The sequence below is a fragment of the Aquirufa sp. genome (genome assembly GCF_044342065.1).
GTDB lineage: Bacteria > Bacteroidota > Bacteroidia > Cytophagales > Spirosomataceae > Aquirufa.
The window spans coordinates 57,672-115,342 of record NZ_JBIIQN010000001.1; the positions used below are offsets into that span (position 1 = coordinate 57,672).

Here is a 57,671-nt window from a genome sequence, read left to right on the forward strand (position 1 = left end):
GGAAAAGTAACACAAGAAACTTTTTTATCTGATTCTGAAAAGAAGAAGGTTAATAAATTAGTTCTGACGGAGAATGCTTCCATGTATATTGAAAACAAAGGTGAGGGTAAATTTGAATTACATGAATTACCTTTAATGGCTCAGGTTTCAGCAATGAATGGCATGCAAGTGGTAGACGTGAATCAGGATGGTTACTTAGATATCATTTATGTGGGTAATAATTTCGGTAATGAGGTTGCTATGGGACGATATGATGCATCCAACGGGGGTGTATTACTCGGAGGACCGAAAGGATTCCACTACTTTGCTAATGCGGGGATTTTTGTACCTGGTGATGCGAAGGCCTTGGTAGGTATCCAAATCGGGAAGGAATTAGCCTATGTGGCGCTACAGAATCGGGGTGCTATGAAAGTGTTTAAGCCTTTAAATCCCTTGCAAAAGGCTAATGTTCCGGTAGGAAAAGATTTCAGTTATGTATTTAAAGGTCGGAAACAAAAGATTGCTTGGACATATGGTGCTTCCTACCTGGGTCAAAGTAATCAAGCGCAGGCCTTTATACCCATTGGCGCAAAATTAGCGCAATAAGTTTTTTATATAATGCATTTGTAAGCCAGGAGGAATTTTAACTTCTGGCTTTCTTTTTCCAAACTGGTAATTTCCTAAAAGTAGATCAATATCACCATCTTTATCTAAATCACCTGCGTCCATAACCATGTAATGAGCTCCAGCCGGAACACCTAGGTTGGTAACCTTGAATTGTAAGTTACCTTGATTCTGTAAGTATAGAAATCCCTCATGTATTCCTTTGTCATTTTCTGCGAAGAATGCAATCATAGCCAAATCAAGATCTCCATCTTGGTCAAAGTCACGTGCAAGTGTTTTAGATGCCCCGTAGGCAGGGAAAAAGTATGATTCTTTAAAATTATTTCTACCATCATTTAGGTAAATATGTATGCCATGATAAGCTTTTTTTGAGTAGGAATAATCGGCATTATCCCCATTGGATACGATGATATCGACATAGCCATCTTTGTTCATATCAGCAATTTCCATATAATTACTGCCAAAAACAGCGTCAAATTGTAATAAGGGCTTTTCGATAAATTCACCTTTCCCTTTGTTTATGAAAAGGGTAACGCCTTCGCGAGCTTGTGCCGTTAATACCATTACATCAGGCAAGCCTTCGCCTGTAAAATCACGAATTACCACATTTCTTGCGCCGGCTTGAATTTTTAGTGGATGCATGGAACGGTTCTTGCCATCAATCCAATTAATTTGGCCTTGCTCATTTCCATATTCACATAGAACATAATCCAAAGTTCCATCTAAATTAAGATCGGCGACTTGAAAATCAACTGGCCGCTTGAGTGAATCCAAGATAACTTTGGTTTTTGTTCCTTGTAATTCATAAATGGATCCTAATCTTAAATCATTCGGTTGCAATTTGCCTATTCCCACGAGAAAGGTTCGAGGGCCTGCAAATTGCGATAGCACATTTGCTGAACCTGTTTTAATCTGGGTCTTGCTTTGTAGATTTTGATCTAGAATTAAGGTGGAATTTGTTCGCATTCCTACCCAAACTTCGGGTTTACTGGGATGGATTTTAATGGAAGTAACGCCAGCAATAAGGTCTTTTGGAGTAACGTAATCTTCGACTTGAAAGTGGAGGGTATTGGAGGTGATGGATTCCTTTTTCTTTTGTTCCAGTGGTTTTTCAGGCGCATTTCGAAGGTAGTAATTCATAATTGCCTGCCATTCCTCCTGTGAGATTTTGGGAGTTTCTGGATAAATGTTCATTTGTAATACTGCTTGGAACTGCTCCTCTGAGTATCTTGACATTAATTCGAAGCGATTTCCTAATCCCAAACGGTAGGCCATTTCAGGTAAAACCCCATTTTCCCAGGTCTTTTTATCCAATAAATTGGGTTCAGGAAATTTGTGGCAAGACCCACATGTTTTTTTGGCAATTGCCTCTTCTTTCTCCTCTTGTGTTTGTTGGCAATTGAAAAATAAAAAACTCAATAGACTGATATATAAAATTGGTCTCATTTTATTCATTAGGTATTTCGACGGCTGTTGAATCAACGGGTACTTGCCCTCCACCGTAACAGCTAAAATCAAAAGAAAAGTTTTCCGGTTTGGTAAATGGCATTTTTCGATAACCTTCAATGGCAAGCGATTGATCAGCGTAAACTTTTTCCATGAATTTAACATAAGCTGGCATAGCCATTTTTGCACCTTGTCCGAGTGCAGTTGTTCTAAAGTGGATGCTTCTATCATCACCTCCAACCCAAACGCCGGCCACAATTTTCTGTGTTACTCCCATGAACCAGCCATCCGAGTTATTTGATGTGGTACCGGTTTTAGCCCCTATTTCATTGCCGGCCACGATTGTGCTACGCTTTAGGCCCTCAGCAGTACCACCGGGTTCCTGAACGGCACCTTGCAACAAATAGGTCATCATATACGCAGTTTCTGGCTTGATGACTGTTTTTATTGGTGGCGAGTATTCTTTTAATACATTACCCACTTTGTCGGTGATTCGTAATACCACAATCGGATCAATTCTTTCACCACCATTTGCCATGGTGCTATAGCCCGAAACTTGTTCGAATAATGAAACTTCAGATGCCCCCAAACACAAAGAAGGAACTTCATGCAATGGGCTTTCTATGCCACATTTATAGGCAAATTCAGCCACTTTCTCAGGTCCTAGTTGTTTTATTAATTTGGCAGCGATGGTATTCACCGACAACCCCATTGCCCTACGTAACCTCATGCTACTGTAGCTGTAGCCACCGCCAGAATTTTGAGGAGTCCAAGTGCCTCCACTCAGTCCATCTTCTTCACCAAAAGTCACAGGTTCATCCACAAATAAATCACAAGGCGTTGCAATCTCATTTTCGATTGCTGCTCCATAAACGAAAGGTTTGAAGGTAGATCCGGGTTGACGTTTGCTTTGAGATATGTGATCGAATTTGAAGTATTTATAATTGATTCCACCGATCCACGCTTTAACATGTCCGTTGGTTGGATCCATGGCCATCATACCACAATTAAGTATGCGTTTGTAGTAATTTAATGAATCCATTGGGCTTAAGGTGGTGTCTTTATCCCCATCATAGGTAAATACGGTCATTTTAATGGGTCTTTTAAGCTCCTCCCAGACCTTAAATTCATCATTATTGTAGGCAGCCATTAGTTCACGATACCGTTGTGTCCTTTTCATGGCATCTTTTAGGAAGCCCTTGATTTCGGTCATTTGCTCATTTACCCAAGGGTTTCGACCTCTCCAATGCTCATAAAACAACTTTTGTTCTGCGCGCATGTGCTCTTTTACGGACTCTTCAGCATATTTTTGCATCCGAGAATCGATACTGGTATATATTCGAAGACCACTTGTGTATAAATTTATTTGCTGGTCCTCAGGACGATCTTTATTTAACTCCTTTATGGCATCTAACACTTGACGGCGTATAGCTTCGCGGAAATACGGCGCTGCACCTGTATTTTGATTTTCAACCCGGTAGTTCAGATTCAAATCTGCTGCTTGTAAGGTGGGAAGTTCCTCCGGCTTGATGAAATCATATTTGGCAAGTTGGCTGAGAACAACATTTCGTCTTTCTAAAGTCTTTTCAGGACGAACGCGCGGATTATAAAGAGATGGATTTTGTAATAAGCCAATAAGCGTAGCAGCCTCATTGATGCTAATTTCACCTAATTCTTTTTGAAAATAGGTCCGACAAGCCACTTGAATCCCATAGGCATTATTCCCAAAACTTACCTCATTTAAATACATGGCGATGATTTCTTGCTTGGTATACCTTCTTTCTAATCGAATCGCTAAAATCCATTCTTTTACTTTAGCTATGACAATTTTTAATCCTGGTATTTTCATTAATAATCCCATATAAACGGGGTCATCCTCCCCAAATTCCAAGGTGCGGGTGTGAAATAGATTTTTTGCTAGTTGCTGGGATATTGTACTGCCACCGCCTGCGGATCCCATAGAAAATACGACACGAAACAAGGAACGAATGTCAATGCCTGAATGCATACTATATCGAACATCCTCTGTGGAAATCAAGGTATTAACAACATTATCAGGTAATTCTTCAAAACTTAATGGATTCCGATTTTCTCGAAAGTACTTGCCAATTTCTTGTCCATCTTCCGAAATAATTAATGATGCCACTTGACTTTGAGGATTTTCTAATTCCTGTAAACTCGGCATACTTCCAAATAACCAAAGAAAATTAAAGTTCACAGCGATAATAAACATGACAAATCCCAAGGCCAAGCCACCGAATAATTGGTAAAGAAATCGTATCGTACTTTTGTATTTCCCAGTTTCTAACATATCATTTATTTTTAGGGATAGCGTTAACTCGTTCTTCAGCTTCCGTTTTTAATGGGCTAAATGGAAATAGCTGAATAAATTGATTTAATATTTTCTCGTATTGTTCCCGGTCTTTTAGTCCTGCATAACATAAGGCACTTAAAAATACGACTTTATCTTCTGATTTACTTCCTGGAAAATCAATCCTTATTTTTTGGCAATCTCGAAGTGCCGATTCGAATGCATTTGTTTTAAACAGATTGAGGGCACGTTCATAGGCTTTTTCTGCTTGTTGCTCTTTGCTATCGGATAGGTTACCTGTTTCTGATTTTAAGATGGTTAGTTTGTAAATGGATTCAGGGAATCGATCAAATAGCGTATTTCTATACTGGCTTTTCTGTTCTTTATTTTCCGCACAGGCATACAAAAGATACCATACTTCAGCTTCGTGTGTCGTATAGGGATAGTCTGTCATTAAGCGCTTTAAATGTTGATTTGCTAAGGTATTATTCTCCATCTGTGTCTTGCAAAATTTGCCTAGGTCAAACAAAGCTTGCTCCTTTTTTTTGTTGGAGCTCAATAGTTTTTCATCTGTCAAAGGAATGGCATCTAGCCATATTTCCAGGGAGTCTACCTTATCTGTTGGGCTTATTGGTCGCGTTTTATCTGTAGTTGTTTGACTTACATTTTCAATCATTGACAAGGCAGCATTTTGCTTATTTTTGCGATTCCAAAAATCTTCCAAAGTACGAATCCCCCACTTCATACTGAATTCTTGCTCGCCTTTTATTCGAGCTTGGTCATTGTAAAAATAAAAACTTTGTTGGTCCGCACTTGGTGGCCTGCGGGTAAAGGTTGCTATTACTTTTTGTGGAATTACTTGGGCCTTTTGTACGGAATCTTTTGTACGCGTATTTTTCAATTGATTTTGCTTGTATATAGCTTTTAGCTTATCCAAAGGAAGTTTAGCCAATTTTTGTAATGAGTCTTGTTCAAGTATAATTTGGTCAAACTTGACGTATTGATTCCAATCTTTTTGAGCCTTTTGCGCCTCGCTATACAGTGGATGCTTAGGGAATAAATTCGTAGCCGCTGAATCGAAATATGCAGATGCCCTGGTATACTCCAATGTTTGGGTGGAAAACAAACGACCAAGTTGGAAATACAACTCTCCCTTATTGGGATTATTTTGAGTTGCTTTTTGCCAAACGTCTTTAGCTCGGTTCAAATCCTTTTGTTCTAGGTAAATTTTCCCCATGGCCACATAAATCTCCGATTTTTGATCTTCATTTTTGGGGTCTGCTAATAATCGCTCTAAGTCTGCTATTGATTGATCCAAGGATTTATACGCGATGTTGGCCCGTAAAGTCAATTCATAATTCGACTTCTGCCGCATGCTATTCTGATAGGCTTTTTTCGCGAGGGAACTTTGATTAATCGATTCATAGAGTTGGCCTAAAATATAATATAAACGCCCTCGTTCACTTCGGGTTTTTGCCTTGTCTATAATTTGCTCTAGCACGGCAATACAGGGCTTCGTTTCTCCTTTTAGCTGATGTTCGTATGCCTTGACCAACTTATACCCTCTATTTTCAAGTTCATTTTCTAAGATAAAGCTTTCTGTTTTTTCAGCTGATTCAAAATCGTTTTGCATTAAATAAACCAGGTAAAGTTGGGTTAATGCTTGGCTTTGCGTTTGCCGATCGGGTTCTAGGGTATTGATGTATTTAAGCGTTTCAAGCGCATTTTTATAGTCTTTTTGCAAAATGCGACCTTCAGCTATTAGCAAGTATGCATTATCTAAGTAAGTTGAATTTTGATGTCGATCAATGACCAAGGAAGCTTTTCTTATCAGATTCCCTATTTCAAGGTTGTGTGAAATTCCAAAACTTGTGTCAATGGGTGTGATGATGGGGAGTTCTCTTGAATAATTTTCTATGCGGTCGTTATTCCATTTATTTTTAAGATCAATCAATAAACGATCTGCCTGCCATATGGCGTTGAATTTAGCGTTGATGTTGTGAAATGTTACGGCAGCCGGTTTGGTACTGTGCTGTGAACAGCTCCAAGAAACCAATAAGATAAAGGCAACCGAAAGATATCGACTCATATGATGTAGTAAATACAATTTTCAAATTTACAATTTATATAAATGAAAAAGTCATAAATTTAGTGTTCGGTCAAAGGATTATTTTTAATTAAAATGCAATCATATCAACGATTTATTGGGGCGGCATTTCAAATGTTGGTGACAATTTTAGGTGGGGTCTACCTGGGTCGTTATTTAGATGGCTATTTTCAAACCCACACGCCTTGGTTTACCTTAGGATTTGCCTTGGGGTCTATCGTATTGGCGATGGTAGCATTGATTAAAAGCCTCCCCAAATAAATCGCAAAAGATTCCGTAAATTGCTGTTATTTTTCATACTTAACCTCGCCTCAGCGTGTTCGAAGGTCGCCGACTTGTACTTTTTCTTGTTTTTGTGAGCATTGGCGTGGTGTTCATTGGTAAGTTGTTTTATTTACAATTGATTGATGATACCTATGAGAAAGCTGCTGATAATAATGCCATTCGAAAAATTATTCAAGTTCCATTCCGAGGTGAAGTTTATGATCGAAAGGGGAAGTTAATTGTATATAATACCCCTGTATATGATGTGTACATCACCCCAAGGAAGGCCTCTGTAAAAGATACGAATCGATTTTGTAAGTTATTTGGTATAACACGGGGGTATTTTGATACCGTTTCAAAGCAAGCGAGTACCTACTCCCGCGTAAAACCATCTTTGTTTTTGAAGCATTTGTCTAAAGAGGATTTTGCGCGTATTCAAGATGCCATGGTTGATTATCCTGGTTTCACCATAACGACCAATGCTTTCCGTACTTATCAATCTGCCGCCTTTTCCAATGCGCTCGGATATGTGGCTGAAATCGATCCAAATTCTCTGAAGGACCAAAAGGATGATTATTACCGACAAGGGGATTTTGTGGGTATTTCAGGCTTAGAATCCTATTACGAGGATGATTTACGGGGACAACGCGGGGTAAAATATCGAATGGTTAATAGTAATGGGGTAGAAAAAGGTGTTTACAAGCAGGGTAAACTCGACGTTAATCCCATTGCGGGTAAAAATTTATATACCAGTATTGATATTCGTTTACAAGAATATGCAGATAGCCTAATGCGGCGTAAGGTGGGTAGTGTCGTGGCGATTGATCCTGCTACCGGAGAAATATTAGCCATGGTTTCGGCACCCTCTTATAATCCAAGTCTTTTGGCGGGTCGAAATTTTTCGAAATATTACCAAAAACTTGCATTGGACCCTTTGAAGCCGTTAATCAATCGGCCACCTTCTGCCTATTATCGACCGGGATCTACTTTTAAATTAGTACAAGCGCTTGTAGGCCAGCAACTGGGATTTATTGGTCCGGGTACTGTATTCTCTCATGCGGGAGCTCCAGTAAAATGCCACGGTCATGGTCCAGTTGATTTACGCGGGGCGATTCGGGTCTCTTGTAATCCATATTTTTACCATGCCTTTAGAAGAATGGTTTATGACAATACCACGGGAGATACTTATGAACGATCCGCTAAAGGCTTACAACGTTGGGCAGATTTAGTTGCTAATTTTGGATTTGGGCGCAAATTGGGCGTGGATTTGGGTAATGAAAAAAAAGGAATTCTACCCAATGTCGATTATTATAATGCGGTTTACAAAGGAAGTAATACTTGGAAGTTTTCAAATATTTATTCAATTAGCATCGGAGAGGGAGAGATTGTCGTAAGCCCGTTAAAAATGGCTAATTTGGCTGCTATCATAGCGAATCGTGGCTGGTACATTCCTCCACACCTGGTTAAGGGGGTGGGGCCAACCAAGAGTATCGATCCATTCTACAAAACGCCTGTAAAAGTAGGTGTGGAGTCAAAGTATTTTAATGTGGTGATTGATGGAATGCAAGATGCTGTGCGAAATGGAACTGTGGAGGCAGATGGTCGTATTCCCGACATTACTATGGTGGGTAAGACGGGTACCTCCCAAAACCAAAAAGGGAAAGATCACTCCATTTTCATTGCTTTTGCCCCGCGTGATAATCCCAAAATCGCCATCGCCGTTTTTGTTGAAAATGCGGGTTTTGGTGGATCTGCCGCGGCACCTATTGCATCTTTAATTGTAGAAAAATATATAAAGGGTCATGTTGATAGGAAGGCGGTTGAATCGAAATTTATGAACATGAGTTATTTGGCAAATGTCACCTATAATCGACCCGTCAAAAAAACGTCAAGCGATAGTTTAAGAAAATGAGTCAATCATCCGGATATAAGGCAAGTCGTTTGGACTGGTGGAGCGTAGGATTATATTCCCTATTCGTTTTGCTGGGATGGTTGAGTATCAATTCAGCAGTATTTAATCCGGAAGCGCCGCTAGGCTTTTTTGATGAAACATTTTATACCTCAAATGCGGGCAAGCAACTGATTTGGATAGGGTCAAGCTTTGTTCTGATCATGTTTATTTTCGCCCTGGATTTCCGCTTCTTCGAGTCCTTTGCACCACTGATTTACGGATTATTTATTGTGTTGCTTGTTCTGGTTCCATTCTTGGGGGTAGCGATTAACGGTTCACACTCGTGGTTTAAAATAGGTACCGTTACCATTCAGCCTGCAGAATTTGCTAAGACAGCAACCGCCTTGTTAATAGCTAAATACCTGAATGACCCTCAGGTTAGTTTAACTCGCTTTCGAGATCAATGGAAGGTGGCTCTCATCATTATCATTCCCATTTTGTTGATTATTGCATCCAATGAAACAGGTTCTGCCTTGGTATTTGTTTCCTTTATTATTTTGCTTTATCGCGAGGGCTTACCTGGGGAATATCCAGGATTATTGTTAGGGGGTATTTTTTTATTTGTTAGTGCGCTAATTCTAGAGCCTTTAACCATATTTATTTTGTTGGTAATCTTCGCGGGTATTTTGGTCTTGTTAATGCCCATTTACTTGCGACGTTTGTATCAAACCTATGTGAAGATGGCATTGGGTGTTGCGGTGGTCATGACATTGGCGATGTTGGTAGAATGGGTAGTTAATAATGTCCTAAAAGAACACCAGCGCAATCGAATTAAAGTTTTATTGGACCCAGATTTTGATCCGAGGGGTTTGGGATATCAAGTTACCCAGTCCAAGATTGCGATTGGATCCGGGGGATTTTGGGGTAAAGGTTATTTGGGAGGGACGCAGACCAAATTTGATTTTGTTCCTGAACAGAGTACGGATTTTATTTTTTGTACAATTGGCGAGGAGTTTGGGTTTATAGGAGTTGCGGGCATAATCATTCTATTTTTAGTTTTTTTATGGCGCTTGATGTACCTGGCCGACTTGCAGCGATCTCGCTTCGCACGAGCGTATGGTTATGGTGTTGTAGGGGTATTGTTTTTTCATTTTTTGGTGAATATTGGCATGACCATTGGTCTAATGCCAATCATGGGAATTCCATTGCCATTTTTTAGTTATGGCGGATCGTCCTTATGGTCCTTTACCATTTTGCTTTTTATTTTTTTAAAATTAGACTCTCATCGGTCGGATATGCTTTCAAGGTAGTATGGAAAACGAAAAAATCTCTTCCAAAGCTAAAATGCTCATCGCCGTTGCTGCGCTTGGCTATTTTGTGGACGTGTATGATTTAATCCTATTTACGGTCGTCCGTAACCCTAGTTTAATGAGTTTGGGTTTATCAGGTTCAGAACTTTTGAATCAAGGGTTAAATCTAATGAATATACAAATGGGAGGCATGTTGATTGGCGGCATATTATGGGGAATTTATGGAGATAAGAAAGGGCGTAAATCGGTGTTGTTTGGTTCAATAATTCTTTATTCGGTTGCCAATGTTTTAAATGGTTTGGTGACCGATTTGAATTTGTACGCCTTGCTTCGCTTTGTTGCGGGGATTGGCTTAGCAGGTGAATTAGGCGCTGGAATTACCTTAGTTAATGAAACGTTGCCCCCATCCAAACGTGGCATCGGGACCTTGATAATCGCCGGTGTGGGAGCCGCAGGGGCGGTATTTGCTCCCATCATCGCAGGGCTAAGTTCCGATCCAGAATGGTGGAGAACGTGTTATTTTATCGGTGGAGGAATGGGATTGGCACTATTGTTACTTCGTTTGGGCACTTTTGAGTCATCTATGTATGTGCAGATGGATTTAGGTGTAGAAAAAGGAAATTTTTTCCAATTGTTTTCAAATGGAAGAATATTTAAAAAATATTTATACTGCATTCTGATGGGATTGCCAATCTGGTACATCATTGGAATTCTCGTTTTTTCAGCACCGGAAATTTCAGCATTGGTTGGGATCGACGGCAAACTTAGTGGTGGGGATGCCATCATGTATTGCTATTTAGGTCTTGCCTTGGGTGATTTTGCTTCAGGTGCTTTAAGTCAATGGTTAAAGAGTCGAGGAAAGGCGGTATTTATATATTTAGTTATTGCTGTGGGTATATGTATTTACTATTTATTTGGCATGTCAAATATTACCACAACACATGCCTATGCCATGATTGCATTTCTAGGTTTTTTTGGTGGTTATTGGGCCGTTTTTTTGACCTATTCCTCGGAGCAATTTGGTACCAATATTCGCATGACCGTTACGACCACAGTTCCAAATTTTGTGCGAGGGGCTTTGATTCCAATCTCATTGCTTTTTAAGTTTTTAATTCCTTCCGTTGGTTTGATTCATGCAGCAAGTTATGTTGGCATTTTATGTTTTTCTTTGGCCATTTTTGCGGTTTCTCAATTGAAAGAAACCTATGGTAAATCATTAGACTACATCGAATAATGGCCTTAATTTCAAAGAAAAAAGCCCCTTTTCGAATAAATAATCAATTGCGCAGGTATTTGCATAAATACAATCGTGAGCATGAGATGAATATATCCTATCAGGATTTATTACGCTACGCAAACGCCATTGTTTTATATGATAAGAATGGTCAAGATACCTTGTGGGAGACGGTTTTTTATTCGCCATCCGATCAAGATGAAGTTTATGAATCCTTGAAGCAGATTTATGCCGATTTGAAAACGGATGGGAATGAGGAGGTAATTAAGCATTTGGTGATTGATCGGGTAGATTACTGTACCTATGGCAATACCCACCCCTTCCGCATTCGGATTGTGAATAGAGTGAATGATAATTTCGACTATTTCTACATCAAAATTGCCGATGCCTCTCGTGTATATGGGCTTGAATTAGAGCATATCTTATCGCCAAACCGGATCAATTATGTTACGTCTGATAACACACTTGTGGAAGAGCATATTGCTGGAATTCCGGGGGATACTTTTTTAATGCAGGATTTGGAGCGTGAATTAGAGTCACCTATCCGTTTAGCAAAGGAGTTTGTAAAATTCAATGAACGTTGTTTGGTACAATTGTTAGGGGACATGCACAGTGCCAATTTTGTGATCATAACGAATCCGGATTTCGAAGAGATTTATTATCGGATCCGACCAATTGATTTTGATCAGCAGTGTTATGAGGGCAAGAAGTCGGTCTACATGCCTCAATATTTCAAACAGAATAATTCATTGATTGAATTAGGCATGAAGTATATGACTCCTGAATCGGTTTGGCAATACCAAATTGAAGAGAGGTCCATGATTGCTAGCCGATTGAAGTCGGAGAGCCAACGGGTCTCTGATTTAATGACGGTTATGTCAAAAGATGATATCGCAGCTCCTGAGAATATTGATCAGTTAAAATCTGAATTAGCTAAGCATTACAATGATGATCGTTTTCTCAAGTGTAAGACTATGGGAGAAATCGTTTGGAATAGCTTGGAGCTCGTGATGCGACATTAAGTTTGTTTCAATGTTGCGTAGGCCATAAGGCTCATGCCGCTGATGTAAGCCAACCCGCCAATGGGCGCAACGGCTCCCCAAAGTGCATTTTGTGTGATGCAAATTAAGTATAAAGAGCCCGGAAATATCAGGGTACCTGTGAATACAAGATATCCTGCTGTTTTTAAATATTTATTGGAAATATGCATTTGCCAAACGCCTAAAATCAATAAAATAATTCCGCCATACATTTGATACCTTGCTGCGGTTTCGAACGTTTCTAAGCGGTTAATATCGCGTAAGTAATCTTTCCATGCATGCGCGCCAAATGCGCCAATAGCAATCGAAAGTCCGGCAGTTAAGGACCCAGTAAATAAAGAAAACTTTTTCATGAGTAGGGAATAAAAAAAGGCCTTGTTGCCAAGGCCTTTTGATTATGATGCTAAAGAAACTTTTAGGTCATTTAGCTTCCGCTTAATCGAGTCATCGATTTGTTGGTCGCCAACTTTCAATATGAATCCACCAATAAGACTTTCGTCTATTTGTTCGATCAATTCGACGTTCTTACCTGTGTAATCTTTTACAATTTTGGAAACGCTTGCTTTTTGATCTGCAGTTAAGGCAGATGCTGTCGTTACGGTTGCTTTTTGGATTCCTTTGTAATCTGTGTACATCGAAATAAATTCTTTTGCTACGGCCGGAAGGATTTTCTCACGATTTTTATTGGTGATGATCACAAAGATGCCATACGTAACGGGATTGAATTTATCTTTAAATAGCTTGGCAAGTATTGCAAGCTTGGTATAGTGCTTGATGATGGGGCTTTTAAGTGCGAGTACTAATTCATAACTTCCTTCACAGGTTTCTGCGAAATCGATTATGTCTTTAGCTACTTCTTCTACGGCATTTTTTTCAATGGCGAAGTCAAGGAGCGATTTTGCGTACCGGTGAGCTACAATTAATTCTGACATGGTTTATTCGATTAAGATAATTTAACGTCAGCCATCCACTCTGTAACTAGTTTCTCTTGAGCGGCTTTGTCTTTTAATTGGCTTTTTAACACTTTTTCAGCCAAGTCCAATGAAAGGCTTGCGGCTTCCTTGCGAATTGCGGCTACAGCACTCGCTTTTTCTTGTTCGAAAGAAGCGCGGGCTTTTTCGATTTCTTGGTTTGCTGCAGTTTGTGCGTCTAATTTTGCTTGTGCAATCATTGCATCTGACGCTTCTTTCGCTTGTTTAATCAATGCATCGCGTTCTGCACGAGCTGAAGCAATTAATTGTTCATTACCTGCTTTCAACTCGGCCATTTCTGCGCGTGTTGTTTCAGATAATTTAATCGCTTCGTCGATGGATTGCTCCCGCTCGGCCAACGATTGAATGATGGGTTTCCAAGCAAATTTGGCTAAAAGGAAAAATAAAATTCCAAAGACAAGTAGTTGCCAGAAGATAAGTCCAAAGTCTGGGGTAATTAACTCCATGATATATAAATATTTACAGTATTTCGTTTTTTAGAAAACGCAATTTGGTGCCTAATGCATTCCAAATCGCGTTTTAAATGTTTTGAATAAGGATTCCAAGGCTAACCCTTGGGCTCATTCGTTTGGTTTCTTATTTCAAAGTAACCAATAGACAAATTACAGCAGCGAATAACGCAACTGCCTCAACGAAGGCAGCAACGATCAACATCGCACCCTGAATTTTTCCAGAAGCTTCTGGTTGGCGAGCAATAGCTTCCATAGCAGAACCACCAATGTTACCAATACCTACTCCAGCTCCTAATGCAGCTAAACCAGCACCAATACCTGCAAGACCAAGACCTACAGAAACTTCTAATAAAATCGATAAAATAGACATACGATTTGGGTTTATATAATAAAAAATAATTTACAAATTAATGGTGATGCTCTTCGACCGCCGATCCGATATAATTCGAAACTAACATCGTAAAGATGAAGGCTTGGATGAAGGCAACAATTAACTCGATTACATTCATGAAAAGCGAGAAAGGAACTACAGCGAGTCCTAAAGCGGCATTTTCAAAAATGAAAATCAAGGATACTAAACTCAATAAAATGATGTGACCAGCTGTGATGTTGGCAAATAAACGAACCATTAACGAGAACGGTTTCATGAATACACCTACAATTTCAACAGGCGTTAAAATGATTAACATCCATTTTGGAACACCTGGCATCGCGAAGATGTGAGTCCAATAAGCGGAGCGACCATTCACATTGGTAATAATGAAAGCGATAATCGCTAATACAAGTGTTACCGCGATATTTCCCGTTACGTTTGCTCCTCCAGGAATCAAGCCCAACATATTATTGAACCAGATAAAGAAGAAGATCGTCAATAAATAAGGCATGAAACGGCGGTAATGCTTTTCGCCTATGTTGTTCTTTGCAATCTCGTCACGCACAAAAATGATGATAGGTTCAAACATGGATTGTAGGCCCTTTGGCGCTCTGTGAGGATTATCTTGGTATTTTTTGCCAATACCTATGAAAATTGTCAACAATAGAACAGCTGATATCAACAAGGAAGCTACGTTTTTCGTTATAGAAATGTCGTAAACTTTTTCGCCATTTTCTGCGTGAATTTTTCCGTGCGCTAAAACTAAACCGTTGTATGGCACCTCTTCATGGTGTTCATTTTTAAATTTAGCGGAAGAAAATACTTGTAAACCAGCTGATTCTGTGTAAACAATACAAGGAAGTGGTAAAGTAGCATGGAAATGGCCTACCGTAAAGAAATGCCACTCATGCTCATCTGCAATATGGTGTAGGATTAATTTACCTGGATCAAATTTGGTAGGTTCGGCTTCTTGAGTTGCTTTTGAAGCGGCATGAGTTGCCGTGTCTGCGTGAACTTGTGTTTTATCATGTGCCACGACCTCTTCATTTGCGAGCAGCGAAAAGCTTGAAAAACTGAATAATAATCCAATGATTATATTTGAAAAATACATTTTCTTAAAAAAAGTCTTAATCGGCATCGTAATTCTTGCTTTTACTTTATTGATTTCAAATGATTAGCTAATTCGTTGATTAGCTGTTTTTAGGGCAGAAAAAAAGAAAAATTTAGTTAGCCTAATTCTAAAAACGTCGCAAGTTACGAAGCAAGCCAATTATTTCAAAATTTGCACTACATAAATAGAGTACAAAAAAGTTGATTACGAACAAGTATATTTCTGGGGTGCCGGAATAGGCGAAAAAACCAATGAACGAAAGGCTTAAAATGAAGCGTATGGTAAGATTAACCAGTTGGAATTGGACGAATTTTTCTTTTCCATCTTTTAGTCCAATTTGTGCAATGTTGAAAGTTAAATAGGACTGAAACGCTAAAAATACAAAAATCATACTCACATTGGGGTGCAACAACTTTGACCAAGGGCTCAAATGAACCGCATAGAGTATAATAGCGAAGGCTATATAAAAGAGATTTAGTTGTTTCATGGGGCAAATATCAAGAGATTTTTGGAATTTCCTGATTTCATGATTTACTTTGTCACCTCATTCAGTGGCTGTGAAGCATTGAATTATAAAGAAGAAGGGAGAGACTAGGCTCATTGATCTTCTGGCAACCCGTCAAAATTTGACCCCGGTGCTAATTCCTACCCCAGGCGTTTGTCTGTTTAGGGAAATATAAATCGTTACCGATGCAAGCAGAATTTCGACACTATCATTACCCCCATTCCTTTCCCCTAGAAAATGGAGCATTACTCCCACAACTTGATTTGGCCTACCAAACATGGGGCCAACTGAACAAAGCGGGCGACAATGTGATCTGGATTTGCCATGCATTTACGGGCAGTCAGGATGTTGCCGAATGGTGGCAAGGGCTTGTTGGCCCTGGAAAACTATTCAATCCTGAGAATAATTTCATTGTTTGTGCCAATATTTTGGGTTCGCATTACGGTTCAACTGGGCCACTTTCTACCAATCCCGAATCGGGTAAGCCTTATTTTCATAGTTTCCCGGATATCAGCATACGCGATGTAGTCCATGCCTTTGAGTTATTGCGTAAGGAATTAGGCATCAAACGGATTAAGACGTGCATTGGAGGATCGATGGGTGGCCAACAGGCTGTAGAGTGGGGAATTATCAATCCTGATTTAATTCAGAATTTGATTTTAGTGGCGACGAATGCGGTGCATTCTCCGTGGGGAGTTGCCTTTAATGAGTCCCAGCGCATGGCGATTGAGGTAGATAAAACTTGGGGAGAGTCACATGCGCTAGCGGGGATAGAGGGGATGAAAGCCGCGCGAGCCACCGCTTTAATTTCATACCGGAATTACGAAACCTATCAAATTACCCAAGCGCGCCAAGATCATTCGTTGGAAAAAACCCTACGTGCCGTATCCTATCAGCGCTACCAAGGGGAAAAATTAGCTCAACGCTTTAACGCTTATTCATATTATGTTCTTTCCAAAATGATGGATTCACAAGACGTGGGGCGTAATCGTGGAGGAATTATTCCTGCGTTAAAATTAATTAAATCAAATACACTCGTAATTGGAATTAAGTCCGATGCGCTATTCCCGATTGTTGAACAAGAATTTTTAGCTAAACATATCCCAGGGGCTTCTTTTCAGGTAATTGACTCCCTTTATGGACATGATGGGTTTTTAATCGAAAGCGGCTTGATGACCAAGGCAATTCGCTTATGGCAGAAGTTGCAGCTTTTAGAGGTTAATCCCATGGCGGAGTTTTTTCGGGAGTTGGAGCAATTGTAGAGACGCGACACCTCGCGTCTTTGCGTATGAAGACGCGAGGTATCGCGTCTCTACGTTCAACATTTTTCCTATCTTTGAAATCATGGAATTCAAAAACAAAATTGTCTGGATTACAGGAGCATCTTCGGGAATTGGAGAGGCATTAGCCTATGAATTTGCTGCACAAGGCGCGAAATTAGTCTTGTCGGCTCGTCGCGAAGTCGAACTGCAAAGGGTGGCTCAGGCCTGTGAAGAACAGGGTGGGAGCGCATTAGTCTTGCCTTTTGATATGGTGGATTTAGCGGCGCATGGCCAACAAGTCAATCAAGTTTTGCAAACCTTTGGTCGAATTGATGTGCTGGTATTGAATGCGGGGGTAAGCCAAAGGTCATTTGTATTGGATACTAAATTTGATGTATATCGAAGTTTGTTTGAAGTGAATTTCTTTTCGATTGTGCATTTGGTCCAACAAGTCATTCCAGTTTTTCAAAAGCAACAAGCAGGTATTTTTGTGCCTATTGCATCGGTGGCAGGTCGGATTTCAACGCCTCGTCGAGCAGCCTATGGAGCCACCAAACATGCTTTAATTGGTTTTTTTGATTCGGTCCGCGCTGAGTTGCATGCGGATGGTGTTCAGGTGACGACTATATTGCCAGGTTATATTCGCACGGAGATTTCTTTACATGCCATGAATGAACATGGGGAAAAATATGGTAAAATGGACCCTAATCAGGCTAAAGGATTAGATCCGCAATTCACCGCCCAAAAAATAGTTCATGCCGTCTCTCAGGGCAAAAACCACTTTTTCGTTGGGGGCGCTTTGGAGAGATTTGGCTTGATTGTACAGCGCCTCTTCCCTTCCATCGTGCCTTATATGCTTCGTAAAATTAAGAATACGTAGGCTTGGCCTTTTTTTCATTAAAGAAGAATATAAATAGTAATAATACCACGCCTGCGATTGCAGCGGGTACCATCCATACAGCTTGCCAGTCTTTTACTTTATCTACGGTGTAGTAATCCAGTACGATACCTGAAAGCTTTGATCCAATGCCCATTCCTATACCGTAGGTGGCGAAAGTAATTAAACCTTGGGCGGAGTTCTTAATTTTTTCGCCTGCTTTTTGGTCTGTATAAATCTGTCCTGTCACAAAAAAGAAGTCATAACAAACACCGTGTAGAATAATCCCGATATATAAGATCCATTCGCTCGAAATTCCATCGCCATATCCGAAGCATAAAAAACGAACAATCCAGGCAATCAATCCTACAACGAGCATCTTTTTTACCCCTAAGCGGATAAATGCCACGGGAATTAATAGCATGAAAATCACTTCTGAAGCCTGCCCGAGCGACATTTTATTCTCCACATTGCTCATGTGCGAATCCGTTAACGAAGGGTTTGCCATCGCGTAATAGAAGGATAACGGAATACAAATCAAGATAGAGGAAATAAAGAAGATTAGGAAAGAGCGATCTTTAAATAGCTTCAGCGCATCTAAGCCTAAAATTTGTGCCACAGAGGCATTTTTGTCGCCTTTTGGTGGCGTATTGGGTAAAGTAAACGAATATATTCCCAAAATAAACGATGTGTACATGGCGATTTCAAAAATGGCAACTTTGTCACCTAAGGCATAATAGCCGATAATATTGGTCACGACTATCCATGCAATTGTACCCGTTACCCGAATACTAGGAAATTCTTTCTCCGGATTTGCCATTTGATTCATCGCAATTGAATTCGAAAGTGCGAGGTTGGGTGCGAAACATAGTGTATAAGCCAAGATGTACCAGAAAAATACCTCAGGGTCTCTCTCGAGGCTAAGGAAATAGAGTATTATACCTCCCAAAATATTCAAAAAGCCCATCACTTTTTGGGCGGAAAAATAGCGGTCTGAAATTAACCCAACAAAGAAAGGGGCAATAATAGATGCAATAGCAAAGGTGGTGTATGCATTACCAACTTGATCGCCACTGGCTTTTAAATTATCAAGTAAGTATTTGCTCATTTGTCCATACCAAGCTCCCCAACCGAAGAACATTAGGAACATCATAGACATGAGTTGAATCTTTACATTATTTTTCATCGTTTTTCAGGTTTAGCGAGTTCAAAAATACAAATTTGAAAGAAATATCAAATTTTCTGAAAATATATTTTTAGGCCTTTTGACTTGATTTCGCAAAGCTAAAATCCCACAATACTCCTATTTTTTCCAAGAATGGGTCAAAATCAAATCCTGTTTTTGTTAAATCTGCAAAAAAGTCATTTTGCGCCCTCAAATTCGAACTTGGAAGTGTTTTTATTGCAAGTGCTAAGTATTTGATTTTCAGATATATTTCTCATTCATTTGATGAAAATTTGAAGTGCAGCTAGCCTTCAATCAAACTAATCCAATGAATCTAGTCAGTGTTTTATTGATTTCAGCTCGACCAACTGGTTCCTTTCAGGGTTCTATGACCTTATTTTTGGTGCTGTTTTCGTTTATAGCTTTTGCTTTGATTGGTTTTGGGATAATATTGTTTCAAAAGCGTAAAGCTTGGTTGGCGCATTCAAAAATGACTTATGGAAAAATAGTAGAAATTTCTAGGCGATATGCACGAGATGACCATTCAGGTAGATTTCCTATTTATTTTCCTATTGTATCTTATTATGTAAACGGGAGCGAGTTCCGTCGGGAGGCTGATAAAGGCTTGGCTAAGAACTGTGAAGTTGGACAGGAGGTACCTGTGCGGTATTTAACTGATAACCCGTATGAGGCATCATTGAATGAAACATCAATACCAGTTTTGAATCCAACGGTATTTTTCGTGTTGGGTCTATTGATGTTGATAAGTTCGATTGCCCTTTCTTTCTTACACAAATAGGGATTTGGCGCTTGATGATTGACTTTGGAGACGCTTTTGCGTCTTTTTTTTGTTAGTTAATAGTTGTGAGATACACAGGTAGCTTCGGAATTCATTATACGTGTGCCAAAGAATACATCGTCCAATGCTAACGTCCATCGTCCAATGCTAACGTCCATCGTCCAATGTCCAACGTCTAATGTCTAACGTCCAACGTCTAATGTCTAACGTCGAGCGTCTAATGTCTAACGTCTAACGTCCAGCGTCTAATGTGTCTAACGTCCAACGTCTAACGTCTAATGTCTACCAACCGTCATCTTTCTTTGGTTTAGCATTCGCCGAATTTTTTTTCGCGGGAGCTTGCGTACTTGCTTTCGAACTACTTGTTGGCGTATTGCCTTTCAGCGTTACATCTAATTCAACGCGGCTAAAAACGCGGGTGACAATTTTCCATTCTCCATTTATTTGCAACAAACTCAATAAGTCGATGTACTTGAAGTCGGCGAATTGCAATTCGACTGCAGCTAAGCCTGATATGCCAGCATATGAATAACTGATCAGTTTAGTTGTAGCTTTTACGCCACCTGCTGGGGTTTTAGAAATAAAGGTTTTAACTGGGAAATCTTGAATTCTTCCTGTGCTAGCATTGACGGTGCGTAAAATGGCCGACGAATGGAAAGCTTTGCTAAGTTTGGCCGTATCACCCGTGGTTACGCCTTCGAAATAATGATCAACCGTCGCTTTGATATCTTCATCTGCATTTTGACCAAAAGCAAAAATGCTGATGCATACGAGAATGAAACTGAGAGATAGTGCTTTTTTCATAATGATTTTAGATTAGTTGCCAACTTGTACAAATTCATTTGGGGCCTGTTCTCCTTTCAAAAATAAAGCAGATTTTTCAGGGTATAGGATTGATTGAACGATATTAACTTTTGAAAGGGCATGATTAGCCATATTGCCCAAAATAATAATGGCTGAATTGTCTTTAGGATTGTGAAGGTAGTAATTTTTGAATCCATGCCACCAACCTGTATGGTAAGTTAGCCATTCTCCATTTTCTAATTGTGCTAATCGCCAACCGAATCCATAGTTTTTAGGAAGTAATTTTGGGGTGGTGTGTTGTGGGGTAAATGCCTCTAATAATGTCGAAACTTTAACAAGTTTTTCATCATTTAAAGCTACATCCCAGTGGTAAAGATCTTCTACGGTTGAATAGACTCCTTTGTCGCCGGTAACGCCATCTAAATGATTGAATTCAGAAACGACTGGTCCCCCTTTTTGTGGAACATAGCCCGTAGCAGCAGTACGTAACATTTCTGGGTGCATTGGATCATATACAAATGACTCTGACATTCCTGCGGGAATAAAGAGATTCTTTTTTGCATATTCTCTAAAATTCATGCCGCTTAATTTTTCAACAATATAAGCAAGTAACATGTAGTTGGTGTTGTTGTAGCTAAACTTGGCATTTGGACGGTAGTCTATGGCAGGTTTTAGTCGCAACATCAATTCTACTACCTTTTGATTTGTCAGCGGAAGTTTCTTATCATAGGCCTTATCCATGTTGAATGCGTAATCGGATAAGCCTGATCGATGCGTTAACAGACTCCTAATTGTGATAGTTGAATCATAAGGGAACCCAGGAATATGTTTGTAGATGGGATCTTCATATTTCAGAAGCCCCTTTTCGTATAGTTGCATAATAGCAACTGCAGTAAATTGTTTTGAAACAGATGCTAGTTGAAAGGGGGTGTGGGTATTATTCGTGCTTTTTGTAAAATAATTAGCGTATCCAAATCCTTTTTTGAAGATTATTTTTCCGTATTGGGCAACTAGAACGACCCCGTTAAAGCCTGCTTTTGCTTGGAGTTTAGTGAAAAATGTATCGAGTTTAATTGATTTTTGTTTGGCAATTTCAGGATTGTATAAATTCGCAAGACTATCATTGCGTTTTTCAATGTCGGTTTTTTCGTTGAAAAAACTTTTTGTTGGATGCGATGCAATTAAAAGTCCCAATATCGAAAAGAGGGTTAATATGCCTATGATTTTAGGGGCTTTGGGTAATTTCAACATGTAATTGAATAAGCGGTTCATTTCAAAGCAATTTAGCTGAATTCGTATTTTTAATCAAGTCTAATAGCATCTTTATTTCTGCTTAATTTGTTAATTTAGAGCTATAAAAATGCTTTGAGCTCATGAAATATCTCTTTATTCTATTGATTCGCGTATATCAAGGGCTTGTTTCGCCTTTTCTTCCGAATGCGTGTCGTTTTCAGCCAACATGCTCCGAATATGCCAAGCAAGCTTTCATAAAGTATGGATTTATAAAAGGCTTTCAATTAGCTGTTAAACGTATTTCCTCCTGTCATCCTTGGGGAGGTAGTGGTTATGATCCGCTGCCTTAAATTTGTAATACAGATTAGCACTGTCCAAAAATTACAATAAATTGTATTATTCCGTTTTAGACTAAAATGTTAACTGGTAATTCCTTACCGATAAATAATTCATTTTTTTTGAAAAAAATTTCTATTGAAAAAATACAATCGAATTTAAGCCATTTTAGACTAATATATCAACTAAATATACCGCGCTAAATATATATAACTATAAATTAGATTATTTCGTGAACCTGTCCTATACTGTGCTAATTATTAAGAAATTCTAATTTTCGTCCAATTTATAAGTCCCTAATCATCGTTTCATTAATTAAAATCATTTTTTTATTCAATTTTTTATTCTTTTTTTTGCCTTGGTTTTGAAATTAGCCTTAAACTATAAACGTTTAAAATGGTAGTTATGGTAGAAACAAATCCACAAAGAATCATTAATCATTTTTAACCCTTAATTTTTCACTTATGATTCATTCTTACAAAAGAGTGGGTCGCCTTGTGCGATCGAGTGTTTGTAACCTAGGCTTTAAACAAGCTTTTAGTGTTGCTGTTGCACTGTTAATTTCCTTGGGTGCTTTCGCTCAAGATGTTGTAACGGGAAAAGTAACTGATGCTGCTGATGGCTCAGGTATCCCAGGTGTTTCTGTAGCTGTTAAAGGTACTTCTCGTGGTGCTCAGACAGATGCAAATGGTACTTATAAAGTTAATGCGGGGTCAAATGCGACTTTAGTGTTCTCTTTTGTAGGTTATACATCTAAAGAAGTTGCAGTAGGTTCTAAATCTGTTGTGAATGTTTCTTTAGCTGCCGATAACAAATCTTTAGAAGAAGTGGTAGTAGTAGGTTATGGTACGCAAAAGCGTAAAGAGATTTCAGGAACAGTAACTAGCTTAGGTTCTCGTGATTTCAACGCCGGTGTTGTAACTAACCCATTAGCTGCGGCTCAAGGTAAGGTAGCAGGTTTGGTAATCACACAGGCTTCTGGTGATCCAAATGCACGTCCAACTGTTCGTTTACGTGGTACGGGTTCATTGAACGCAGGTTCTGAGCCATTATATGTAATTGACGGTGTGATTGGTGCTCCAATTGAAAACGTTGCTCCTGAAGACATCTTAACCATGGATGTTTTACGTGATGCATCTTCTGCTGCAATCTACGGTTCTCGTGGTGCTAACGGTGTAATCTTGATTAACACGAAACGTGGTAAGTCAGGTACTCCTACAGTTGATTATACAAACTACGTAGGTGCTGAGACTATTTCTCAACGTCCTGAGTTAATGAATGGTGCTGAGTTCCGTGCTGCTGCTGCAAAGTACAATCAAAAATTTGATGACTTAGGTGCTAACACGGATTGGTTAAATGTTATTACACAAACTGCTCTGACTCAAAACCATAACGTGGGTGTGTCTGGCGGTACTGAAAATGTATCTTATCGTGCTTCTATTGGTTATTTAGACCAAACAGGTACGTTGAAGGGTTCAGGTAAAGAGCGTTTAACAGGTCGTTTGAACTTAGATGCGAAAGCAATGGATGGCAAATTGGCATTCAAAGTAAACATGTCTGCTTCACAAACTGATAACCAATTTTCGGACAACCGTGCGATTGGTTTTGCGATGAACATGCGTCCTACAGATCCTGTGTACAATGCGGATGGAACGTATTTCCAGATCCCAGGTACATTTGCCAACTTCAATCCGTTAGCAACTGTTGAAAGCAGAATTAATAAGCAACGTCTTCACGATTTCTTGTTTAATTCTTCTGCTGCTTACACGATCTTAGATGGTTTGGTATTCAACGTATCAGGAACTTTACGTACGCAAACAGCTGACGGTTCTTTCTTCGCAAGATCTACTCCAGGTAACTTATTAGCTACTGTTGGTGGTAACGCGGCAAGCCGTAATTTGAACTCGATTACTGATAAGCAGTTGGAGACTACATTAACTTATTCAAAGAAATTGAATGATGTTTCTTCTTTGAACGTTTTGGCTGGTTATACTTACCAAGATGTGGTTGCTGATGGTTTCGGTGCTTCAAACAACAACTTCTTAACAGATGCGTTTGAGGCGAATAACTTAGGAGCAGGTCTTGGTATTCGTACCAACCCTAACTTGTTAGGTTCTTATAAAAACCAATATAAATTGGTTTCCTTCTTAGCTCGTGCGCAATATTCATTAATGAATAAATATTTCGCAACAGTTAACGTACGTCGTGACGGTTCTACGAAATTTGGAGACAACAACAAGTGGGGTATTTTCCCATCAGTTTCAGTTGGTTGGACTTTATCTGAAGAAGCTTTCTTGAAAGGTAATTCAACAATTGATAACTTGAAATTGCGTGTTAGCTGGGGACAAACGGGTAACTCAGAAGGTATCCGTCCATTGTTATCTAAGTCGTTCTACGGAGCTTCAGGATCTTACTTTGATGGTGCGGCAAACGATTTCTTGCCTGCATACTCAATCCAATCTAACCCGAACCCGAACTTGAAGTGGGAGATTAACGAAAACTACGGTGGTGGTATCGACTTCTCATTATACAAAGGTAAATTGACTGGTAGCTTGGATTTTTACACGCGTACAACAAAAGATTTGTTATACACAGTAAACGTACCACAAGAGAAAGGTTATGTATACCCAACTATGTTGGCTAACATCGGTTCGATGAAAAACCAAGGGGTTGAGTTGTCATTAACGTACCAAATCTTAGAAACACAAGATTGGAACATTGCGACTACGCTAGCTGCTTCATTCAACAGAAACGAAATCGTTTCATTGAAGAATGATTCTTTCGCTGCTCCTGATCAGGTATTCTTACCTACGTCATTAGGTTCATTCATCCGTGGTACATCAGCTGTAAACTTCTCAGTATTACAAGCAGGTCGTCCAGTTGGAGAGTTCTATGGTGCTAAAATCGCCAAGATCGAGAATGGTCGTTATGTATTCCAAGATTTAAATGGTGACGGTGTTGTAGATCCAAACTCAAAAGACCGTACATACATCGGAAATCCAAACCCGACATTCGTAGGTGGTTTGACTACAAACATTCGTTACAAAGCGTTTGACTTACAATTCCAATTGACAAGCCAATTAGGTGCTAAGATTGTTAACACAAATGCATTGTTATTAGGTCGTCAAGATGGTCGTTTAGCTGAATCAGGTGCATTGAAATCTGCATTGACATCAGTTATTAATGATGAGCGTACAATCCCGATGGATTATTATGTTGAATCAGGAGACTTCTTACGTATCAACAACGCATCGTTTGGTTACACAATTCCTGTTAAAGGGGTGTTCAAGCGTGCACGTATCTACGTAGCAGGTAACAACTTAGCCGTGTTCACAAACTACACAGGTGTGGATCCAGAGATTAGCCAAAACTTAGCAATTGGTTCGGCTGCTCCAGGTATCGATGTTCGTGAGACTTACTACAAGACTCGTGCGTTGACTGCTGGTGTAAATCTTACGTTCTAAGCAAACAAAATCGTATTCAATTAGTTAAATAATCGAATCAATAAAAATTTAATAAAATGAAAAAATATATCTATAAAGTACTTTCAGTAGGTGTTTTCGCTTCGTTAGCCCTATCGTCTTGTACAGATTTAACTGAGCCAGTTTACGATGCGATCCCAGCGGATCAATTCTTAAAAACTGATGCTCAAATTGCTGCGGCACTTGGACCTGCTTATGGTGGTCTTCGTGGTATCACGTGGGATTGGTTCAATCCTAGTGAGGCATCTTCAGATGAGTTGATCGTTCCTACACGTGGTGGTGACTGGTTTGACGGTGGTGACTGGTTGGCGTATTCTCGCCACACATGGACTCCACAACACGGTCCTATCAACGGAATGTGGGGATTCATCTTTGGTAACATCTCACAGATTAACCAATTAATCCCAGTTGTGAAGACAAACCAAAAAGCAGTAGATGAGTTGCGTGCAGTACGTGCTTTCTATTACTTCATGGCAATTGATGCGTTTGGAAACGTCCCTATCGTAACAGATAATGCTTCTGCTGGCGGTACTAAGGCACGTGCTGAAGTTTATGCTTTCATTGAGAAGGAGCTTAACGAAGCAATTCCAAACTTATTACCTGGAAAAGCATACTCACGTATGACGCAAGATGCTGCACGTATGTTGCTAGCTAAATTAAAGTTGAACGCTGCGGTTTACAAAGGTTCAGCAGATTGGCAAGGTGCTTATGATGCTGCTAACGCGGTTATCAATTCTAAAAACGCTTATTCATTATCATCTTCTACACTTTCTAACTTTATCGTTGCAAACGAAGGATCAGGTGAGAATATCTGGACAATTCCTTTCGATAGCTTCAAAGCAGGTGGTATGAACTTCCAAATGAGAACATTACACTATGCAAACCAGCAAACATATGGTTTGGGTAACTCTCCTTGGAACGGTTTCTGTACATTAGCAGATTTCTACAACTCATTTGAGTCTAAGGATTTACGTAACTCTATGTGGATCAAGGGTCAGCAATTTGCTGCTTCTGGTGCTGCATTGAAAGATGCTAAAGGTGCTCCATTAGCGTTTATCGCTGACTTCAACAAGGATCAAATGACGGATGCAGATCCAGAATTCCAAGTTGCTGGTATCCGTTCTCAAAAATATGAGATCCAAAAGAACAACCCGAATGGTGATCAATCAAACGACTACGTAGTATTCCGTTTGGCTGATGCAATCATGATGCGTGCTGAAGCTGCTTTCCGTTTAGGAAGAACTGCTGAAGCGTTAGCTGATGTGAACAGAATTCGTACACGTTCTGGTGTAGATCCATTGACCTCACTTACTGAAGCTGATATCTTAGCTGAGCGTGGTCGTGAGTTTGCATGGGAAGGATGGAGACGTAACGATATGGTTCGTTTCGGTACATTCTCTTCAGAGCGTAAGTTCATGAAGAATTTAGATAAGAGACGTGACTTGTTCCCAATTCCACAACCACGTATCGATGCTAATCCATTGTTAAAGCAAAATCCTGGGTATTAATTCATCCCAAGTTTGATAGAAAGGCAGAGCCATTGGTTCTGCCTTTTTATTTTCTAAACAAGGCCTTTTTTGTATTTTTGCAGTCCATTAGTCGAACGTTCCATGAAGCATTTTGTACTCCTTTGTAGCGCAGCTTTTCTAGCCTTCGCTTGTTCCACGAAAGAAGACACGCTTTTCGAAGAATTACCCACTTCTGAAACGGGTATTGATTTCGTAAATCGTAGTTTAGAGAAGAAAGAATTCAATATTTTCAATTACCGTAATTTCTACAATGGCGGTGGAGTGGCTATTGGCGATGTCAATAATGACGGCCTTTCCGATCTTTTTGTTACCTCAAATTTTGAAGACAATAAGCTCTACCTCAATAAAGGAGGTATGCACTTCGAAGACATTTCGGTAAAGGCAGGTATTGTAGGTAAGAAATTCTGGTCTACGGGCGTGACTTTCGCAGATGTCAACGGAGACGGATTAATGGATATTTATGTATGTAACTCCGGTTCTCGCGATGCACGTGGAAATCAGTTATATATGAATCAAGGGATTAAAGGTGGTATTCCTTCCTATAAAGAAATGGCGAAAGAAGCTGGCTTAGAAGACGGTGGTCTTTCGACACACGCAGCATTTTTCGATTATGATCGTGATGGTGATTTAGATATGTATCTGCTGAATAATAGCTTTACACCCATCGATAAATTAGGCTATACAAACTTGCGCGACATGCGCGACAAATTAGGCGGAGACAAGTTGTTTCGTAACGACAGTCCCAATGGCAAGAGCATCAAGTTTACGGATGTATCCGAAAAAGCTGGAATTTATGGCAGCTTGATCGGTTTTGGTTTAGGTATTACTGTGGGCGATGTAAATAATGACAATTGGCCCGATATTTATATTTCAAATGATTTCTACGAGCGCGATTATTTATACATTAATCAACACGATGGAACATTTAAAGAAGACTTAGAAAATCAAATGCCGCATATCTCACTCAGTTCCATGGGCGCAGATATTGCGGATATTAATGACGATGGTAATCTGGATATTTTTGTCACTGACATGCTTCCAGGGGATGACCGTCGTTTGAAAACAACCTCTATTTTTGAAGGCTATAACTTGGTTGATTTAAAGTTGAAGCGCGGTTTTTGGCATCAATACATGCGGAATAACTTGCAGCTGAATAATGGTGATGGGACGTTTAGTGAGGTAGGCCAACTAGCTGGCGTGCATGCAACGGATTGGTCATGGGGAGCTTTGATTTTTGACATGGATAACGATGGTCAAAAAGACATCTTTGTGGCGAATGGAATCGCGAAGGATTTGACTGATCAAGATTTTGTGGATTTCTTGGGAGATCGCAATACCATGCAGCAAATGCTGAACGGTAAAGTGTTTGATTACAAAGAATTTACGGACAAGATTTCATCAGTACCCATTCCAAATTATGCATTTAAAAATGAAGGGGATTTAAAATTCTCAAACCAAGCAAAATCTTGGGGCTTGGAAGGTCCAGGTTTTTCAAATGGCTCCGCCTATGGAGATTTGGATAACGATGGGGATTTGGATTTAGTGGTGAATAATGTCAATGCGCCACTTTCGGTGTATAAAAATAAGACCAACGAGAAATTAAAGAATCATTATTTGACCATTCACTTAAAGGGAACAGCTCGGAATTTGAATGGGATTGGGGCGAAGGTTACCTTGTTCCAACAAGGCAAAATTAAGGTGTTGCAACAAATGCCGAACCGTGGTTTTCAATCGTCGAGTGATCACCAAATGGTATTTGGTCTAGGTCAAAATGGTAAAATTGACTCACTACAAATCATTTGGCCAGATGATAACATGCAAGTCTTGAAGGCTGTTAAGTCTGATCAGGTGCTAACGCTTGATCATGCAAAGGCCAATGGGAAATTCGTATTTACTCCTGTGGTTACTAAGCCGCTTTTCTCCGATGTAACGTCAAAAACATTAGCCTATACGCATCAAGAAAGTCTGTTTAACGATTGGGACCGAGATGTTTTATTGAAGCAAAAATTCTCTACTCAAGGTCCAGCCATGGCAGTTGGCGATGTAAATGGAGACGGATTAGACGATGTGTATATGGGTGGTGGTGCTGGACAGAAAAAGCAATTATTTGTCCAACAAGCTAGTGGTCAGTTTAAGGAAAGTACGCAGGCCGACTTTAACTTAGATCAAACTACGGAAAATACGGATGCCATTTTCTTTGATGCAGATGGGGATAAAGATTTAGATTTATTCATTGTTACCGGTAGTAATGAATTTGAAATTAACGCTCCTGAATTACATGATCTATTGTATCTGAATGATGGAAAGGGAAATTTCAAACGTGATCTTCGTTTTCCTACCATCTTTGAAAATGGGTCATGTGTGACAGCCGCTGACATGGATCATGATGGGGATATAGATTTATTTGTCGGTTCTCGAATGTTATCCACCAAGTATGGAATGAGCCCAAGCAGTAATTTGTACATTAATGACGGCACAGGTGGGTTTAAGAATTATTCAAAACGCTTCATGCCGGAGATTGGTGAATTAGGCATGGTGACTGATGCGGAATGGACGGATGTAAATCGCGATGGATATGCTGATCTTGTAGTTGCCCAAGATTGGGGTGGTATCGTCGTATTCAAAAATGAACGTGGCCGTAAATTAGTCAAGCAAGAAATGGTTCCTGGTTCAGAAGGTCTTTGGGGATGTTTAAAACCAGCCGATATCGATGGTGATGGTGATATGGATTTTGTGGCGGGTAATTTTGGGTTAAATTCGAAGATTAAAGCTTCTGCTGAATTCCCAGCAACCTTATCGGTTAATGACTTTGATAAGAATGGTACCGTAGAGCAAATTATTTCATGTGTTACTGAAGATGGGAATACCTACCCAATGGTCTTGAAAGGCGAATTGCAACGTGCTACACCTGCTATTAAGCAGAAATTTATCAAGTACAAAGATTATGCCAATAAAACGGTGGAGGAATTGTACGCAGATGATCAACGTGAAGGGATGGTGATTCGACAAATAACAACCACTCAATCTGCTTTCTTGATCAATGATGGAAAGGGTAACTTTAGCTTACAAGCTTTACCTTATCAGGCTCAATTTTCACCGATTAGAGGCATTGAGGTAAGTGATTTTGACCATGATGGGAAGTTGGATATTTTGTTAGCTGGCAACTTCTTTGACTCATTACCAGAGTGGGGGCGATTTGATGCGAATTATGGATTGATGCTTCAAGGCCAAGGAAAGGGGAAATTCGCGGTTAAATCACCTCAGCAAACTGGATTTAAAACAATGGGGCAAGTAAGAAAAATGTCCTTAGTAAAAGGTAAAGGAGGGAATTTTGTTGTCCTCGCTAAAAACAATGACAAAGCACAAGTGTTTCAAGTAAAATAATAAGTAGTATGAATAAGTATCTCGCATTTTTCATTTTATCCACTGGTTTCCTAGCGTGTAAATCAGGTGATGATGTGCAATTGTTTGAGAAATTGCCTGCCTCCAAAACGCACATTGATTTTACGAATCAAATCAAGGAAACCCCTGAATTTAATATTTTGGATTACCTCTATTTTTATAATGGTGGAGGGGTCGCATCTGGAGACATCAACAATGACGGTCTCGTAGATTTGTTCTTCACGTCGAATCAGGGCAAAAATAAATTATACCTGAACAAGGGGACTATGGAGTTTGAAGACATTTCGGTCAAGGCCGGGGTGGAGGGATTCTCTGACTGGAAGACTGGAGTGACCATGGCCGATGTGAATGGGGATGGATTGTTGGATATTTACGTTTGTGCGGTGAGTAATTTCAAAGGGATGGAGGGTTCGAATGAGTTGTACATCAATAATGGCGACAATACCTTCACGGAGAAAGCAAATGAGTATGGCCTAGATTTTACCGGTTTTGCTACCCAAGCAGCCTTTTTTGATTATGACAAAGATGGTGATTTGGACTGTTATTTATTGAATCACGCGGTTCATAATACCCGTTCGTATGATCGTGTCAATACGCGGATGTTAAAAGATAACGAGGCAGGTGATTATTTGTACCGCAACGAAGGGGGTAAGTTCAAAGACGTTTCTGCTGAATCAGGTATTTACCAAGCAGCAATGGGCTATGGTTTGGGCGTTTCCGTAGCTGATTTAAATAATGACGGTTGGCTCGATATCTATGTCAGCAACGATTTTCACGAGGACGATTATTATTACATCAATCAAAAAAATGGCACCTACAAAGAAGGAATTAAAGAGCATTTCAAGCATCTAAGCCGCTTCTCAATGGGGTCCGATATTGCAGATATCAACAACGATGGTTACCAAGATGTGATGACGCTCGACATGTACCCTGAGGATGAAAAGGTTGAGAAATCGTCTGTGGGGGAGGATCCATTAGATATTTACATGTATAAACTCCAGTTTGGGTATTTCAATCAGTATAGCCGAAACTGTTTGCAGTTAAATATGGGTGGACAAAAGTTCTCCGATATTGCCGCCTCATCCGGCGTTGCAGCTACGGATTGGAGCTGGGGTACGTTAATGGCTGATTATGATGGAGACGGGCTGAAAGATATCTTCGTTTCAAACGGTATTTTGCGTCGGCCAAATGATCTCGATTACCTCAAATTCGTCATCGGAGATTCGCTGCATTATGGCTTGCCTACTTCCCATAAATTGGATCAAGAAGCAATCGATTTAATGCCGAGCGGTAAGGTGCATAACTACTTGTTTCAAGGAGCGAAAGATTTACGATTTAAAGATAAGTCGATGGTTTGGGGATTTGAGGAAGAGGGAATCTCGAATGGTAGTTCCTATGCGGATTTGGACAATGATGGGGACTTGGATTTGATTTCCAATAATTTAAATGAGCCAGCAGGAATTTACGAGAACCATTCCCGCGAATTGTTGAAGAATAATTTCGTGAAAGTGAAGTTTAAGGGCGAGGGAATGAATACGTTTGGTATTGGGGCCAAAGTGATATTGAAGACGAAAGAGGGCCAACAGCTTCAGCAAATGATGCCGACACGTGGATTTATGAGTTCGGTAGAACCTACCTTACTTTTTGGGATAGGTCAATTGAAACAAGTTGATTCCTTGATTGTGATTTGGGAAAATGAGAAAATGCAAATCATCAAAAATCCGAAGATCAATGAGTTGTTGACACTCGATCAAAAAAATGCCCAGATGTTGGTGAAGGATTTTCAATTCTTTGTTCAGCCGAAACCGCTTTTCGAAGAGGTAACCGCAGCAGATGGAATTCCTTATTTGCATCAAGAAAATACGTATTTTGATTTCAACCGTGAGCTATTAATTCCATTTAAGGTTTCCATGGAAGGCCCTAAGATGGCCGTGGGGGATGTAAATGGAGACGGTCTAGAAGACTTTTATGTAGGAGGAGCGAAGTACCAAGCTGGCCAGTTGTTTTTGCAAAAGCCTAACGGTTTCACCTTTTCTCCTCAAACATCCTTTCATGTGGACAGCTTGTATGAAGATGTAGATGCTTTGTTTTTTGATGCCGATGGCGATAAAGATCTGGATTTATATGTGGTGACGGGTGGGAATGAGTTTTACGATAAAATGCCTGAGCAGTTTGACCGCTTATACAAAAATGATGGCAAAGGAAATTTCACACGTGATGTGAAAGCCTTGCCTGCGATGTATGATAATAAATCGGTTGTTCGTCCATGCGACTTTGATCGGGATGGCGATATGGATTTATTTATCGGAGGTCGCGTGGTAGCTTACCATTACGGATATTCGCCCAAATCATATTTGTTGGTGAACAATGGCAAAGGCCAATTCGCCGACAAGACGCAGGCTTTAGCCCCGGAACTACGTGAAGCGGGGATGTTGACCGAAGCTATTTGGGCCGATTTTGATAAAGACGGTGACCAAGATTTGACTGTGGTGGGCGATTGGATGCCTATTAAAATGTATGAAAATCAACGGGGGAAATTTACACTGATTGACAATGGACTATCGGAATTGACCGGTTTCTGGAGTGGATTAACGGCGGGAGATTTTGACCAAGATGGTGATGTCGATTTTGTGGTTGGGAATTTAGGAACGAACACCAAATTGCGCAAAGAGCTAAATGGAAAGCTGCGGATGTTAATCAAGGATGTGGACAAGAACGAGACAGAGGAACATATTATTGGCTATAATCGAGGAGATGATTGGTACCCGATCAATAGCAAGGATGAGATCGGGAAGCAGATTCCAAGTATCATTTCTAAAAAGTATACGAAGTACAAAGATTTTGCAGGCAATACCATCGAGGAATTATTCGGGGATAGTGAACTGAAAGGTGCGACTGAACGGATGGTCAACACTTTTGAATCTGTCTATTTGGAGAATAAAGGCAAAGGTAAGTTTGAGCGCCATGATTTGCCGGCTTTAGCTCAAGTATCTAAAGTGATGGTTTTACGAACCGAGGATGTGGATAAAGATGGGCATTTGGATGTCATACTAGGTGGAAATTTCAATGGAGCTTCGATGTATCAAGCACGTTACGATGCCTTTTTTGGTCTTATTTTGAAGGGTAACGGAAAGGGAGGATTTAAAGCGCTCGTACCCACGGACACGGGGTTCTTGCAAGAAGGCGATGTACGCGATATCAAAATTGTTCAAACACCGAAGGGGCCTTTGTATTTTGTGACGCGTAATGCTGATCGCATGCAAGTCTTTAAAAAACTGAATTGATGCGGATAATCCTGGCAATTGCCCTTTTTTCGGTTTTCTCTTATGAATTTCCAAGTTGTTCAAAAGACGTCTCGGAAGGAGAAGCCCTAGCCAAGCAATATTGTCAGTCCTGTCATGCATTTCCTGAACCAGCATTATTGCCTAAGAATGTTTGGCAATATAGCACCTTGCCCTACATGGCGGTGATGCTAGGTGTTTCAAAGGAAATAGACCAATTGCAAAAACCGCTTTCAGATTATGCCATCATGCGTCCCAAAGGACAAATGATTCCGGATGCTGATTGGGAAAAAATCAAAGAATATTATTTAGCCAAGGCGCCGAAGGAATTGGAGATTCCGGCCGCTGCGCCATTGAAAGAAAATAGTGCTTTTTCTGTAGAAGATTTACCTGTTGCCTTGCCGAAAGGGACTATCCCAAATTTTACTGCGGTACGCATCGATGTCAAAAAACATCAGATTATCGCGGGTGACCAATCTAATCGCGTGATTTGGGTACTGGACGCCCTGGGTAATCCGATTCAGAAATCTGAAAATCAAAATGCCTTAACTTATATCGAACGCTGGAAAGATCAGTATTTGTACACATTTATAGGTACGACTACCCAAGCCAATCCAGATGTGAATGGATCTGTCCAAGTGATTGGAAAAGGTGAGTCTAAGGAAATTTTGAAAGGCTTAAATCGGCCTATTGAATTGAAGGCGACGGATTTGGATGGGGACGGACAGGAGGAGCTGATATCAAGTGAATTTGGATTTATGGAGGGAGGAATGTCTGTATGGGAAAAACAGGGGAGCTCTTGGACGAAAAAGGTACTAAATCCTCAAACTGGGGCCACGCATGTGGATATTCGGGATTTTAATGGGGATGGCCAACTGGACATTGTCGCTTTGTTTGCGCAAGGAGATGAACGCATTATGTTGTATACGAACCGAGGAGGCTTGAAATTTGATGAAACACGTCTGCTCCGTTTCCCTTCTATTTATGGGACAAGTTCCTTTGATATGGGGGATGTAGATGGTGATGGTGATTTGGATATCGTGTGCACGGCGGGAGATAATGCAGATTTTTCTACGATTTTAAAGCCCTATCACGGGGTGTATGTTTATACGAATCAGGGCCAAATGCGCTTTAAACTGCAAGCTTTTTATCCGCAAAACGGGGCAACCAAAGTTATGCTAGCAGATATAGACGCGGATGGAGATCTAGATATGTTGTCGATTGCTCTTTTCCCGGATGTGGAGAAGCGCCCCGAGGAGGGATTGATGTACTTTATGAATCTGGGGAAATCATTTGACCAACAAACAATTCCGGTGACCCATCTTGGACGCTGGTCGGTGATGGATATCGGGGATATTGAAGGGGATGGCGATTTGGATGTGGTTTTAGGTAGCCATGCGGTTGCGAAGTTCCCAGCTGGCGGATTTGATCCTGCTTGGAAAAACTCCAAAGGGATTTTAATCTTGCGAAACAAACGAAAATGAGGTACGCGGTATTGGTTGTGTTGTTGATGATTTCTTGTGCCACATTCGGTCAAAAAAGAGGTTATTTTATTTTTTCTGGAACCATTCAGGACCTAGAGACGAAAGCTCCTTTGGAGGGAGCCTCTGTCCTTTTTTCAGGTTTGTCCATCGGAGCTCGAACAGATTCATCCGGACATTTTTCGTTGACGCTACCTTCTCGTTCGTACCAAATGGTCTTTCGCAGTTTGGGATATAAGTTTAAGACTGGTCGCATCGACTTGAAGGAAAATGCGAACATGACGGTATATCTAGAAAAGGCCGAACAGATATTAGATGAGGTCGTTATTTCAGCTGAAAAATCCGAAGCTAATGTCAATCGCACCATCATGGGTGTGGAAAAGATGTCTAGCAAGACTTTGAAAAAGTTGCCCAATTTAATGGGGGAGGCAGATGTAATCCGAAGTATTATGTTGTTGCCCGGCGTGTCTACCGTCGGTGAGGGGGCTTCTGGATTTAATGTGCGGGGTGGAAATGTGGATCAAAATCTCGTGTTATTGGACGGCGTTCCTTTATTTAATACCTCCCATTTATTTGGTTTTTTTACGGGCTTCAATGCCGATATGGTGCAAGATTTAAGTTTGTACAAAGGCGGTATACCGAGTATGTATGGCGGACGGGCCTCGTCTGTTTTAGATGTCCGCGTGAAGGAAGGGAATTTTGATACGTGGGGTATTCAGGGGGGTGTCGGTCCGATTTCTAGTCGATTGTTGGTAGATGGGCCTTTGGTCAAAGGCAAAACTTCCTTGATTCTAGGAGCTCGTGGTTCGATCTCCGATTTTTACTTAGGCTATTTTCCGAATCCGGCCTTGAAGAAAAGTAAGGCTGATTTTTACGATGTCAATTTTAAGTTGACACATAAAATAAATGAAAACCAACGAATTTCCTTATCTGGCTATATCAGTCATGATGGGTTTAAATTTGCTTCGGATACCTTGTATTCGTGGCAGACGCAATCGCTGAGTTTTAAGCACAATGCTCTTTGGGGGAAATTGTCCCATAATTTTACAGCCTTTGTGAGTGATTACCAATATGGGATTGAGGGGATGAAAAAAGGCTTGGAATTTGATTGGAAACCATCGATTAAGCAGCAAACGGTAAGGGAGGATTTGAGTTTAGATTTGAAGGGAAAAGGGCGTGTGGATTTTGGTGCAGAGTTTAATCAATATCAAAATGATGCGGGAACATTTAGGCCTACTTCGACTTCGTCCGAAGTAAATGAATTCCCGATGCAGGTAGAAAATTCCCGTGAAATGGCGATTTATGTGGGGCATAGTTTGCCGATCGGAAAACGAATCAGTTTAGATTATGGCTTACGCTATGCGTATTTTCAATTACTGGGTCCTTTACAGACTTACCAATACCGACTAGGAACGCCGCGTACCTTGAATTCGTTAACAGATACCTTGCGTTTTGCGTCTTCGGATGTAATTCAATCGTATGGTGGATTGGAGCCGCGGGTCTCTTTGGCAGTGAAATTGGATTCGAGTACCTCGGTGAAATTTGGATTTAATCGGATGCAGCAGTTTATGCATTTGTTATCGAATACGATGGCGATATCGCCGGTGGATATTTGGAAGAATTCGAATGCCTATTTACCTCAACAAGTGGCGGATCAATTTTCCATGGGTGTGTTTAAGAATTTCACCAATGCGCAAAATGCTGTTTTTGAGGCGTCTGCAGAGTTTTATTACAAGCGATTGTCCAATGTGATTGATTATGTGGATGGCGCAGCTTTGTATTTAAATCCAACGGTTGAGACAGAATTGGTTGTAGGAAAAGGACGCGCCTATGGGGCAGAGTTTTTCTTGAAAAAGGCACGCGGGTTGCGGTTGACTGGTTGGGTTTCGTATACCTATGCGCGGTCGTTCCGACAAGTGGGTGCCACGGATGGCCAATATGCTGCCAATTTTGGTAAGGAATTTCCTGCGAATTTTGACATGCCGCATAACTTTAAGTTTGTGTTGAATAACCGATTAACGAAACGCATTTCGTTTAATGCAAACTTTACCTATACTTCTGGTCGGCCTATCACGTATCCAAATGGTCGCTATAAGATTTATGCATTTAATGACTTGTATGATTATGGTTATGCGAACGGAATTTTCCCGCGGCCAGGTTTAACGCCAACGACCTATCAATATGGCGGTTCGAATAATACTTTTTTGACTAGTACCACCATTCGGCCTTTATTGGACGGATATTCGAGTCCAAGTTTTACCTTGCGAAATCAGGAGCGTATACCATTTTACATGCGTTTGGATATTGGCTTTACGATAGAACCTAAAGAAGGAAAACGTTGGCAGGGGAGTTGGAATTTCTCTATCTACAATATTTTATCTCGTCAGAATGCCTATTCCATCTTTTTTAGGTCGTCCACTGGCTTGATTAATCAAGCGCGAACGTATCAATTATCGGTGTTGGGAGCTGCGATTCCATCCGTCACCTATAATTTTAAATTCTAATGAAGAGGATATTGATTTTTATGGGCTTGTTGGGTTTGTTCTCTTGTGAAACGGAAATCACTGATTTTAAGACGGAGAACTTGAGTGATGCGGTGGTGGTATATGGTGAAATGACTAATCAAGTGGGACCTTATACGGTTCGCTTAAATTATACTTCAGGCTATTCCCCTTTTGATGCTACGCAGTTTCAAGGAGAATCGATTCCGGGTGCGGACGTCCGCATTGTGGAAGAGTCTGGGTCGGCGATTGTGTTGAAGGAAATCCAAAAGGGGATGTATCAAACGCCGGCTTCATTCCAGGGTCAAGTGGGAAAAAAGTACCGGCTAAAGATTATGACGCCGGATGGTTTGGACATTGCTTCAAGCTGGCAAGTGCTTTCTGCGCCAACGGAGTTGAAGACATTGAATTCCAAGTATGTGAATTCGGAAAAAGTGGAGGATATGTATTTTGAGATGCAGGCAAGTCTTCAGGATACGCGTGGGTCTGATGATTATTATTTCATCAAACGTCAAGATTTCATTCAATTTTTGACGACCTGTCCGACGCCACCTCCACCGCCGGCACCTGTGCCCATTTGTTATAGTAAATGTTGGCAAGCTGTTCAAAACACCCAGCCTATCTTAATGGATGATGCATTTTTGGATGGCCGCGAGATTAAGGTTCCTTTGGCAGCGATTCCGTATGATGATTTTACGGAGTGGTTTGTGCAGCTGGAGGTGTACCATGTGGATAAGGCCACGCATCAATATTGGAAGCGTCAAGAGGATCAACGCACTTTAGGTGGTGGGATATTTGATAAAGTTCCGGCGCAGATTATTGGTAATTTGACGTGTTTGAATAATCCGGATCGTCAGGTTCTTGGGTATTTTATGGTAGCCGGGAAAACGAAAAGGCGCGTGTTGGTTGATCGCTACAATGGAATTCCTGCCGCGTCGTATCAGAAGCTTGTTAACCTTGTCAATTTCAAGAAATTACGCTTTCAAGATTCACCTATATGGGATTGTCGGCAAGCGGCTTGGGTTCCTTACAATGTGGGCTTGAATTTACCAGTTTACTGATTTAAAATTCGCGTTTTTTTCCTCGCTACGCTTTACCTTTGGCAATCCTCCCAGGTTTGCCAAAGGTAGAGTTGCAACTCGCAAACTAGTATGCTTGCATAATAGTTTTTTTCTATGCAAATTTGTTTCCATCTAAACAGAACAGATATGCCAAGAGAATATGATCGCCGCAACCTCGATTTCATTCTGAAAGAGGTTTTCAATTATGGTTCATTATGCCAATACCCCCGTTATGTTGATTATGCCCCTGATATGTTTGACATGGTCTTAGACTCTGCTGAACAGATTGCAGAACGCCATTTACGCCCCCATTATGTGGATTCTGATCGCAAGCAGGCAGAGTTGATTGATGGAACTGTACATGTACATCACTCTGTGGAAGCTTATGTGAAGGAATTGGGTGAATCAGGGATGATTGGTGCCACTTTTTCATATGAGAAAGGCGGCCAACAACTTCCTTCGATTGTAGGTGGAGCAAATGAGTTTATCCGCGGTGCAGCCAATAATTCCATCGTCATGTTTACAGGACTCAGTAATGGGGCTGCACACTTAATTGCCAGTTTTGGTTCGGATGAATTGCAACAAAAGTTTGTTCCAAATATGTTGTCTGGTAAATGGACAGGCACGATGTGTTTGACAGAACCTCAAGCCGGAAGTTCATTAAACGACGTTAGTACGAGTGCTAAAGACTTGGGTAATGGTTCTTACTCAATTAAAGGACAAAAAATATTCATATCGGGTGGTGATAACCATTTTTCAGAAAACATCATTCACCTTGTTTTAGCTCGTTTAGAGGGCGCGCCAAAAGGAACAAAAGGGATCTCGCTATTTGTTGTTCCCAAGCGCCGTCAAGAAAATGGGCAATGGGTTTCGAATGAAGTTACTTCGATGGGACTGTATCATAAAATGGGCCAAAAGGCCACACCTGCACTCCATCTATCTTTTGGTGATAAAGGTGATTCGATAGGTTATCTGGTAGGGGAACCCAATAAAGGCCTCATGTATATGTTTCAAATGATGAATGAGGCTCGCCTTGGAGTAGGTATGGGAGGTGCTTATATCGCCTCGGCGGCTTATCACTTTTCCAAACAATATGCATCCGAAAGAAGTCAAGGAAGAAAGTTGACCAATAAAGATCCGGAGACTCCGCCGACGCTCATTCAAAATCATCCCGATGTGCAACGGATGTTGTACTACCAAAAATCAATCGTTGAAGGAGCCATGGGATTACTTTTCCAATGTTTCCTTTGGGATGATTTATCAAAATGTTTAGATGGAGAAGAAAAACACGAGGCGCAATTACTTTTGGATTTAATGACACCGGTAGCTAAAACCTATCCAGCAGAGCAAGGATTTTTAGCCGTTAATCAAGGGCTTCAAGTATTAGGGGGCTATGGGTATACCGAAGATTTTCCATTGGAACAAATGGCACGTGATGCTCGTATTATGTCGATTTATGAGGGTACGACTGGTATTCACGGATTAACTTTATTGGGCCGAGGAATTCCGAGTGAACAAGGAAAAGCAGTTCAAGCATTGGTTAAATTAATTCAAGCTGATATCCAAAAGGGCATGTCGTTTGAAAAAACGAAACCCTATGCAGAGCAATTGGCTCTAGAATTAGCGAGCTTGAATAAGGTAACCCTGCATAAATTAAGCAAGGCTGCTCAGCCGGATGTATTCCTTGCCGACTCTACCTTGTACATGGAATTGTTTGGCTTGGTTGTTGTCGCGTGGCAGTGGCTAAAACAAGGAAATGTGGCTGCAGAGGCTTTAGCAAATACAAGTAGCGAGCAAGCTTTCTATCAAGATAAGATTCATACGATGAAATTTTTCTATCATTATGAGGTTCCCAAAGCCTTGGGTTTGACAAAACGCTTGCTTGATGACGAGATTTTGACCATTTTTGAATAATTGTAAAATTTAAACTTCAATATATGCTTAAGAAGCTATTAGCCATAGGCTTGTTCCTATGCTCAATTCAGGCCAATGCGCAATACAATGCTTATGAATTGTTTCATCCATTGTGGAATTATGGCCCTATTTCATCCGCGCGTTCAGCAGCTGGAACGCCTGGGCCTGGTTATTGGCAAAATGTAGCCGATTACAAAATATCGGCTTCATTAGACGATACCAAACGCAAGATTTCAGGGGATGTGGAGATTACCTACAAGAATAATTCTCCCGATAAATTACCTTTTCTTTGGTTGCAACTAGACCAAAATTCATTCAACACGCAATCGCGCGGAGGCAAAACAACCCCTGTGTTAGGTGGCCGTTTTGGTAATGTCGCTTTTGATGGTGGTTATTCGATTGAAAGCGTATTGGTGGATGGTAAGCCTGCCAACTATATTGTAGAAGATACGCGTATGCAAATTCGCTTAGCTACTCCGCTAGTAGAAAAGGCCGGTATCGCAAAGATTAAGATTGTTTATTCATTTACGTCTCCGAAAAACGGTTCAGACCGTATGGGTGTCCAAGAAACTAAAAATGGCGATGTTTATACAGTGGCACAGTGGTTTCCGCGCATGTGTGTGTACGACGACATTGAGGGCTGGAATGTATTGCCTTACTTAGGTGCAGGTGAATTTTATTTGGAATATGGAAATTTCGAATATTCAATAAATGTTCCTGCTTCCCATATTGTGGTAGGTTCAGGTGAATTGTTGAATCCAGCTGAGGTATATACGGAAGAGCAAATGAAGCGTTGGGCTGCCGCAAAAACATCAGATAAAACGGTTGTCATTCGTTCAGCAGCCGAGGTAACTGATGCGGCTTCTCGTCCGGCTAAAGATCGTTTGACATGGAAATTTGCTATTAAGAATGCACGTGATGTGGCTTTTGCTACCTCGAAAGCCTTCATTCAAGATGCTTCGATGATCAATTTGCCAAGTGGTAAAAAGGCTACGGCTGTTTCGGTGTATCCCATCGAATCGGATGGCGAAAAGGCATGGGCGCGCTCGACAGAATACGTAAAGGCTTCCATTGAGCATTACTCGAATTGGTTGTACGAATACACATATCCGGTTGCTACGAATGTGGCGGGAATTGTATCAGGAATGGAATATCCAGGTATTATTTTTTGTGGATATCGTGATCAAACGGCATCTTTATGGGGTGTGACGGATCACGAATTTGGCCATAACTGGTTCCCTATGATTGTAGGAACAAACGAGCGTAAATTCGCTTGGATGGATGAAGGTTTTAATACGTTTATCAATTTCTATTCAACAGATGCATTTAACAAAGGGGAGTACAAGAATCCAAAGTTTGATATGCATCAAATCGCTCCCCGTATTTTCCGTGCGGACGCAGATCCAATCATGTCGATTCCCGATGTGATTCAAACTAAGAATTTAGGCTGGGAGGCATACAATAAACCAGGTTTTGGATTACGTATATTACGTGAAAATATCTTGGGTGCTGATCGGTTTGACTATGCATTCAAGCAATACATCAAAAATTGGGCCTTCAAACATCCGACCCCACGCGATTTCTTCCGTGCGATGGAGGATGGTGCTGGCGAAGATTTAGGTTGGTTCTGGCGCCCATGGTTCTACGAATTATGGAAACTTGATCAGTCGGTGAAAGATGTCGATTACATTGATCAAGATCCTGCTAAAGGTGCTTTGATTACGATTGAAAACCTAGACAAAATGGCTATGCCAGCAATTGTTGAAGTGGAAATGGCGGGTGGTGCGAAAGAACGTTTCACTTTCCCAGTTGAAATTTGGCAGCGTGGTGGTTCTTGGACATTTAAGACGGCTACTAACCTGCCGATCAAATCTGTGACCATCGATCCGGACCATGTCTTCCCTGATATTAACGGTAAAAATAATACCTGGAAGCCGGTTGCTTACAAAGCTCCGAGAGGAAATTAATAAAAAAGCCCCGAAGAAAATCGGGGCTTTTTTTATCAGTGCTTCGTTAAGATCCGGCCGATATCATTCGCCTTTCCTAATTCCTCTTTCAGTTTTTCGTAACTTCCTGACAACATCAATCCTTTGTACTTCAGGAGCGTATTAATGTACTCATCCAGCACATCCATTAGGTTGTCTTGGTTTTGATGGAAAATCTGACTCCATGTTTCGGGAGAAGATTTAGCCAAACGGACCGTTGATTCAAAACCTGTAGAGGCCAACTCAAAAATGCGCTCTTCATTTTTCTCTTTCTCTAATACTGTATTCGCCAAGGCAAACGAACAAATATGTGATATATGTGAAATGTAGGCCGTATGCACGTCATGGTCAATCGACTCCATGTATATCAAGTTCATGCCCAATCCAGCGAGGTACAAACTTTCGATGGTCTCAATAGCTTCGGGTGAACTTAATTCCTTATCACAAATCACACCTCGTTTGCCCATAAATAATCCCTCCACCGCAGCTTCTGGTCCGGAAAATTCGGTTCCAGCCATCGGGTGGGTCGAAACAAATTGCGCACGTTTTGGGTGATTTTTAAGCACCTCGTACACAGGTGTTTTCGTGGAACCTACTTCAATCACGATTTGGCCAGGCTTTAATTGATCCAAAACATTTGGAATGATTTGTACCAAAATATCTACCGGAGTTGCGCAAACTAAGATATCTACACGTTCAATGGCTTCAGATAAGGGTAAAACCTCATCTACTAAGCGCAAAGATAGTGCTTTAACGGCATGGGCTGGATTGGCTTCAATTCCAATAAGTTCTGAAGCCCATCCCGATGCGCGCAAACCTTTCGCAATGGATCCACCTATTAGACCGATGCCAATAATACCTACTTTCTTAGATTCCATTGCTGTGATTTTTGATGCGATCTATCGCTGTTTGAAAAACCTCTTCTTTGGCACATAACGAAATGCGCACATACCCGTTGCCCTGTGTACCAAAAATCCCACCAGGGGTGATAAAGACCGCATTTTCATCCAATACCTGGTCAGAGAGTGCATAGCCAGATTCAATGGATGCAGGCACGCGAGCCCAAACAAACATGCCTGTTTGTGCGGAATCATATACGCAATTCAATAAATCTAGTAATTCAAATACCTTCTTTTGTCGTGACTTATAGATTTCATTTTGACGCGCAAACCAGTGCGCATCTGCAGATAAAGCTTTTACCGCCGCTTCTTGCAAGGGTAAAAACATGCCAGAGTCCATGTTGGACTTGAATTTCAAAACGGGCCCCAATAATTCCGCTCGGCCGAATGCGGCACCGATGCGCCAACCGGCCATATTATGGGATTTGGAAAGTGAGTTTAATTCAATGGCTACGTCTTTCATGCCCGGAACAGCTAACATGCTGATGGGATTATCATTCAAGATAAAACTGTATGGATTATCATTGACTAATAATATGGAATGACGAATAGCAAAATCTCGTAGTTTCGTAAAGAACGCCAAATCCGCTTTGGCACCCGTGGGCATGTGCGGATAATTCACCCACATGATTTTCACTTTTGATAAATCTTGTTGGTCCAGCGCATCCAAGTCCGGTAACCATCCATTCGCTTCTGTTAATTCATACGCTTGAACCGTCGCCCCCGCTAACGAACACGCCGCTTGGTAAGTAGGGTAGCCGGGATTCGGAATCAAGGTCACATCTCCAGCCTCCAAATAGGCCATGGCGATGTGCATAATACCTTCTTTGGAACCGATTAATGGTAATATTTCAGAAGCCGGGTCCATCGAAACCCCATAGTGCTTCATGTAAAAAGCAGCAAATGCTTCACGTAAAGCCGGAATTCCTTGATACCCCTGATAAGCATGATTGGCGGGATTAGCTGCAGACCTAGTCAAGGCCTCAATCGTTTTCGAGGAAGGAGCGAGGTCTGGACTACCAATGCCCAAATTAATAACCGGAATGCCAGCAGCGCGTAATGCAGCGATTTGTTTAAGTTTCGTGGAGAAATAGTATTCCTCTACGGACTTTAAACGCGAAGCGGGTGAAATAGAAAAGCTCATAAAATAAAAATGCCGACTCACAGGCCGGCGAAAATAAGTTAACATCAAAAACCTATCAAACCGGTTACGCGCAGACGTAATATCCTGCGTAGTAATAACCTGCGTAATATGCTGTTGATTTGTAATTCATGTCCCAAAGGTAGGAAAAAATTGATTTTATGCAAATCCCTTCGGAAAAAGACCTTTCAAGACCTGGGCAACAAGTCCTGGTTCGAACCCTTTGGATAAACCTGTCCGGTAACACTTTTGATATTTTTCTGCTAATGTTCCCTTTTTCAAAGAATCAGCTTTTTTAATCAATAGGATTTTAAGGGCCTCGGTATAGTCTTCTTCAGCAATTTCATCCCAATGCGCCTGGATCTCGGAATCTGAAATACCTTTTTTGCGTAATTCAAATTGAATTTTTCCTCGTCCCCATTTTTTCTGGTTAAATTTGGAGCGAATGAAAAGTCCTACAAATCTACTTTCGTTGAGGTAGTTATTTTCTTTTAACCAGTGGATATAAATCGCATGGTCAGCAGCCGAATCTAATTCTTGAATTTTTTGTTTGATTTCTGAGATGCAGCGTTCCTGATAGGCGCAATAGCGGGCCAATTTATTCAGTAATGCGCTGTCCATGGATTAAGACTCGTGCTCTTCGAATTGCTCGAGATTAAAAAGGTCGTTCAGTACATCTACCATCGCTTCAGAATCTCCGCGTTTGCAGGCAGCTTTCAGATGAATGATGGGTTGCTTAATGATTTTCTGTACCAACGAAGCCGTGATTTTTTCTAGTTTCTCCACTTCTTCTGCACTTAGACCTTTCAGGTGACGATTAATTTCTTCCTTGCGGATTTGCTCCAAGGCCCCTTTTAATTTATGGATGGTAGGCGAAACCTCCATCTCTTTGGACCAATCATTGAAGCTTTCGATACTTTCTGTGATAATCTTTTTTACTTCTGGAATCGAGGCCATCCGTAGTGCTAATGCCTCATCAGCACGTTCTTTCAAGGAATCGATGTTGTACAACAAAATACCTGAGACTTTTTCGACAGCTTCTTCAATGCTCCGAGGAACGGATAAGTCAATAAAATATTTAAATGAAAGCAATTGCATTCCTTTTAATTTTTCTTGTGTGATGATGGGTGAATCGGTGCGAACAGACGAAATGATGATGTCAGCCGCTTCGACTTCTTTGCATAAATCCTCGAAAGGAGCTACGCGGAAATTTTTACCTTGTGCGACACGTTCTGCTTTTTCGATTGTCCGGTTCATAACCGTTACCTCTGCAAAATCTTTATCTTCTAAATTTTTACAAACATCAATGCCAATTTCACCTAAGCCTAATATAAGTACTTTTGGAGCAACTAAAGCCTGGGATAATTCTTCTGCCAAAGCAACAGTTGCATACGATACCGAGGCTGCCCCATCGCGAAACGAAGTTTCTTGTGCGACACGCTTATTGGAATAAAAAATGGTATGCATTAAGCGATGTAAATAGGGCCCCGCCATATTGTGGTCTGCCGCCAATTGATACGCTTTTTTTATCTGATTGGGAATCTGAAGATCACCTACCACTTTTGATTGTAAACCGGTAGCTACCTCAAACAAATGTTGTAAGGACTCGTTGGTATCGTTCATTTGGATGAAATACTTCATGTATTCAGTCGTATTTGATAATCCTTTTTCGATTAACAGGGCCTTGATTAATTGTTCTGAAATATCCTCCTGGGTAGTGAAATAGAGTTCAGTCCTGTTGCATGTGGATACAATCAACAATTCTTGCAGACCAAAAAGGTCTTTGCATTTAAGCGTAAAAGCGGTGCTTTCGTCCTCGTTGAGCGCTACCATCTCACGTATGGTGAGCGGTGCACTGCGATGAGAAATACTTACTGACTTAAACGGAGTGATCATTAATGCTAGTGGACTAAAATAGTTTACAAAAGTACAACGCAAAAATTAAATTTTGACAAGTCTTTGCAATAAAATCGTAATTTAGATAAAGTTTAATTAGAACGACATGGACTTCAAAAACAAAACAGTTTTCATTACCGGTGCTTCCCGTGGAATAGGCCTAGCTATTGCTAAAAAACTTGCTTCAAAAGGCGCTAATGTAGTTATCGCTGCAAAAACGGCTGAGCCACATCCCAAATTACAAGGTACCATTTTCTCCGCAGCATCCGAAATCGAAGCTTTGGGTGGCAAAGTTCTGCCCTGTGTTGTCGACATTCGTGACGAAAATCAGGTTTTAGAAGCCGTTGCTAAGGCGGTTGAGACCTTTGGCGGTATCGATATTTTGATAAATAATGCCTCTGCAATTCAGTTGACCGGAACACTCGAAACCGAGATGAAACGCTTCGATTTGATGCATGGTGTGAATGCCCGCGGAACCTATTTGGTTTCTCGCGCATGCTTACCTCATTTATTGAAATCCGCGAATCCACATGTTTTAACTTTGTCTCCACCGTTAAACTTTGAGGCTCGTTGGTTTAAGCATCATGTAGCTTATTCCATGGCCAAATTTGGAATGTCCTTAGTTACCTTAGGGATGTCAGCTGAATTTGAAGGTAAAGTGGCATTTAATTCTTTATGGCCACGTACCATAATTGCCACTGCGGCGATTGAATTTGCTGTGGGAAATGCAGAAATGATGCGTTTAGCTCGAACCGCGGATATCATGGCTGATGCTTGTTATGAGATTTTGACGCGAGATGCTAAAATTTGTACAGGAAATTATTTTATTGATGATGCCGTACTTGCAGAAGCTGGGACTACGGATTTCTCCAAATATCAAGTAGACCCATCGGCTAATCCCAAATCCTTAATTCCAGATTTCTTTATCTAATGCAGGAGTATCGCGCACCTATTTGGTTACCAGAAGGGCATAGTCAAAGTATCTATCCAGCTTTATTTCGAAAGATTCCAATATCCCATACGCGGAGTGAGCGTTTGGAATTGCCGGACGGTGATTTTCTGGATGTTGACTTGCATTTGCGTGCCGAGGCATTACATGAAAAACCTTTGTTAATTGTTTCACATGGTTTGGAAGGGAGTAGCAGGCGACCTTATGTTACCGGACTCATTCGGTCATTGCCAGAATACAATGCCTTGGCTTGGAATTATCGGAGTTGTTCGGAAGAACCTAATCGGAATTTGCGTTTTTATCACAGTGGGGCGACGGATGATTTGGACTTTATAATTCAACACGCAATTGCGCGCGGGGTGAAGGATATTTTTCTGGCCGGCTTCAGTTTAGGCGGCAACTTGACCTTAAAATGGTTGGGAGAAAATGGTAAAAAAGCGTCGCAATTCGTTCGAAAAGCTGTGGCATTTTCCGTACCTTTACACCTTTCCAGCAGTAGCCAGCAATTGACTCGCCGGGAAAACAGGCTCTACACGCATCGCTTCTTACAAACACTATTAGAAAAAGTTACCGAAAAGTCGGCCCGATATCCGCAGGATATTTCGCCGTCTATGTTAACCTCTATTCGCAGTTTGTATGATTTTGATAATGTGATAACGGGGCCATTGCATGGATTTAAAGATGCGGAGGATTATTATGAGCGTAATAGTTCGCTGTATTTTTTAGCGGGAATTCGGGTGCCAACCTTAATTGTAAACGCGAAAAACGATCCATTTTTATCGCAGGAATGCTTGCCTGATCGAATTGATTCGGACTTTGTTCAAATCGAATTACCTGAATCAGGGGGGCATTGTGGGTTTTACCCGAGGAATTATCGGGGACAAACTTGGGCTGAGCAAAGAGCTACTGCATGGTTTAACGGAAATTGAAAATTGAAAAATATGTCTAACAAAGAGCTAGCGCAATTAACCATCGTCATTGATTTTGACAGCACATTTACCAAAGTTGAAGGTTTAGATGAATTAGCACGCATCGCGCTTGAAGGGAATCCGAAGCAGGCTGAGATTGTAGGTAAAATTCGTGAAATCACAGACAAAGGAATGACAGGTGAATATTCTTTTGCTGATTCTCTTCGTGAGCGTGTGGCATTGTTACCAGCGAATCAAACACATGTCAATCAATTGATTGCCTTTTTGAAAGGCAAAATTTCGGATTCATTCAAGAGAAACAAGGCATTTATTCGGGAGCATGCTGACCGTATTTTAATTGTTTCAAGTGGTTTTAAGGACTTTATTGTTCCTGTTGTAGCGGATATGGGGATCGCAGCAGAAAATGTGCATGCAAATACTTTTACCTACGACAGCGACGGGAATATTACCGGATATGATCACACTAATCTCTTATCTCAAGATAAAGGTAAAGTTCGCTTATTGCAAGCTTTGGCATTGGAGGGCGAGGTATATGTGATCGGTGATGGGTATACCGATTATGAACTACGCGAAGCAGGATTAGCGAATAAGTTCTTTGCCTTTACTGAAAATGTGTCGCGCAAGGCGGTGACTGATAAAGCGGATTTTGTGGTGCCATCCTTGGATGAATTTCTTTACCTCAATGGCTTAAGTCGTGCACAATCGTATCCCAAATCACGCATTAAAGTTTTGTTGCTAGAGAACGTACATCCGGCAGCTGTTCAATTGTTTACCAAAGAAGGTTTTCAAGTTGAGCTATTAAAAGGGGCATTGGATGAGGATGAGTTGATTGAAAAAATCAAGGATGTATCCATTATCGGATTACGTTCAAAAACCAATTTGACCAAAAGAGTATTAGAACATCCGAATGCTGCACGTTTAATGTGTGTGGGCGCTTTCTGCATCGGTACGAATCAAATTGATTTGTCTGAATGTGAGAAGAGGGGCATTGCGGTATTTAATGCGCCCTATTCCAACACGCGAAGTGTGGTCGAATTATCGATAGGGTTGATGGTGATGTTGACGCGAAATATTTTCGAAAAGTCGACCAAAATGCATGCCGGTATTTGGGATAAATCAGCTACGAATTCATTCGAGATTCGGGGAAAGAAAATTGGCTTAGTGGGATATGGCAATATCGGTACGCAGATTTCGGTGATTGCGGAGGCGCTCGGAATGGAAGTTTATTTCTACGATATCGTAGATAAACTCGCACTAGGTAATGCGAAGAAATGCAATACATTGAAAGAGTTATTATCGACCGTTGATTTTGTGAGTTTACATGTTGATGGTCGTAAATCGAATACGAATGTGATCGGGAAGCAAGAGTTTTCTTGGATGAAGGAGAACGCGATTTTCTTGAATCTTTCACGTGGTCACGTGGTGGAGATAGGTGCTTTGGTAGAGGCCATCAAATCAGGAAAAGTTTGGGGTGCGGCGATTGATGTATTTCCGTATGAGCCTAAAACGAATGATGAAGAGTTTATCAATGAATTACGGGGCTTGCCGAATGTGATTTTAACGCCACATATTGGCGGAAGTACGGAAGAGGCACAAGCAAATATAGGTGAGTTCGTTCCTTCAAAGTTGTTGCAATTTATGAACAATGGTAGCACGTATGGATCTGTAAATTTCCCAGAATTGCAGTTGCCGCCTTTGGAAAATGCACACCGCTTATTGCATATTCACCACAATGTACCAGGTATTTTGGCTCAGATAAATAATGTATTTGCCAAATACCACGTGAACATCATTGGGCAGTATTTGAAAACGACAGAGCAGACGGGTTATGTGATTACCGATGTGGCGAAAGAGTATGCAGAGGATATCGTGAATGAATTGAAATTGATCGACAATACGATCAAATTTAGAATGTTATATTAAATATGAGCACTTTTTTTACTCCAGGTCCAGCAGCTTTATATCCTACGGTGGAAGCACATTATGCGGAGGCATTTCGCCAAAACATAGGTTCTATTTCCCATCGTTCGGCGGTATTTCGTAAGATCTACCAACATACCGATGAACAATTGCGTATCCTTTTTGGCTTACCGAAAGAGACTGCAGTCTTGTTTACCGGATCAGCTACGGAAATCTGGGAGCGTGCAATAATGAATACCGTTGAGCACGAAAGTTTTCACTTAGTGAATGGCTCATTCTCCAAGAAGTTTTACGATTTCTCCAAAGAGTTGCACAAATTCGCACATGCGATGCACAAACCTTTTGGTGAGGGTTTCGATGCTTCGGAAGTGGAAGTTCCAGAATATGCGGAATTAATTTGCTGTACGGCGAATGAAACGAGTTCTGGCGTTCAAATGAAAGCAGCCGAGATTCATAAAATCAAAAAAGCGAACAAGAATAAGTTGATGATGGTGGATATGGTTTCGTCGGCGCCATATACCAATTTGGATTTTGATTTAGTTGATTCGGCCATGTTCTCTGTTCAAAAGGCATTTGGTATGCCAGCGGGATTAGGTGTTTGGTTGGCGAATGAAAAAATGCTTGAGAAGTCGGAGCGCATGAAATTGCATGAAGGCATTGTAGGGACTTATCATTCTCTACCGAGTCTTTGGGAAAATTACAAGAAATTTGAAACTCCTGAAACGCCAAACGTGATGGGGATATATGTATTGGGAAAAGTGGCGGAGGATTTCAACAAGATAGGGGTGGAAGTTATGCGGAAAGAGACCGATCGCAAGGCGAAGGCTTTGTATGATTTTGCCTCTAAATCGGCTGATTTTGATATTTTTGTTGAAAATCCCAATCACCGTTCTGCTACCGTTGTCGTTTTGAATTGTAAAGGAATGGCGGGGGATGTCATCAAAAAAGTTCAGGCGAAATCGGATATGATTTTGGGCTCGGGTTATGGGAAGATGAAGGAGACTCAAATACGTATTGCGAATTTTCCAGCAGTAAATTTCGAACATGTGGAGGCTTTAATAGCCACGCTAGGTTCTTTGTAATATAAACCAAACTATGAAAACAGATCAACCCATTCGTTGGGGCATATTAGCCTGTGGCGGTATAGCCCGTAAATTTGCCGATGATCTCTCGCATGCCAAAAACGGCTATTTAGCGGCAGTTTCTTCCCGAGATATTAAACGAGCACAAGAATTTGCGTCCCATTACGATGCGTCCGTGAAGGCTTATGGTTCGTATGAGGAAATGCTTTCAAGTGGGGAAATTGACGTTGTCTACATTGCGTCTCCGCACGGACTTCATTATGAACATACCATGTTATGTTTAGAAGCGGGGATCCCCGTATTATGTGAAAAGGCCTTTGCCATCAATAGTAAGCAAGTAAATGCGATGATTGCCAAAGCGCGTGAAAAGCAATTATTTTTAATGGAGGCTTTATGGACACGTTTTCATCCATCCATTGCCAAATTACAGGAGATAATTGCTTCAGGAGCGATAGGCGAAATCAAACATGTGGTTGCTGATTTTGGCTTTAAGGCAGTTTATGATGAAGAGGCTCGTTGGTTTAATCCCCACCTAACAGGTGGTTCCTTGTTGGACATCGGAATTTACCCTTTGTTTATCTCGAAACTTTTATTGGGCCAACCGCTTGAAATGAAAGCGACGGGCGTCATGGCTCCCTCGGGAGTGGACATGAATTGTTCGATTGCGACTAAATATGCATCGGGAGCTACGGCGAGTTTGTTTTCGACGTTTGCTGCACAAACGGATACAACATGTACGGTTTATGGTACCTTGGGAAAGATTTATATGCATCCACGTTTTCATGAAACGAAGGGGATGACCTTGACGATTTACGATGGGCCGGAGACAGTGATAGCGACAGAGCGTTTGGGTTGGGGATATAGTTATGAGGCAGATGCCGTGCAAGAAGACTTGCATGCGGGTCGCACGGAGAATGCCTGGATGTCCCATCAATTCAGTCAGGAATTAATGGGTTTATTAGATGAAATACGTTCACAAATCGGTTTAACATATCCAAATGAATAAGCTACTAATTGCCCTATTGCTGTTTGTAAGTACCTCCTTACTCGCTCAAAATCCATTTGAAAAAGAGATTATTGCGTATGAGAAGCAAGATTCGTTGGCGATGCCAGCTAAAGGCCAAATTCTCTTCATTGGTTCCTCAAGCTTTCGTTTGTGGAGGACTTTTTCTGTTGATATGCGGGGCTTGCCTTCCTCAATAAATCGGGGATTTGGAGGTTCTACGCTTGCGGATGCGTTATTCTATTTTGATCGGATGGTGGTAAAATACCAGCCGAAATGGGTCATTATGTATGAGGGGGATAACGATTTGGCAAAGGGAAAAAATCCTCAGGTGATTGCAGCGGAATACGATGAATTTAAAGCGCGTTTGGCAAAGCAGGTGCCGGGTGCAAAGTTGGTATTTGTGGCTGCTCGGCCTAGTTTAGCGCGAACAGCTTTGCTTGAAAAACAGCGGGAATTGAATGGATTAATTAAGGCTAAAGGCGAATATTTCATTGATATGCATTCGCCATTTTTCTTGCCAGATGGATCCTTGATGCAGGATATTTTTGTGGCTGACCGATTGCATTTAAACGAAAAAGGATATGTAATTTTTGCGAATCAAATTCGCGCATTTATTCAAAAGTATGTTAAGTAAAATCAACCCATCGGAGCTTTGGTTGCCTGGAATTTCCGTTGATTGTGTGATTTTCGGATTTCATGAAAATCAGTTAAAGGTATTGCTGTTGAAATTTATTAAGAGCCCCGTTTGGGCTTTGCCGGGTGGATTTGTTGGCCTTGAAGAAGATGTCGACCAAGCTGCTGCGCGCGTATTGTATGAGCGTACGGGATTAACAGATATTTTTTTGGAGCAGTTTTATACTTTTGGTGATTTAGCTCGAAATTATCGGGCGACGGAGGAACACCGAGATGTTAATACTGCTATGGGGCGCTCAGAGGATGAGGTTTCTTGGTTGTCCAAGCGGTATATTACGATTGGTTATTATGCCCTCGTGGATTACTCTAAGGTTGTTGTCAATCCGGGTGATATTTCGGATAAAGCAGAATGGGTTGATGTTGCATCATTACCTAAATTATTTTTAGATCATAATCGAATCGTGATAAAAGCATTGGATTCATTACGTAAATCGTTGGATGAAAAGTTGATCGCTTTTGAATTACTTGCCGAAACATTTACCATGTCAGAATTACAAGTAGTATACGAAACGATTTTAGGTAAGCGTTTAGTTAGGACCAATTTTCAGCGCAAGATTTTAAGTTTAGATATTTTAGATCGAATTGAAAAAAAATATTCAGGAGGTGCGCATAAAGCCCCTTATTTATATCGTTTAAAACCATAGACTCGGATGTATGGTCTTAAGCTTTGGCAATCCTTTAAGGTTTGCCAAAGCTAACGGGGATAGGTGCGTTTCCCTATTCGGAATGAGCATAGAACAAAAAAGGCCAGTAAACTGGCCTTTTGCTTTATCCCATATTGTGGTAAACATTCTGAACATCGTCATCTTCTTCCAGTCGTTCAATCAGTTTTTCGACATCAGCTATCTGTGCATCTGTCAACTCCTTGGTTTCGTCTGGGATACGCTCAAAGTCGGCACCCATCAACTCATATCCTTGGCTCTCTAAATATTTTTGAATGCCACCGAATGCTGTGAATTCGCCGTATATATTAATTTGATTTGTTTCCTCATCTAAGAAAACTTCATCTACACCTAAATCAATTAAGTCAAGTTCTAATTCTTCTAAATCTATTTCGGGTTTTGATGCGATTTTAAAAACGGATTTACGGGTAAAGATGAAATCCAACATGCCGGTGGTGCCCAAAGATCCACCGCATTTAGTAAATGATGAACGGATATTAGCCACCGTTCGGTTGATGTTATCGGTCGTGGTTTCAACTAAAATCGCAATGCCATGTTGCGCATATCCTTCGTATACAATTTCTTTGTAATCCTCTTGGTCTTTGGAAGTAGCTCGTTTGATGGCTCTTTCAACATTCTCCTTCGGCATGTTAACTGCCTTCGCATTTTGGATAATGGCCCGTAAACGGGAATTGGAGGTCGGATCCCCACCTCCCGCTTTTACAGCAATGACAATATCCTTACCTATTTTGGTGAAGGTTTTCGCCATTTGGCCCCACCTCTTGAATTTACGTGCTTTTCGGAATTCAAATGCTCTTCCCATGCGTTTGGTTTTTAGAATTTATTGATGCAAAAATAATCAAGCCCTATAATACCCACAAGCCCCTCATGAAAATAACTTATCTTTGATTTTCTGTTAGACCTATTTGAAACGTATGAATCGACTGCTACTTCTTGCATGCTGTATATTTGGCTTTATTCATCTGGCTAATGCACAAAAAATCAACGAGCGTTTCCAAGTAAATATTAAAAAAACCACGGGTGCTATTAAGGTCGACGGCATATTGGATGAAAACGCTTGGATGGAATCTGCTGCTGTGAGTGATTTCATGATGTGTAATCCCTATGATTCATTGTGTGCTCAAGTGCGGACAGACGTTAAGATTGCCTACGATGACAAATACATTTACATTTCAGCGGAATGTTTTTTGAAAGAACCTGGCGCTTACGTGGTGGAATCTATGAAGCGTGATTTTGGTTTTGGGGTAAATGATAATTTCCTGGTCTTTATCGATACCTTCGAAGATAAAACCACGGGATTTGCTTTTGGAGCCAATGCCGCAGGTGCCCAGTGGGATGGCCAAATGTCAGAGGGTTTCCGCGTAAATTTAAATTGGGATAACAAGTGGGAATCCGCCACTACCTACAAGACAGATTCCTGGATTTTCGAAGCGGCTATTCCCTTTAAGTCTATTCGATATAAGGATAATATTAAGCGCTGGGGCATCAACTTCTCCCGCTATGATTTGAAGGCCAAAGAAAAATCAGCTTGGGCGCCCGTACCACGTCAATTCCCCACCGCTTCACTCGCTTATGCTGGAGTACTTGTTTGGGATACACCGCCTCCGGCACCCAAAAAGAATATTTCAGTTATCCCATATACCTTGTCCGGTGTCTCAGCGAATTACCGCTCGGATAAACCCACGGCCTTCCGGCAGCAATTTGGAGGAGATATCAAGGTGGCGATTAATTCTGGGTTGAATTTAGACATGACCATTAATCCAGATTTTTCGCAGGTGGATGTGGATCGCCAACAAACCAACTTGGATCGCTTTGAATTATTTTATCCCGAAAGACGGCAGTTTTTTATTGAGAATTCGGACTTATTTGATGGTTTTGGAACGGAAAATATTCGGCCGTTTTTTTCAAGAAGAATTGGTTTGACGATAAATCCACTGAATGGAAATTATGAGCAGACCCCTATAACCTACGGCGCGCGGTTAAGTGGAAAGCTAAATCAAGATTGGCGTATCGGGGCATTAAATGTGCAGTCGGAACGGATTGATGCAAAAGGTATACCTACGCAAAATTACTCCATGGTCGCTTTGCAACGTAAGCTATTTGCTCGTTCAAACTTTGGTATGTACATGGTTAATAAACAGTCATTTAGTACCCCTGAAATGCAAAAAAAGTATGGTTTTCAATCCTACAACCGAGATGTTGGCTTTGAGTATAACTTGGCATCAGCCAATAATTTTTGGACAGGTTCACTATTTTATGCCAAATCATTTAGTCCTTTAGACAAACCAAGGGATTTTTCGCAGGCAGCATCATTGATATATGGCGATAACAATTGGGTTTTTTCCATCAAAGAACAATGGGTTGGCGAGAATTACAATCCCGAAACAGGGTATGTTCCCCGCGTAAATTATTTCCAGGTACAGACAGATGGAGCTAAAATCTTTTATCCGAAGAATAAGTCCATCAACTTATTCTATTCCTCATTGAAACTCATGACGATGAACTTGTGGAATAATCAGGGGGAGTATACGGACAACACGAGTTATGTCTCTTATGAGGGAACGATGAAGGATCGATCTACTTTTGGATTTTATTTATCGTACGATTTTGTCAAGTTGCAAGATGATTTCGATGCGACGCGTATGCGAAAAGCAAAGGTATTGAAAGGTACTGAGCATGATTGGTATGCGTTGAACATGCGCTACGGTTCGTCACCTATCAAGTTATTCACGTATGCTATCACGTCCCGTTTTGGTGGATATTTTGGGGACGGTTGGCGTACCGGAATCACCGCAGATATTGGCTATCGTTTCCAACCATTCGGTGCGATATCGATGGCAGTGGATTACAATGATATTCAGAATGTATACATTCCTGCAACGGATAAAGCACCTGCAAGTAAAATATCATCACAATTTTGGATTATTCGCCCGAAAGTTGACATAACATTTACCAATAAATTGTTTTTTGCGACCTTCTTTCAGTTGAACCAACAAAACAATTTCATGAATTTGTATATGCGCTTGCAATGGCGTTATAAACCAGCATCTGATTTGTTTCTGGTATATTCAGATAATTACAGTCCAAATAATTTTCAAATTCGTGATCGAACCGTAGTGTTGAAATTGAATTATTGGCTTAATTTGTAAAAATTTAAACGTTAAAGAAATATGAAAAAGTACTTAGTAATCTTGTTAAGTGTGATGAGTTTTGGTGCATTTGCGCAAAAGGCGCCTGCATCACCTCCAGCTGTTGTTATCCAGAAAGTTGGGACAACGGAAGTAATGATTAAGTATGCGCAACCTTCAGTGAAGGGGCGTTTAGTATTCGGAAATAAGGATGTCAAACCATTAGTTCCATATGGTGAAGTTTGGCGTACCGGGGCTAATGACGCAACTACCATCGAATTTTCAGCGGATGTAATGATTCAAGGTAAGCCTTTGGCAAAAGGTGTGTATTCACTTTTTACAATTCCTGGTCCTACAGAATGGACGGTAATTTTCAACAGTGATGTTAAGCAATGGGGAGCATTTAAATACTCAGCAGAAAAAGATGTTTTGCGCGTAACTGGGAAAGTAAGCGAGAACGCCATGACAGAAAAATTCACCATTAGTGTTACACCTATTGGACAAATTAAATTGGATTGGGACAAAGCTTCTGTTTCCATTTATGTTAAATAGGGAAATTTTATCCAAATTTAAAGCGACTCAAAAAGGGTCGCT

General features: G+C 40.8%; 45 protein-coding genes and 1 riboswitch (1 of these 46 only partly in view). Of the genes, 28 read left to right on the forward strand and 17 right to left on the reverse strand.

Annotated features, from left to right (window positions below):
• Nucleotides 1-585: the final stretch of a VCBS repeat-containing protein gene (locus ACIQZ2_RS00250; protein WP_395766820.1), read on the forward strand. The gene continues 2,901 nt to the left of window position 1, outside the view; only the last 585 of its 3,486 coding nucleotides appear in the window; the start codon falls outside the window, past its left edge; the stop codon is at nucleotides 583-585.
• Here ACIQZ2_RS00250 and ACIQZ2_RS00255 read toward each other — a convergent pair.
• Genes ACIQZ2_RS00255 through ACIQZ2_RS00265 form a run of 3 tightly spaced genes read right to left on the reverse strand, consistent with a single transcriptional unit; the run spans nucleotide 574 to nucleotide 6,449 of the window.
• Nucleotides 574-2,058, reverse strand: a complete 1,485-nt coding sequence (locus ACIQZ2_RS00255) for an FG-GAP repeat domain-containing protein (RefSeq protein ID WP_395766821.1) — start codon at nucleotides 2,056-2,058, stop codon at nucleotides 574-576. The two genes, ACIQZ2_RS00250 and ACIQZ2_RS00255, sit on opposite strands and share 12 nt — an antisense overlap.
• Nucleotides 2,051-4,360, reverse strand: a complete 2,310-nt coding sequence (locus tag ACIQZ2_RS00260) for a penicillin-binding protein 1A (protein WP_395766822.1) — start codon at nucleotides 4,358-4,360, stop codon at nucleotides 2,051-2,053. Before ACIQZ2_RS00260 ends, ACIQZ2_RS00255 begins: the two co-directional genes overlap by 8 nt.
• Nucleotide 4,361: 1 nt before the next feature.
• Nucleotides 4,362-6,449: a tetratricopeptide repeat protein gene (locus tag ACIQZ2_RS00265; RefSeq protein WP_395766823.1), complete on the reverse strand. Its 2,088-nt coding sequence runs from the start codon at nucleotides 6,447-6,449 to the stop codon at nucleotides 4,362-4,364.
• A 93-nt stretch (nucleotides 6,450-6,542) separates the two neighbouring features.
• Here ACIQZ2_RS00265 and ACIQZ2_RS00270 point away from each other — a divergent pair, with 93 nt between their 5' ends.
• Genes ACIQZ2_RS00270 through ACIQZ2_RS00290 form a run of 5 tightly spaced genes read left to right on the forward strand, consistent with a single transcriptional unit; the run spans nucleotide 6,543 to nucleotide 12,188 of the window.
• Nucleotides 6,543-6,728: an AtpZ/AtpI family protein gene (locus tag ACIQZ2_RS00270; protein WP_395766824.1), complete on the forward strand. Its 186-nt coding sequence runs from the start codon at nucleotides 6,543-6,545 to the stop codon at nucleotides 6,726-6,728.
• 55 nt (nucleotides 6,729-6,783) lie between these two features.
• Nucleotides 6,784-8,643, forward strand: a complete 1,860-nt coding sequence (gene mrdA / locus ACIQZ2_RS00275; protein ID WP_395766825.1) for a penicillin-binding protein 2 — start codon at nucleotides 6,784-6,786, stop codon at nucleotides 8,641-8,643.
• Complete coding sequence (gene rodA, locus ACIQZ2_RS00280) at nucleotides 8,640-9,932, forward strand: rod shape-determining protein RodA (protein WP_395766826.1); 1,293 nt, start codon at nucleotides 8,640-8,642, stop codon at nucleotides 9,930-9,932. The genes mrdA and rodA overlap by 4 nt, the downstream gene beginning before the upstream one ends.
• A gap of 1 nt (nucleotide 9,933) precedes the next feature.
• Complete coding sequence (locus tag ACIQZ2_RS00285) at nucleotides 9,934-11,166, forward strand: MFS transporter (RefSeq protein ID WP_395766827.1); 1,233 nt, start codon at nucleotides 9,934-9,936, stop codon at nucleotides 11,164-11,166.
• Entirely contained in the window at nucleotides 11,166-12,188 is a 1,023-nt protein-coding gene (locus ACIQZ2_RS00290; RefSeq protein ID WP_395766828.1) for a hypothetical protein, read from the forward strand. Before ACIQZ2_RS00285 ends, ACIQZ2_RS00290 begins: the two co-directional genes overlap by 1 nt.
• Here the strand turns inward: ACIQZ2_RS00290 and ACIQZ2_RS00295 are convergent.
• The 6 genes from ACIQZ2_RS00295 to ACIQZ2_RS00320 form a co-directional block, all read right to left on the reverse strand.
• Complete coding sequence (locus ACIQZ2_RS00295) at nucleotides 12,185-12,559, reverse strand: DUF423 domain-containing protein (RefSeq protein ID WP_395766829.1); 375 nt, start codon at nucleotides 12,557-12,559, stop codon at nucleotides 12,185-12,187. The two genes, ACIQZ2_RS00290 and ACIQZ2_RS00295, sit on opposite strands and share 4 nt — an antisense overlap.
• 42 nt (nucleotides 12,560-12,601) lie before the next feature.
• Complete coding sequence (atpH, locus tag ACIQZ2_RS00300) at nucleotides 12,602-13,138, reverse strand: ATP synthase F1 subunit delta (protein ID WP_395766830.1); 537 nt, start codon at nucleotides 13,136-13,138, stop codon at nucleotides 12,602-12,604.
• A gap of 11 nt (nucleotides 13,139-13,149) precedes the next feature.
• Complete coding sequence (gene atpF, locus ACIQZ2_RS00305) at nucleotides 13,150-13,644, reverse strand: F0F1 ATP synthase subunit B (RefSeq protein WP_395766831.1); 495 nt, start codon at nucleotides 13,642-13,644, stop codon at nucleotides 13,150-13,152.
• 130 nt (nucleotides 13,645-13,774) lie between these two features.
• The gene (gene atpE / locus ACIQZ2_RS00310) at nucleotides 13,775-14,020 is read right to left on the reverse strand and encodes an ATP synthase F0 subunit C (RefSeq protein WP_377983654.1); all 246 of its coding nucleotides are present in this window, start codon (nucleotides 14,018-14,020) and stop codon (nucleotides 13,775-13,777) included.
• Nucleotides 14,021-14,057: 37 nt separating this feature from the next.
• Complete coding sequence (gene atpB, locus ACIQZ2_RS00315) at nucleotides 14,058-15,161, reverse strand: F0F1 ATP synthase subunit A (RefSeq protein ID WP_395766832.1); 1,104 nt, start codon at nucleotides 15,159-15,161, stop codon at nucleotides 14,058-14,060.
• A gap of 100 nt (nucleotides 15,162-15,261) precedes the next feature.
• Nucleotides 15,262-15,621, reverse strand: coding sequence for a hypothetical protein (locus ACIQZ2_RS00320; protein ID WP_395766833.1), 360 nt, complete (start codon nucleotides 15,619-15,621; stop codon nucleotides 15,262-15,264).
• 80 nt (nucleotides 15,622-15,701) lie between these two features.
• Nucleotides 15,702-15,817, forward strand: a riboswitch (SAM riboswitch).
• A gap of 7 nt (nucleotides 15,818-15,824) precedes the next feature.
• Here ACIQZ2_RS00320 and metX point away from each other — a divergent pair.
• Together metX and ACIQZ2_RS00330 are read left to right on the forward strand one after the other, a co-directional pair.
• Complete coding sequence (metX, locus tag ACIQZ2_RS00325; protein WP_395766834.1) at nucleotides 15,825-16,901, forward strand: homoserine O-acetyltransferase; 1,077 nt, start codon at nucleotides 15,825-15,827, stop codon at nucleotides 16,899-16,901.
• Between the two features lie 82 nt (nucleotides 16,902-16,983).
• On the forward strand, nucleotides 16,984-17,781 hold the full coding sequence (locus ACIQZ2_RS00330) for an SDR family oxidoreductase (RefSeq protein WP_395766835.1): 798 nt from the start codon (nucleotides 16,984-16,986) through the stop codon (nucleotides 17,779-17,781).
• On the opposite strand, the gene ACIQZ2_RS00335 is transcribed toward ACIQZ2_RS00330, so the two are convergent.
• On the reverse strand, nucleotides 17,768-18,964 hold the full coding sequence (locus ACIQZ2_RS00335) for a nucleoside permease (RefSeq protein WP_395766836.1): 1,197 nt from the start codon (nucleotides 18,962-18,964) through the stop codon (nucleotides 17,768-17,770). The genes ACIQZ2_RS00330 and ACIQZ2_RS00335 overlap by 14 nt on opposite strands.
• Before the next feature lie 307 nt (nucleotides 18,965-19,271).
• Between ACIQZ2_RS00335 and ACIQZ2_RS00340 the strand changes: the two genes are divergently transcribed.
• A complete protein-coding gene (locus tag ACIQZ2_RS00340) occupies nucleotides 19,272-19,742 on the forward strand; it encodes a DUF3592 domain-containing protein (RefSeq protein ID WP_395766837.1) in 471 nt (156 codons plus the stop codon).
• Between the two features lie 282 nt (nucleotides 19,743-20,024).
• On the opposite strand, the gene ACIQZ2_RS00345 is transcribed toward ACIQZ2_RS00340, so the two are convergent.
• Both ACIQZ2_RS00345 and ACIQZ2_RS00350 read right to left on the reverse strand, forming a co-directional pair.
• The gene (locus tag ACIQZ2_RS00345; protein ID WP_395766838.1) at nucleotides 20,025-20,546 is read right to left on the reverse strand and encodes a nuclear transport factor 2 family protein; all 522 of its coding nucleotides are present in this window, start codon (nucleotides 20,544-20,546) and stop codon (nucleotides 20,025-20,027) included.
• 12 nt (nucleotides 20,547-20,558) lie between these two features.
• The gene (locus ACIQZ2_RS00350; protein ID WP_395766839.1) at nucleotides 20,559-21,818 is read right to left on the reverse strand and encodes a serine hydrolase domain-containing protein; all 1,260 of its coding nucleotides are present in this window, start codon (nucleotides 21,816-21,818) and stop codon (nucleotides 20,559-20,561) included.
• Between the two features lie 101 nt (nucleotides 21,819-21,919).
• On the opposite strand from ACIQZ2_RS00350, the gene yidD reads away from it, so the two are divergent.
• The 10 genes from yidD (at nucleotide 21,920) to ACIQZ2_RS00400 (ending at nucleotide 42,733) form a co-directional block, all read left to right on the forward strand.
• Complete coding sequence (gene yidD / locus ACIQZ2_RS00355) at nucleotides 21,920-22,129, forward strand: membrane protein insertion efficiency factor YidD (protein WP_395766840.1); 210 nt, start codon at nucleotides 21,920-21,922, stop codon at nucleotides 22,127-22,129.
• A 450-nt stretch (nucleotides 22,130-22,579) separates the two neighbouring features.
• Entirely contained in the window at nucleotides 22,580-25,579 is a 3,000-nt protein-coding gene (locus ACIQZ2_RS00360) for a SusC/RagA family TonB-linked outer membrane protein (protein WP_395766841.1), read from the forward strand.
• Between the two features lie 56 nt (nucleotides 25,580-25,635).
• Nucleotides 25,636-27,105: a RagB/SusD family nutrient uptake outer membrane protein gene (locus ACIQZ2_RS00365; RefSeq protein ID WP_395766842.1), complete on the forward strand. Its 1,470-nt coding sequence runs from the start codon at nucleotides 25,636-25,638 to the stop codon at nucleotides 27,103-27,105.
• 102 nt (nucleotides 27,106-27,207) lie between these two features.
• Nucleotides 27,208-30,510: a VCBS repeat-containing protein gene (locus tag ACIQZ2_RS00370; RefSeq protein ID WP_395766843.1), complete on the forward strand. Its 3,303-nt coding sequence runs from the start codon at nucleotides 27,208-27,210 to the stop codon at nucleotides 30,508-30,510.
• A gap of 8 nt (nucleotides 30,511-30,518) precedes the next feature.
• On the forward strand, nucleotides 30,519-33,812 hold the full coding sequence (locus ACIQZ2_RS00375) for a VCBS repeat-containing protein (protein WP_395766844.1): 3,294 nt from the start codon (nucleotides 30,519-30,521) through the stop codon (nucleotides 33,810-33,812).
• Entirely contained in the window at nucleotides 33,812-35,293 is a 1,482-nt protein-coding gene (locus tag ACIQZ2_RS00380; RefSeq protein ID WP_395766845.1) for an FG-GAP repeat domain-containing protein, read from the forward strand. Before ACIQZ2_RS00375 ends, ACIQZ2_RS00380 begins: the two co-directional genes overlap by 1 nt.
• Nucleotides 35,290-37,794 carry a carboxypeptidase-like regulatory domain-containing protein gene (locus tag ACIQZ2_RS00385; protein WP_395766846.1) on the forward strand — a complete coding sequence of 835 codons (2,505 nt, stop codon included), beginning with the start codon at nucleotides 35,290-35,292 and terminating at the stop codon, nucleotides 37,792-37,794. Before ACIQZ2_RS00380 ends, ACIQZ2_RS00385 begins: the two co-directional genes overlap by 4 nt.
• On the forward strand, nucleotides 37,794-38,852 hold the full coding sequence (locus ACIQZ2_RS00390) for a DUF4249 domain-containing protein (RefSeq protein WP_395766847.1): 1,059 nt from the start codon (nucleotides 37,794-37,796) through the stop codon (nucleotides 38,850-38,852). Before ACIQZ2_RS00385 ends, ACIQZ2_RS00390 begins: the two co-directional genes overlap by 1 nt.
• 147 nt (nucleotides 38,853-38,999) lie before the next feature.
• Nucleotides 39,000-40,766 (forward strand): acyl-CoA dehydrogenase, encoded by a 1,767-nt coding sequence (locus ACIQZ2_RS00395; RefSeq protein ID WP_395766848.1) that lies wholly within the window; start codon nucleotides 39,000-39,002, stop codon nucleotides 40,764-40,766.
• 23 nt (nucleotides 40,767-40,789) lie between these two features.
• Complete coding sequence (locus ACIQZ2_RS00400; RefSeq protein ID WP_395766849.1) at nucleotides 40,790-42,733, forward strand: M1 family metallopeptidase; 1,944 nt, start codon at nucleotides 40,790-40,792, stop codon at nucleotides 42,731-42,733.
• Between the two features lie 35 nt (nucleotides 42,734-42,768).
• Here ACIQZ2_RS00400 and ACIQZ2_RS00405 read toward each other — a convergent pair whose 3' ends face one another.
• The 4 genes from ACIQZ2_RS00405 to hemA all read right to left on the reverse strand — a co-directional run bounded on the left by ACIQZ2_RS00405 (nucleotide 42,769) and on the right by hemA (nucleotide 46,687).
• The gene (locus ACIQZ2_RS00405) at nucleotides 42,769-43,629 is read right to left on the reverse strand and encodes a prephenate dehydrogenase (protein ID WP_395766850.1); all 861 of its coding nucleotides are present in this window, start codon (nucleotides 43,627-43,629) and stop codon (nucleotides 42,769-42,771) included.
• The gene (locus tag ACIQZ2_RS00410; protein ID WP_395766851.1) at nucleotides 43,619-44,794 is read right to left on the reverse strand and encodes a pyridoxal phosphate-dependent aminotransferase; all 1,176 of its coding nucleotides are present in this window, start codon (nucleotides 44,792-44,794) and stop codon (nucleotides 43,619-43,621) included. The genes ACIQZ2_RS00405 and ACIQZ2_RS00410 overlap by 11 nt, the downstream gene beginning before the upstream one ends.
• 156 nt (nucleotides 44,795-44,950) lie before the next feature.
• Nucleotides 44,951-45,412 (reverse strand): regulatory protein RecX, encoded by a 462-nt coding sequence (locus ACIQZ2_RS00415; protein ID WP_395766852.1) that lies wholly within the window; start codon nucleotides 45,410-45,412, stop codon nucleotides 44,951-44,953.
• A gap of 3 nt (nucleotides 45,413-45,415) precedes the next feature.
• Complete coding sequence (hemA, locus tag ACIQZ2_RS00420) at nucleotides 45,416-46,687, reverse strand: glutamyl-tRNA reductase (RefSeq protein ID WP_395766853.1); 1,272 nt, start codon at nucleotides 46,685-46,687, stop codon at nucleotides 45,416-45,418.
• 106 nt (nucleotides 46,688-46,793) lie between these two features.
• On the opposite strand from hemA, the gene ACIQZ2_RS00425 reads away from it, so the two are divergent.
• Genes ACIQZ2_RS00425 through ACIQZ2_RS00455 form a run of 7 tightly spaced genes read left to right on the forward strand, consistent with a single transcriptional unit; the run spans nucleotide 46,794 to nucleotide 53,910 of the window.
• A complete protein-coding gene (locus tag ACIQZ2_RS00425) occupies nucleotides 46,794-47,618 on the forward strand; it encodes an SDR family oxidoreductase (RefSeq protein ID WP_395766854.1) in 825 nt (274 codons plus the stop codon).
• Entirely contained in the window at nucleotides 47,618-48,565 is a 948-nt protein-coding gene (locus ACIQZ2_RS00430) for a YheT family hydrolase (protein WP_395766855.1), read from the forward strand. The genes ACIQZ2_RS00425 and ACIQZ2_RS00430 overlap by 1 nt, the downstream gene beginning before the upstream one ends.
• Before the next feature lie 12 nt (nucleotides 48,566-48,577).
• Nucleotides 48,578-50,488 (forward strand): phosphoglycerate dehydrogenase, encoded by a 1,911-nt coding sequence (gene serA, locus ACIQZ2_RS00435; protein ID WP_395766856.1) that lies wholly within the window; start codon nucleotides 48,578-48,580, stop codon nucleotides 50,486-50,488.
• 2 nt (nucleotides 50,489-50,490) lie between these two features.
• Nucleotides 50,491-51,567, forward strand: coding sequence for an aminotransferase class V-fold PLP-dependent enzyme (locus ACIQZ2_RS00440; protein WP_395766857.1), 1,077 nt, complete (start codon nucleotides 50,491-50,493; stop codon nucleotides 51,565-51,567).
• A 13-nt stretch (nucleotides 51,568-51,580) separates the two neighbouring features.
• The gene (locus ACIQZ2_RS00445; protein ID WP_395766858.1) at nucleotides 51,581-52,573 is read left to right on the forward strand and encodes a Gfo/Idh/MocA family protein; all 993 of its coding nucleotides are present in this window, start codon (nucleotides 51,581-51,583) and stop codon (nucleotides 52,571-52,573) included.
• Complete coding sequence (locus ACIQZ2_RS00450) at nucleotides 52,566-53,207, forward strand: GDSL-type esterase/lipase family protein (protein ID WP_395766859.1); 642 nt, start codon at nucleotides 52,566-52,568, stop codon at nucleotides 53,205-53,207. The genes ACIQZ2_RS00445 and ACIQZ2_RS00450 overlap by 8 nt, the downstream gene beginning before the upstream one ends.
• Complete coding sequence (locus tag ACIQZ2_RS00455; RefSeq protein WP_395766860.1) at nucleotides 53,197-53,910, forward strand: NUDIX hydrolase; 714 nt, start codon at nucleotides 53,197-53,199, stop codon at nucleotides 53,908-53,910. The genes ACIQZ2_RS00450 and ACIQZ2_RS00455 overlap by 11 nt, the downstream gene beginning before the upstream one ends.
• A 124-nt stretch (nucleotides 53,911-54,034) precedes the next feature.
• Here ACIQZ2_RS00455 and ACIQZ2_RS00460 read toward each other — a convergent pair whose 3' ends face one another.
• Nucleotides 54,035-54,751, reverse strand: a complete 717-nt coding sequence (locus ACIQZ2_RS00460; protein WP_395766861.1) for a YebC/PmpR family DNA-binding transcriptional regulator — start codon at nucleotides 54,749-54,751, stop codon at nucleotides 54,035-54,037.
• Nucleotides 54,752-54,863: 112 nt separating this feature from the next.
• On the opposite strand from ACIQZ2_RS00460, the gene ACIQZ2_RS00465 reads away from it, so the two are divergent.
• A complete protein-coding gene (locus ACIQZ2_RS00465; RefSeq protein WP_395766862.1) occupies nucleotides 54,864-57,098 on the forward strand; it encodes a DUF5916 domain-containing protein in 2,235 nt (744 codons plus the stop codon).
• A 21-nt stretch (nucleotides 57,099-57,119) separates the two neighbouring features.
• A complete protein-coding gene (locus ACIQZ2_RS00470) occupies nucleotides 57,120-57,629 on the forward strand; it encodes a DUF2911 domain-containing protein (RefSeq protein ID WP_395766863.1) in 510 nt (169 codons plus the stop codon).
• The last annotated feature ends 42 nt before the right edge of the window (nucleotides 57,630-57,671 follow it).

Bases quoted from the DNA above. Each gene is read 5' to 3' on its own strand.
- ACIQZ2_RS00255 (WP_395766821.1), bottom strand. From the start codon at position 2,058: ATGAATAAAATGAGACCAATTTTATATATCAGTCTATTGAGTTTTTTA.
- ACIQZ2_RS00260 (WP_395766822.1), bottom strand. From the start codon at position 4,360: ATGTTAGAAACTGGGAAATACAAAAGTACGATACGATTTCTTTACCAA.
- ACIQZ2_RS00265 (WP_395766823.1), bottom strand. From the start codon at position 6,449: ATGAGTCGATATCTTTCGGTTGCCTTTATCTTATTGGTTTCTTGGAGC.
- ACIQZ2_RS00270 (WP_395766824.1), top strand. From the start codon at position 6,543: ATGCAATCATATCAACGATTTATTGGGGCGGCATTTCAAATGTTGGTG.
- rodA (WP_395766826.1), top strand. From the start codon at position 8,640: ATGAGTCAATCATCCGGATATAAGGCAAGTCGTTTGGACTGGTGGAGC.
- ACIQZ2_RS00285 (WP_395766827.1), top strand. From the start codon at position 9,934: ATGGAAAACGAAAAAATCTCTTCCAAAGCTAAAATGCTCATCGCCGTT.
- ACIQZ2_RS00290 (WP_395766828.1), top strand. From the start codon at position 11,166: ATGGCCTTAATTTCAAAGAAAAAAGCCCCTTTTCGAATAAATAATCAA.
- ACIQZ2_RS00295 (WP_395766829.1), bottom strand. From the start codon at position 12,559: ATGAAAAAGTTTTCTTTATTTACTGGGTCCTTAACTGCCGGACTTTCG.
- atpH (WP_395766830.1), bottom strand. From the start codon at position 13,138: ATGTCAGAATTAATTGTAGCTCACCGGTACGCAAAATCGCTCCTTGAC.
- atpF (WP_395766831.1), bottom strand. From the start codon at position 13,644: ATGGAGTTAATTACCCCAGACTTTGGACTTATCTTCTGGCAACTACTT.
- atpE (WP_377983654.1), bottom strand. From the start codon at position 14,020: ATGTCTATTTTATCGATTTTATTAGAAGTTTCTGTAGGTCTTGGTCTT.
- atpB (WP_395766832.1), bottom strand. From the start codon at position 15,161: ATGCCGATTAAGACTTTTTTTAAGAAAATGTATTTTTCAAATATAATC.
- ACIQZ2_RS00320 (WP_395766833.1), bottom strand. From the start codon at position 15,621: ATGAAACAACTAAATCTCTTTTATATAGCCTTCGCTATTATACTCTAT.
- metX (WP_395766834.1), top strand. From the start codon at position 15,825: ATGCAAGCAGAATTTCGACACTATCATTACCCCCATTCCTTTCCCCTA.
- ACIQZ2_RS00330 (WP_395766835.1), top strand. From the start codon at position 16,984: ATGGAATTCAAAAACAAAATTGTCTGGATTACAGGAGCATCTTCGGGA.
- ACIQZ2_RS00335 (WP_395766836.1), bottom strand. From the start codon at position 18,964: ATGAAAAATAATGTAAAGATTCAACTCATGTCTATGATGTTCCTAATG.
- ACIQZ2_RS00340 (WP_395766837.1), top strand. From the start codon at position 19,272: ATGAATCTAGTCAGTGTTTTATTGATTTCAGCTCGACCAACTGGTTCC.
- ACIQZ2_RS00345 (WP_395766838.1), bottom strand. From the start codon at position 20,546: ATGAAAAAAGCACTATCTCTCAGTTTCATTCTCGTATGCATCAGCATT.
- ACIQZ2_RS00350 (WP_395766839.1), bottom strand. From the start codon at position 21,818: ATGAACCGCTTATTCAATTACATGTTGAAATTACCCAAAGCCCCTAAA.
- yidD (WP_395766840.1), top strand. From the start codon at position 21,920: ATGAAATATCTCTTTATTCTATTGATTCGCGTATATCAAGGGCTTGTT.
- ACIQZ2_RS00360 (WP_395766841.1), top strand. From the start codon at position 22,580: ATGATTCATTCTTACAAAAGAGTGGGTCGCCTTGTGCGATCGAGTGTT.
- ACIQZ2_RS00365 (WP_395766842.1), top strand. From the start codon at position 25,636: ATGAAAAAATATATCTATAAAGTACTTTCAGTAGGTGTTTTCGCTTCG.
- ACIQZ2_RS00370 (WP_395766843.1), top strand. From the start codon at position 27,208: ATGAAGCATTTTGTACTCCTTTGTAGCGCAGCTTTTCTAGCCTTCGCT.
- ACIQZ2_RS00375 (WP_395766844.1), top strand. From the start codon at position 30,519: ATGAATAAGTATCTCGCATTTTTCATTTTATCCACTGGTTTCCTAGCG.
- ACIQZ2_RS00380 (WP_395766845.1), top strand. From the start codon at position 33,812: ATGCGGATAATCCTGGCAATTGCCCTTTTTTCGGTTTTCTCTTATGAA.
- ACIQZ2_RS00385 (WP_395766846.1), top strand. From the start codon at position 35,290: ATGAGGTACGCGGTATTGGTTGTGTTGTTGATGATTTCTTGTGCCACA.
- ACIQZ2_RS00390 (WP_395766847.1), top strand. From the start codon at position 37,794: ATGAAGAGGATATTGATTTTTATGGGCTTGTTGGGTTTGTTCTCTTGT.
- ACIQZ2_RS00395 (WP_395766848.1), top strand. From the start codon at position 39,000: ATGCCAAGAGAATATGATCGCCGCAACCTCGATTTCATTCTGAAAGAG.
- ACIQZ2_RS00400 (WP_395766849.1), top strand. From the start codon at position 40,790: ATGCTTAAGAAGCTATTAGCCATAGGCTTGTTCCTATGCTCAATTCAG.
- ACIQZ2_RS00405 (WP_395766850.1), bottom strand. From the start codon at position 43,629: ATGGAATCTAAGAAAGTAGGTATTATTGGCATCGGTCTAATAGGTGGA.
- ACIQZ2_RS00410 (WP_395766851.1), bottom strand. From the start codon at position 44,794: ATGAGCTTTTCTATTTCACCCGCTTCGCGTTTAAAGTCCGTAGAGGAA.
- ACIQZ2_RS00415 (WP_395766852.1), bottom strand. From the start codon at position 45,412: ATGGACAGCGCATTACTGAATAAATTGGCCCGCTATTGCGCCTATCAG.
- hemA (WP_395766853.1), bottom strand. From the start codon at position 46,687: ATGATCACTCCGTTTAAGTCAGTAAGTATTTCTCATCGCAGTGCACCG.
- ACIQZ2_RS00425 (WP_395766854.1), top strand. From the start codon at position 46,794: ATGGACTTCAAAAACAAAACAGTTTTCATTACCGGTGCTTCCCGTGGA.
- ACIQZ2_RS00430 (WP_395766855.1), top strand. From the start codon at position 47,618: ATGCAGGAGTATCGCGCACCTATTTGGTTACCAGAAGGGCATAGTCAA.
- serA (WP_395766856.1), top strand. From the start codon at position 48,578: ATGTCTAACAAAGAGCTAGCGCAATTAACCATCGTCATTGATTTTGAC.
- ACIQZ2_RS00440 (WP_395766857.1), top strand. From the start codon at position 50,491: ATGAGCACTTTTTTTACTCCAGGTCCAGCAGCTTTATATCCTACGGTG.
- ACIQZ2_RS00445 (WP_395766858.1), top strand. From the start codon at position 51,581: ATGAAAACAGATCAACCCATTCGTTGGGGCATATTAGCCTGTGGCGGT.
- ACIQZ2_RS00450 (WP_395766859.1), top strand. From the start codon at position 52,566: ATGAATAAGCTACTAATTGCCCTATTGCTGTTTGTAAGTACCTCCTTA.
- ACIQZ2_RS00455 (WP_395766860.1), top strand. From the start codon at position 53,197: ATGTTAAGTAAAATCAACCCATCGGAGCTTTGGTTGCCTGGAATTTCC.
- ACIQZ2_RS00460 (WP_395766861.1), bottom strand. From the start codon at position 54,751: ATGGGAAGAGCATTTGAATTCCGAAAAGCACGTAAATTCAAGAGGTGG.
- ACIQZ2_RS00465 (WP_395766862.1), top strand. From the start codon at position 54,864: ATGAATCGACTGCTACTTCTTGCATGCTGTATATTTGGCTTTATTCAT.
- ACIQZ2_RS00470 (WP_395766863.1), top strand. From the start codon at position 57,120: ATGAAAAAGTACTTAGTAATCTTGTTAAGTGTGATGAGTTTTGGTGCA.